General features: G+C 66.5%; 53 protein-coding genes (1 of these 53 cut by a window edge). 19 read left to right on the top strand and 34 right to left on the bottom strand.

What is annotated here, in order from left to right; all coding sequences use genetic code 11:
• Nucleotides 1-61: 61 nt before the first annotated feature.
• From AC3FKH_RS23800 to AC3FKH_RS23785, 4 genes are all read right to left on the bottom strand, one after another.
• On the bottom strand, nucleotides 62-904 hold the full coding sequence (locus tag AC3FKH_RS23800; RefSeq protein WP_488678247.1) for a TauD/TfdA dioxygenase family protein: 843 nt from the start codon (nucleotides 902-904) through the stop codon (nucleotides 62-64).
• 14 nt (nucleotides 905-918) lie between these two features.
• Nucleotides 919-1,779 carry a zinc-binding dehydrogenase gene (locus AC3FKH_RS23795; protein WP_488678348.1) on the bottom strand — a complete coding sequence of 287 codons (861 nt, stop codon included), beginning with the start codon at nucleotides 1,777-1,779 and terminating at the stop codon, nucleotides 919-921.
• 272 nt (nucleotides 1,780-2,051) lie between these two features.
• Nucleotides 2,052-3,053 carry an AraC family transcriptional regulator gene (locus AC3FKH_RS23790; protein WP_488678246.1) on the bottom strand — a complete coding sequence of 334 codons (1,002 nt, stop codon included), beginning with the start codon at nucleotides 3,051-3,053 and terminating at the stop codon, nucleotides 2,052-2,054.
• 273 nt (nucleotides 3,054-3,326) lie between these two features.
• Nucleotides 3,327-4,385, bottom strand: coding sequence for a beta-keto acid cleavage family enzyme (locus AC3FKH_RS23785; protein ID WP_488678245.1), 1,059 nt, complete (start codon nucleotides 4,383-4,385; stop codon nucleotides 3,327-3,329).
• Between the two features lie 396 nt (nucleotides 4,386-4,781).
• On the opposite strand from AC3FKH_RS23785, the gene AC3FKH_RS23780 reads away from it, so the two are divergent.
• Genes AC3FKH_RS23780 through AC3FKH_RS23765 form a run of 4 tightly spaced genes read left to right on the top strand, consistent with a single transcriptional unit; the run spans nucleotide 4,782 to nucleotide 8,641 of the window.
• Nucleotides 4,782-5,774 (top strand): Bug family tripartite tricarboxylate transporter substrate binding protein, encoded by a 993-nt coding sequence (locus AC3FKH_RS23780; RefSeq protein ID WP_488678244.1) that lies wholly within the window; start codon nucleotides 4,782-4,784, stop codon nucleotides 5,772-5,774.
• A gap of 45 nt (nucleotides 5,775-5,819) precedes the next feature.
• Nucleotides 5,820-6,755 (top strand): 3,5-dioxohexanoate:acetyl-CoA acetone transferase, encoded by a 936-nt coding sequence (gene kce, locus AC3FKH_RS23775; protein WP_488678243.1) that lies wholly within the window; start codon nucleotides 5,820-5,822, stop codon nucleotides 6,753-6,755.
• Between the two features lie 31 nt (nucleotides 6,756-6,786).
• On the top strand, nucleotides 6,787-7,878 hold the full coding sequence (locus tag AC3FKH_RS23770; protein WP_488678347.1) for an AraC family transcriptional regulator: 1,092 nt from the start codon (nucleotides 6,787-6,789) through the stop codon (nucleotides 7,876-7,878).
• Between the two features lie 16 nt (nucleotides 7,879-7,894).
• Nucleotides 7,895-8,641: an SDR family NAD(P)-dependent oxidoreductase gene (locus tag AC3FKH_RS23765; RefSeq protein ID WP_488678242.1), complete on the top strand. Its 747-nt coding sequence runs from the start codon at nucleotides 7,895-7,897 to the stop codon at nucleotides 8,639-8,641.
• A 575-nt stretch (nucleotides 8,642-9,216) separates the two neighbouring features.
• On the opposite strand, the gene AC3FKH_RS23760 is transcribed toward AC3FKH_RS23765, so the two are convergent.
• The 5 genes from AC3FKH_RS23760 to AC3FKH_RS23740 are packed head-to-tail and all read right to left on the bottom strand — an operon-like array spanning nucleotide 9,217 to nucleotide 14,462.
• Nucleotides 9,217-10,410: a c-type cytochrome gene (locus AC3FKH_RS23760; protein WP_488678241.1), complete on the bottom strand. Its 1,194-nt coding sequence runs from the start codon at nucleotides 10,408-10,410 to the stop codon at nucleotides 9,217-9,219.
• Between the two features lie 31 nt (nucleotides 10,411-10,441).
• On the bottom strand, nucleotides 10,442-11,254 hold the full coding sequence (locus tag AC3FKH_RS23755) for an ABC transporter ATP-binding protein (protein WP_488678240.1): 813 nt from the start codon (nucleotides 11,252-11,254) through the stop codon (nucleotides 10,442-10,444).
• Nucleotides 11,248-12,291, bottom strand: a complete 1,044-nt coding sequence (locus AC3FKH_RS23750; RefSeq protein ID WP_488678239.1) for an ABC transporter permease — start codon at nucleotides 12,289-12,291, stop codon at nucleotides 11,248-11,250. The genes AC3FKH_RS23755 and AC3FKH_RS23750 overlap by 7 nt, the downstream gene beginning before the upstream one ends.
• A gap of 4 nt (nucleotides 12,292-12,295) precedes the next feature.
• Nucleotides 12,296-13,333 carry an ABC transporter substrate-binding protein gene (locus AC3FKH_RS23745; RefSeq protein ID WP_488678238.1) on the bottom strand — a complete coding sequence of 346 codons (1,038 nt, stop codon included), beginning with the start codon at nucleotides 13,331-13,333 and terminating at the stop codon, nucleotides 12,296-12,298.
• A 31-nt stretch (nucleotides 13,334-13,364) separates the two neighbouring features.
• The gene (locus AC3FKH_RS23740; protein WP_488678237.1) at nucleotides 13,365-14,462 is read right to left on the bottom strand and encodes an LLM class flavin-dependent oxidoreductase; all 1,098 of its coding nucleotides are present in this window, start codon (nucleotides 14,460-14,462) and stop codon (nucleotides 13,365-13,367) included.
• A 280-nt stretch (nucleotides 14,463-14,742) separates the two neighbouring features.
• On the opposite strand from AC3FKH_RS23740, the gene AC3FKH_RS23735 reads away from it, so the two are divergent.
• From AC3FKH_RS23735 to AC3FKH_RS23715, 5 genes are all read left to right on the top strand, one after another.
• On the top strand, nucleotides 14,743-15,951 hold the full coding sequence (locus AC3FKH_RS23735; protein ID WP_488678236.1) for an acyl-CoA dehydrogenase family protein: 1,209 nt from the start codon (nucleotides 14,743-14,745) through the stop codon (nucleotides 15,949-15,951).
• An 18-nt stretch (nucleotides 15,952-15,969) separates the two neighbouring features.
• The gene (locus AC3FKH_RS23730; protein WP_488678235.1) at nucleotides 15,970-16,593 is read left to right on the top strand and encodes a cysteine dioxygenase family protein; all 624 of its coding nucleotides are present in this window, start codon (nucleotides 15,970-15,972) and stop codon (nucleotides 16,591-16,593) included.
• Entirely contained in the window at nucleotides 16,590-18,197 is a 1,608-nt protein-coding gene (locus AC3FKH_RS23725; protein WP_488678234.1) for a rhodanese-related sulfurtransferase, read from the top strand. Before AC3FKH_RS23730 ends, AC3FKH_RS23725 begins: the two co-directional genes overlap by 4 nt.
• A 183-nt stretch (nucleotides 18,198-18,380) precedes the next feature.
• Complete coding sequence (locus AC3FKH_RS23720; protein WP_488678346.1) at nucleotides 18,381-19,265, top strand: alpha/beta fold hydrolase; 885 nt, start codon at nucleotides 18,381-18,383, stop codon at nucleotides 19,263-19,265.
• Between the two features lie 506 nt (nucleotides 19,266-19,771).
• The gene (locus AC3FKH_RS23715) at nucleotides 19,772-21,334 is read left to right on the top strand and encodes an AMP-binding protein (protein ID WP_488678233.1); all 1,563 of its coding nucleotides are present in this window, start codon (nucleotides 19,772-19,774) and stop codon (nucleotides 21,332-21,334) included.
• Between the two features lie 77 nt (nucleotides 21,335-21,411).
• Here AC3FKH_RS23715 and AC3FKH_RS23710 read toward each other — a convergent pair whose 3' ends face one another.
• Nucleotides 21,412-21,828, bottom strand: a complete 417-nt coding sequence (locus AC3FKH_RS23710) for a type II toxin-antitoxin system VapC family toxin (RefSeq protein WP_488678232.1) — start codon at nucleotides 21,826-21,828, stop codon at nucleotides 21,412-21,414.
• A complete protein-coding gene (locus AC3FKH_RS23705; RefSeq protein WP_488678231.1) occupies nucleotides 21,815-22,051 on the bottom strand; it encodes a FitA-like ribbon-helix-helix domain-containing protein in 237 nt (78 codons plus the stop codon). Before AC3FKH_RS23705 ends, AC3FKH_RS23710 begins: the two co-directional genes overlap by 14 nt.
• A 317-nt stretch (nucleotides 22,052-22,368) precedes the next feature.
• On the opposite strand from AC3FKH_RS23705, the gene AC3FKH_RS23700 reads away from it, so the two are divergent.
• Nucleotides 22,369-23,181, top strand: a complete 813-nt coding sequence (locus AC3FKH_RS23700) for an SDR family NAD(P)-dependent oxidoreductase (RefSeq protein ID WP_488678230.1) — start codon at nucleotides 22,369-22,371, stop codon at nucleotides 23,179-23,181.
• A 52-nt stretch (nucleotides 23,182-23,233) separates the two neighbouring features.
• Here the strand turns inward: AC3FKH_RS23700 and AC3FKH_RS23695 are convergent, their stop codons facing one another.
• From AC3FKH_RS23695 to AC3FKH_RS23685, 3 genes are all read right to left on the bottom strand, one after another.
• Nucleotides 23,234-23,992: an SDR family NAD(P)-dependent oxidoreductase gene (locus tag AC3FKH_RS23695; RefSeq protein WP_488678229.1), complete on the bottom strand. Its 759-nt coding sequence runs from the start codon at nucleotides 23,990-23,992 to the stop codon at nucleotides 23,234-23,236.
• A 99-nt stretch (nucleotides 23,993-24,091) separates the two neighbouring features.
• Nucleotides 24,092-25,063 (bottom strand): quinone oxidoreductase family protein, encoded by a 972-nt coding sequence (locus tag AC3FKH_RS23690; RefSeq protein ID WP_488678228.1) that lies wholly within the window; start codon nucleotides 25,061-25,063, stop codon nucleotides 24,092-24,094.
• Nucleotides 25,064-25,153: 90 nt separating this feature from the next.
• The gene (locus AC3FKH_RS23685) at nucleotides 25,154-26,209 is read right to left on the bottom strand and encodes a beta-keto acid cleavage family enzyme (RefSeq protein WP_488678227.1); all 1,056 of its coding nucleotides are present in this window, start codon (nucleotides 26,207-26,209) and stop codon (nucleotides 25,154-25,156) included.
• A 314-nt stretch (nucleotides 26,210-26,523) separates the two neighbouring features.
• Between AC3FKH_RS23685 and AC3FKH_RS23680 the strand changes: the two genes are divergently transcribed.
• A complete protein-coding gene (locus AC3FKH_RS23680) occupies nucleotides 26,524-29,220 on the top strand; it encodes a winged helix-turn-helix domain-containing protein (protein ID WP_488678226.1) in 2,697 nt (898 codons plus the stop codon).
• Between the two features lie 30 nt (nucleotides 29,221-29,250).
• Here AC3FKH_RS23680 and AC3FKH_RS23675 read toward each other — a convergent pair whose 3' ends face one another.
• Nucleotides 29,251-30,255: an AraC family transcriptional regulator gene (locus AC3FKH_RS23675; protein ID WP_488678225.1), complete on the bottom strand. Its 1,005-nt coding sequence runs from the start codon at nucleotides 30,253-30,255 to the stop codon at nucleotides 29,251-29,253.
• A gap of 112 nt (nucleotides 30,256-30,367) precedes the next feature.
• On the opposite strand from AC3FKH_RS23675, the gene AC3FKH_RS23670 reads away from it, so the two are divergent.
• Entirely contained in the window at nucleotides 30,368-31,216 is an 849-nt protein-coding gene (locus tag AC3FKH_RS23670; RefSeq protein WP_488678224.1) for a TauD/TfdA dioxygenase family protein, read from the top strand.
• 37 nt (nucleotides 31,217-31,253) lie between these two features.
• Nucleotides 31,254-31,988: an SDR family NAD(P)-dependent oxidoreductase gene (locus AC3FKH_RS23665; RefSeq protein WP_488678223.1), complete on the top strand. Its 735-nt coding sequence runs from the start codon at nucleotides 31,254-31,256 to the stop codon at nucleotides 31,986-31,988.
• 49 nt (nucleotides 31,989-32,037) lie between these two features.
• On the opposite strand, the gene AC3FKH_RS23660 is transcribed toward AC3FKH_RS23665, so the two are convergent.
• Nucleotides 32,038-33,012, bottom strand: coding sequence for a Bug family tripartite tricarboxylate transporter substrate binding protein (locus tag AC3FKH_RS23660; protein WP_488678222.1), 975 nt, complete (start codon nucleotides 33,010-33,012; stop codon nucleotides 32,038-32,040).
• A gap of 1,444 nt (nucleotides 33,013-34,456) precedes the next feature.
• Between AC3FKH_RS23660 and AC3FKH_RS23655 the strand changes: the two genes are divergently transcribed.
• On the top strand, nucleotides 34,457-35,830 hold the full coding sequence (locus AC3FKH_RS23655; RefSeq protein ID WP_488678221.1) for an MFS transporter: 1,374 nt from the start codon (nucleotides 34,457-34,459) through the stop codon (nucleotides 35,828-35,830).
• Here the strand turns inward: AC3FKH_RS23655 and AC3FKH_RS23650 are convergent.
• Nucleotides 35,824-36,795, bottom strand: coding sequence for a LysR substrate-binding domain-containing protein (locus tag AC3FKH_RS23650; RefSeq protein WP_488678220.1), 972 nt, complete (start codon nucleotides 36,793-36,795; stop codon nucleotides 35,824-35,826). The genes AC3FKH_RS23655 and AC3FKH_RS23650 overlap by 7 nt on opposite strands.
• Nucleotides 36,796-36,888: 93 nt before the next feature.
• Here AC3FKH_RS23650 and pcaH point away from each other — a divergent pair, with 93 nt between their 5' ends.
• The 4 genes from pcaH to pcaDC are packed head-to-tail and all read left to right on the top strand — an operon-like array spanning nucleotide 36,889 to nucleotide 40,833.
• The gene (pcaH, locus tag AC3FKH_RS23645; protein ID WP_488678219.1) at nucleotides 36,889-37,590 is read left to right on the top strand and encodes a protocatechuate 3,4-dioxygenase subunit beta; all 702 of its coding nucleotides are present in this window, start codon (nucleotides 36,889-36,891) and stop codon (nucleotides 37,588-37,590) included.
• Between the two features lie 4 nt (nucleotides 37,591-37,594).
• Entirely contained in the window at nucleotides 37,595-38,164 is a 570-nt protein-coding gene (gene pcaG / locus AC3FKH_RS23640; protein WP_483713224.1) for a protocatechuate 3,4-dioxygenase subunit alpha, read from the top strand.
• Nucleotides 38,165-38,222: 58 nt separating this feature from the next.
• Nucleotides 38,223-39,611 carry a 3-carboxy-cis,cis-muconate cycloisomerase gene (locus AC3FKH_RS23635; RefSeq protein ID WP_488678218.1) on the top strand — a complete coding sequence of 463 codons (1,389 nt, stop codon included), beginning with the start codon at nucleotides 38,223-38,225 and terminating at the stop codon, nucleotides 39,609-39,611.
• Between the two features lie 31 nt (nucleotides 39,612-39,642).
• Nucleotides 39,643-40,833, top strand: a complete 1,191-nt coding sequence (gene pcaDC, locus AC3FKH_RS23630; protein WP_488678217.1) for a bifunctional 3-oxoadipate enol-lactonase/4-carboxymuconolactone decarboxylase PcaDC — start codon at nucleotides 39,643-39,645, stop codon at nucleotides 40,831-40,833.
• 1 nt (nucleotide 40,834) lies between these two features.
• On the opposite strand, the gene AC3FKH_RS23625 is transcribed toward pcaDC, so the two are convergent.
• Nucleotides 40,835-41,722 (bottom strand): helix-turn-helix domain-containing protein, encoded by an 888-nt coding sequence (locus AC3FKH_RS23625; RefSeq protein WP_488678216.1) that lies wholly within the window; start codon nucleotides 41,720-41,722, stop codon nucleotides 40,835-40,837.
• 123 nt (nucleotides 41,723-41,845) lie between these two features.
• On the opposite strand from AC3FKH_RS23625, the gene pobA reads away from it, so the two are divergent.
• Nucleotides 41,846-43,015, top strand: coding sequence for a 4-hydroxybenzoate 3-monooxygenase (pobA, locus tag AC3FKH_RS23620; RefSeq protein ID WP_488678215.1), 1,170 nt, complete (start codon nucleotides 41,846-41,848; stop codon nucleotides 43,013-43,015).
• Here pobA and cobA read toward each other — a convergent pair.
• The 16 genes from cobA to narJ all read right to left on the bottom strand — a co-directional run.
• Nucleotides 42,994-43,773, bottom strand: a complete 780-nt coding sequence (cobA, locus tag AC3FKH_RS23615; protein ID WP_488678214.1) for a uroporphyrinogen-III C-methyltransferase — start codon at nucleotides 43,771-43,773, stop codon at nucleotides 42,994-42,996. The genes pobA and cobA overlap by 22 nt on opposite strands.
• Before the next feature lie 32 nt (nucleotides 43,774-43,805).
• Nucleotides 43,806-45,314: a cytochrome D1 domain-containing protein gene (locus AC3FKH_RS23610; RefSeq protein ID WP_488678213.1), complete on the bottom strand. Its 1,509-nt coding sequence runs from the start codon at nucleotides 45,312-45,314 to the stop codon at nucleotides 43,806-43,808.
• Entirely contained in the window at nucleotides 45,311-46,474 is a 1,164-nt protein-coding gene (gene nirJ / locus AC3FKH_RS23605; protein ID WP_488678212.1) for a heme d1 biosynthesis radical SAM protein NirJ, read from the bottom strand. Before nirJ ends, AC3FKH_RS23610 begins: the two co-directional genes overlap by 4 nt.
• Nucleotides 46,475-46,483: 9 nt before the next feature.
• A complete protein-coding gene (gene ahbB, locus AC3FKH_RS23600) occupies nucleotides 46,484-46,987 on the bottom strand; it encodes a siroheme decarboxylase subunit beta (protein ID WP_488678211.1) in 504 nt (167 codons plus the stop codon).
• 6 nt (nucleotides 46,988-46,993) lie between these two features.
• Nucleotides 46,994-47,449, bottom strand: a complete 456-nt coding sequence (locus AC3FKH_RS23595) for an Lrp/AsnC family transcriptional regulator (protein WP_488678210.1) — start codon at nucleotides 47,447-47,449, stop codon at nucleotides 46,994-46,996.
• A complete protein-coding gene (gene ahbB / locus AC3FKH_RS23590; RefSeq protein WP_488678345.1) occupies nucleotides 47,446-48,429 on the bottom strand; it encodes a siroheme decarboxylase subunit beta in 984 nt (327 codons plus the stop codon). Before ahbB (AC3FKH_RS23590) ends, AC3FKH_RS23595 begins: the two co-directional genes overlap by 4 nt.
• Before the next feature lie 23 nt (nucleotides 48,430-48,452).
• Nucleotides 48,453-49,694, bottom strand: coding sequence for a cytochrome D1 domain-containing protein (locus AC3FKH_RS23585; protein WP_488678209.1), 1,242 nt, complete (start codon nucleotides 49,692-49,694; stop codon nucleotides 48,453-48,455).
• Nucleotides 49,640-49,945: a c-type cytochrome gene (locus AC3FKH_RS23580; RefSeq protein ID WP_488678344.1), complete on the bottom strand. Its 306-nt coding sequence runs from the start codon at nucleotides 49,943-49,945 to the stop codon at nucleotides 49,640-49,642. Before AC3FKH_RS23580 ends, AC3FKH_RS23585 begins: the two co-directional genes overlap by 55 nt.
• 29 nt (nucleotides 49,946-49,974) lie before the next feature.
• Nucleotides 49,975-50,286 (bottom strand): c-type cytochrome, encoded by a 312-nt coding sequence (locus AC3FKH_RS23575; RefSeq protein WP_488678208.1) that lies wholly within the window; start codon nucleotides 50,284-50,286, stop codon nucleotides 49,975-49,977.
• A 55-nt stretch (nucleotides 50,287-50,341) separates the two neighbouring features.
• Entirely contained in the window at nucleotides 50,342-52,009 is a 1,668-nt protein-coding gene (locus tag AC3FKH_RS23570) for a cytochrome D1 domain-containing protein (protein ID WP_488678207.1), read from the bottom strand.
• A gap of 212 nt (nucleotides 52,010-52,221) precedes the next feature.
• Complete coding sequence (locus AC3FKH_RS23565) at nucleotides 52,222-52,605, bottom strand: putative zinc-binding protein (protein ID WP_488678206.1); 384 nt, start codon at nucleotides 52,603-52,605, stop codon at nucleotides 52,222-52,224.
• 25 nt (nucleotides 52,606-52,630) lie between these two features.
• On the bottom strand, nucleotides 52,631-53,182 hold the full coding sequence (mobB, locus tag AC3FKH_RS23560; protein ID WP_488678205.1) for a molybdopterin-guanine dinucleotide biosynthesis protein B: 552 nt from the start codon (nucleotides 53,180-53,182) through the stop codon (nucleotides 52,631-52,633).
• A gap of 5 nt (nucleotides 53,183-53,187) precedes the next feature.
• Nucleotides 53,188-53,880 (bottom strand): carbonic anhydrase, encoded by a 693-nt coding sequence (locus AC3FKH_RS23555; protein ID WP_488678204.1) that lies wholly within the window; start codon nucleotides 53,878-53,880, stop codon nucleotides 53,188-53,190.
• A gap of 37 nt (nucleotides 53,881-53,917) precedes the next feature.
• Entirely contained in the window at nucleotides 53,918-54,670 is a 753-nt protein-coding gene (locus tag AC3FKH_RS23550) for a peptidylprolyl isomerase (RefSeq protein WP_488678203.1), read from the bottom strand.
• Nucleotides 54,671-54,698: 28 nt separating this feature from the next.
• Nucleotides 54,699-55,382: a respiratory nitrate reductase subunit gamma gene (narI, locus tag AC3FKH_RS23545; protein ID WP_488678202.1), complete on the bottom strand. Its 684-nt coding sequence runs from the start codon at nucleotides 55,380-55,382 to the stop codon at nucleotides 54,699-54,701.
• Between the two features lie 19 nt (nucleotides 55,383-55,401).
• A protein-coding gene (gene narJ, locus AC3FKH_RS23540) for a nitrate reductase molybdenum cofactor assembly chaperone (protein WP_488678201.1) crosses the window boundary here: on the bottom strand, nucleotides 55,402-56,055 show its 3' portion. The gene runs 21 nt beyond the window's last position; 654 of the gene's 675 nt are visible here — the last part of the coding sequence; its start codon lies off the right edge, out of view; its stop codon occupies nucleotides 55,402-55,404.

Here is a 56,055-nt window from a genome sequence, read left to right as displayed (position 1 = left end):
ACCGGGCCCGCCGAAGTGCGGGCCCGGTTTGTTTTGTCGGCGAGTCATACCCCAAAAAAAATCAAAACGGCCTGTCCCCCATGATCGTAGCGCGCTCCATCCGTCGCGGCGCCGGCCAGTAATCGCTGACGGCATAGTGCTGCGTGGCGGCGTTGTCCCAGATTGCAACACTGTTGGGCCGCCAGCGGAAGCGCACCTGGTACTCCGGAATCGCGGCCTGGCTGAGCAGGTAGTTCAGCAGCAGGCTGGCACCCGGCGTCTTGTCCTGCCCGAAGCGCACGTTCTCCGGCGTGTGGTAGTTGATGAAGTGGGTCGAGAACGGCGTGACATACAGGATCTTCTCCCCCGTCTCCGGATGCGTCCTGACCACCGGATGATCGACGAGCGGATGCTTGCGCACCAGTTCCTCGCGTTCCTCGGTCGACATGATCGCGCCGAACGAATGCTCGATGCCGTGCTTCGCGCGCAGGTGCGAAATCTTCTGCTTGATCTCTTCGGGCAGGTTCTTGTAAGCCTCCACCATGTTCACCCAGATGGTGTCGCCACCGACCTCCGGACACGAAAGGCAGCGCAGCACCGCCCCCTTGGGCGGGCTCGGGCGCCACGAGGCATCGCTGTGGTAGGTGTTCTCGAAGTGATCCCGCTTCTCGCTCTTGTAGATCTCGATCAGGCCAGGATAGCCGGGCACCGTGTTGTTGACGGGGTGGTCTTCCAGATCGCCGAAACGCCGGGCAAACGCCACATGGTCTTCGCGCGTGATGTCCTGGTCGCGGAAGAACAGCACCCGGTGCCTGAGCAGCAGCGCCTTGATTTCCGCGGACAGCGTATCGTCGCGCGCGACATCGGCCAGGCTCACGCCAGTCAGTTCGGCGCCGATCGCGCACGTAAGTTGATTGATTTTCATGGTGACCTTCGCTGTCAGTCGGCGGTGAGCACGATCTTGCCCAGGTGCTGGCTGTCCGCGATATACGCGTAGGCATCGCCGATCGCATCCAGGGGAAAGGTCTTGTCGATCGGCAGGCGCAGCTTGCCACCGCGGAACGACGGCAACAGGTCGCGCGCGCAGGCCTGGATGCACGCGATGCGCTCCTGCTCGGTGCGCGTGCGGAACGTGACGCCGATGATCTTCAGGCGATTCAGCCAGAGCAGGTTGATATCGACCTGTGCAGTAGCGCCGCCGCCTAGCCGGGCGATATTGACGAGGCGGCCCTTCACCGCGAGGCTCTTGATATGGTCCTCGAAGACCGTCCCGCCGACGGTGTCGATGATGACGTCCACGCCACGCTTGTCGGTGGCCGCCATGATCGCCTCCACCTGCGAATCGCACGACGCATTGACGCCGACGTCCACGCCGAATTTCGCCAGGCGTTCGAGCTTCTGCGCCGATCGCGACGACGCAATCACCGGCCGGGCACCAAGGGCCGACGCGATCATGATCGCCGCCATGCCCACGCCGCCGGATGCACCGTTGATGAACACCGATTCGCCGGACTTCAGTTCACCGTTGCTCACCAGAGCGTCGTGGGCGGTAATGAACACGTTGGGGAAGGCCGCCGCTTCGACCCACGACACATCATCGGGCACCGGCATCAGCGCCAGCGGCGCGGCGATCACGAACTGCGCGTGACAGCCACGGCCATGGCCCATGACGCGATCGCCCTCGCGCCAGTCCCTGACCTTCTCCCCGACGCTGACGACTTCACCGGCGAACTCGACGCCGGCGGTCATCGGCTCGCCGGCCCGATGTTCCCGCATGTACTTGAGTTCGCCGTAGTTCAGGCCCGACGCACGAACCCGGACCAGGACGTCTTCGGGCCCGGCCGGGGAACGGCGATATCCCGCACCTCGATGCGACCGCCGTCGACGCCGGCAATGACTTGTGCCGCTTTCATGCTGCCTCCTTTCGTATGACTGGATGGCAGCGATTCTCGGCATTTACAGGGGGCGGTGCTTGTCGGGCGGCGCCACAACTTGACGGATTGCGCCAGTTGCCGGCACCGGGCGGGATCGCGACAAGTATCGACAGGCCGCTGCTCGGGGAGTGACCGGTCTTAACGGTTCATTTCAGCGCGCCAGCGCGTCGGCGGCGTGCCGAACTGGGCGCTGAACCAGCGCGAGAACGTGCTGACCTCGGCGAACCCGACCAGCAACGCCACCTGGGACACGGGGTAGCGGATATCCCCGAGGTAGCGGGTGGCCAGCCCGCGTCGGACTTCATTCACCAGCGATGAAAACTCCAGGCCTTCCTGTTCGAGCCTGCGCTGCAGCGTTCGCGCGCTCATGCCGAGCTGCTGGCCGACCTGATCGATGCTGCCCTGTCCGCGTGGCAGGAGCATGTGGACCGCGCGCCGGACATTGGAGGCCGTGGAAACCTGGCGGCCGTGAGGATGCTGGTCGAGGAACTCGCGGGCGTAGCGCGCGAGATTGACGTCGCCCAGCGGATTGGGCCGGTCCAGGTCGCGCCGGTCCATGACGATGCCGTCAAAGTCGCAGCCAAACTCGACGCGTGTCCCGAACAGCCGGTGATGGACGTGGAGGCTTGCCGGCGCGGCATGCGAGAAATGCACGCTGCGCGGCTTCCAGCTGCCGCCGAGCATGGATTTCATCAGGCTGAGCAGGGCGCCCACCGAAAGCTCGACGGGCTGCCGCCCGGGAACCGACCTTTCCGTGATCAGCTGCTGCCGGACAATGGCGGTCTCGCCAGATTCCTCGACATGCACGAAGACGGATTCGCTCAGCAGGTGGCGATAGGTATCAAGCTGGCCCAGCGCATGACGCAGCGTCGGCTGGTGCTGCAATACCAGGCTGATCGGGCCGAAGTCCGACAGGCGCCAGGATTCGGCCATCAGCAGGCCCACCGCGGCGCAGCTGGACGATTGTTCGGTGGAATCCAGCACCTTTGCCAGCCAGGGCTCCGGCACATGGAGGTCAGGGGAAGCGATACACGAGCGATCGGCCCCCACGTGGTGGATCATGCGCTCCGGATCGACGCCAATGGTGCGGGCGATCTCGGAATACTTGACCAGAAGGGCGCTACGAATCAGGGTACTCATAGGGATTGGGGGCGAATCCGTGGACTTCCGGTGCCGCGCTCAGGCGCCATGTCACCGGCCCTGAAGGTATGCACCCACCCGTGCCGTGTCAAGATTCCTACATAGGATCTCTCGTAAACACCTAGCGGGGAGAAGCCGCCGAGTCTTTGCCGCCGCACACGCCTGGTGGAAACGTGTGCCTCCCGCCGGCTACGAATGCAGCCGGGAACCCTGCGCTGGCACATCAGCGCAGGGCCCCCTGTGTGACCGGCCCGTGGCGTCAGCGCGGTCCCGTCACTGCGTCTTGCGCAGGAAGCCCTGCGTGCCGCCGTTGCGGTTGGGCGCGAAGCCGTTGGCCTGCAGCGATTCCTCCACGGTGTCGTAGAACACGCCGATCTTGCTGATCTCGCGCGCTTCCTTCGCCGTCGCGATCTCGCGGCCGAACTCGTGCGAGATGCGCACCAGCTGCTCGATCTGCTTCACCGTGCTCTGCTTCGCCGTGCGCTTCTGGTTCCAGATGCCATCCTCGATGCCGCAACGCACATGCAGGCCCATGGCGATGCCCATCATGTTGACCGGCAGCACATTGCGCACGTTGCTCTCCACCGTCACCACCGCGCCGTCGGGCACGCCGCGCATGAAGTTGCCCAGGCTGTAGATGTTCGGCGTGTCCATGCCGCCGCCGATGGCCACCCAGTTCATCACCAGCGGGCCCTTGTAGAAGCCGCGGCGCATCAGGCGTTCCACCGACTCGAAGCTGTTGGTGTTGTAGCACTGGAACGCGCTCTGGATGCCCTTGGCCGTCAGGCGGCGCACATGTTCCTCGACCCAGCCCGGTTGCGCGGGCACGGTCATTTCCTTGTAGGCCTCGAAGATGGCCGGGTTCTCGCGCGAGGTGCCGCGGAAGTCGGCGTCTTCCGCGTGGTCGGTCACGTTCATCTGCGACGTGTTGACCGTCACCGTGACCTGGTCGGGCGTGGGTTCGAGATCGGCCAGCATGTGGCGCGTGTCGTCCGACAGCCACTTGGCGGCCTGGCCCTCGTCCTCGGGCGCGAACGAGATCGAGCCGCCCACCTGGATGATCATCTCCGGCACCGCCTTGCGCACGCCGGCGATCAGTTCATTGAACATCGACAGCCGCTTGCTGCCCTTGCCGTCCAGCTCGCGCACATGCAGGTGCAGCACCGTGGCGCCGGCGTTGTAGCAATCCACGGCCTTCTGGATCTGCTCCGCCATGGTCACGGGGATGTCTTCGGGGAAATCCGAGGGCAGCCAGCCCGGCGCGTACGGCGCGGCGGTGATGATCAGCGGTTGCTGGTTTTCAGGGAACAGGTGGCCGTCGAGAAAGTTCATGGTGCGTCTCCAGGGAATGCTGTGTTCGGTTCAGGAGACAGCCGTGTCGGGCGGGTGTTCTGGTCTCCGTGTTTCCGGCTTGGATCCGGTTCAACGAGTATCTTTCTCGCCCGCCGCGCACGCTTGTTTATCCGGGACATCCGTTTGTCGAGTTGGGACAGGTCTGAGGCAGGTGTCGCGGATCTGCGCAACCGGACCGGCGCGGCGTTGGAGTCGCCCCATGTGGCATCGGCACGGTTGGAGCGCCTGCTGTCACGATCTGCACATTTCTGTCGCGCGATGCAAAGCGGCCGGCTGCCCACGCCCACAGAATGCTCCTGACGGCCATATCAAAGCCGGGCCAAGGCATCCAGGGATGGCATGGACCCGGACCAAGAGACCCCCTAAGGAACCGCGATGAAGTCCTTCCCGAAGTTTGCACGCCAGGCGCTGGCGCCGATGATTGCCTCGATTGCCCTGGCGCCGGTGGCGCAAACCGCGAATGCGGCCGAATGGCCAGCCAAGCCCGTGCGGATCATCGTGGGGGCGCCGCCGGGCGGAACCGCCGATATCCTGGCGCGCTTGTTTGCGCACGAATTGCAGCGCCCGCTCGGACAGCCGGTGATCGTTGACAACAAGGCCGGCGCGGCGGGAACCATCGGCGTGCATGGCATGCTGTCGGCACCGCGGGACGGCTATACGTTCCTGCTGATCCAGAAGGGTATCGTCGCGGAAGTGCCCCACGTCGTGAAGGTCACTTTCGATCCGTTCAAGGACCTCGTGCCCGTGACGCAGCTGACCCGGCAGGGGCTTGTGCTGGTCGGCAAGCCCGGCCTGCCCGCGAAGAACCTTGCGGAGCTGATTACCTACATCAAGGCGAACCCGGGCAAGATCGACTACGCGAACTTTGGTGCCGGCATGCGCGGCCAGACCATCGGCGTGCAGTTCAACCGGCTGGCCGGCCTGAACACGGGCACCGTGAGCTACAAGGGGTCGCCCCCTGCGCTGCAGGACGTGATGGGGGGGCATGTCCCGCTCATGTTCGACGGCCCGGCCACTTCGCTGCCGTTCATCAAGTCGGGGCAACTGAAGGCATTCGCCATTGCCTACCCGAAGCGGATCCCGGCACTGCCAGACGTGCCCACGTTTGCCGAGCTCGGCTTCCCGGATCTGAAGGAAGTGAGCTGGATGGGCCTCTGGTCCGCGCCGGGCGTACCGCCCGGTGTGGTAGCCAGGATGCGCGAAGCGACGCTCAAGGTCATGCAATCGCGCGATGTCCAGAAGAAGATCGAAGACCTCGGCATGGAGATCGGTTCGGCGGCGACCAGCGAAGAGCTTTCCCGGGATGCGCGTGAATCGTACGAACGCCAGGGCAAGCTGCTGCGCTCGATCAACTTCACCCCGGATTGATGGCGCATTTCCGCGTCTGCAAGAAACCGAACGGAGACATATTCCATGGCAGCCCCCCAAAGCAAGGTCATCGTGACGTGCGCCGTGACCGGCGGCATCCACACGCCAACCATGTCGCCTTATCTGCCGATCACGCCGGCCGAGATCGCCGGTGAAGCCATCGCGGCGGCCGAAGCCGGTGCTTCGATCGTCCACCTGCACGCCCGCAAGCCCGACAACGGCCAGCCGTCGCAGGACCCGGCGCTGTTCCGCGAGTTCCTGCCGGTCATCGCCGAACGCTCGGATGTCGTGATCAACCTGACCACGGGCGGTGCGCCGAACATGCTGGTGGAAGAGCGCCTGCAGCCTGCCTTGCAGCTCAAGCCGGAAGTGGCGTCGCTGAACATGGGCTCGATGAACTTCGGCCTCTACCCGATGCTCGAGCGGCACAAGGAATTCAAGCATGACTGGGAGCGCCCCTACCTGGAGGGCTCCGAGGACCGCGTGTTCCGCAATACCTTCAAGGAGATCCGCTACATCCTTGAATCGTGCGCGGACAATGGCACGCGCTTCGAGATCGAATGCTATGACACCAGCCATCTCTACACGGCGGCGCATTTCGTGGACCGGGGCATCCTCAAGGCGCCGTTCTTCATCCAGTCGGTGTTTGGCCTGTTGGGCGGCATCGGCTCGCATCCCGAAGACGTGATGCACATGCGCAGGACGGCGGAGCGGCTGTTCGGCAAGGACTACTACTGGTCGGTGCTGGGCGCGGGCCGCAGCCAGTTCCCGCTGGCCACCATGGGTGCGTCGATGGGTGGCAACGTTCGCGTCGGGCTGGAAGACTCGCTGTGGGACGGCCCGGGGCAACTCGCGAAGAGCAACGCCGGGCAGGTGCATCGCATCGTGTCGATCCTGAAGTCGCTGAACCTGGAAGTTGCCACCCCGGACGAAACACGGGACATGCTGCAGCTGAAGGGCAAGCATGCCGTCGCGTTCTGACGCAGCCGACCCGTCGCACGGCGGGAATGCCATGCAATCCGTCGGCAAGCTGATCCGCAGTGCGAGCCTGAACGGCTATATCGCGCTGGTGACGTCGCTCGGGCGCGACCCGCACGCGTATCTGCGCGCGGTCGGGTTATCGGCCGCGCTGCTGGAGAACCCCGAGCAACTGATTCCCAGCCATGCCGTGCGCGAGCTTCTCGAACTGACCGCGCAGGCTACCGGCATGGAAGACTTCGCGCTGCAACTGGCCGGGCAGCGGACGTTTTCGAACCTGGGGCCCATCAGCCTGGTCCTCAAGGAAGAGCCGACGCCGCGGCAGGCGCTCGATACCTTGTGCCGCTACCTGAAGCTGCTCAGCGCCACGCTGGTCACGCACATCGAGGACAACGGGCACGCCGTCGTCGTTCGCGAGGACCTGCTGCCGAGCCCTGGCCTGTCCACGCGCCAGGCGATGGAGCTTGCCGTGGGCGTGAAGTTTCGCATTCTGCGCGAACTGATCGGTCCGCGCTGGCAGCCGGTCGAGGTCTGCTTCACGCACCGGGCGCCGGCCGATGCGACCGCGCACCGCACCTTCTTTGGTTGCCTGCCGAAATTCAACCAGTCCTTCAACGGCATGGTCTGCATGGCGGCCGACCTGCAGATACCGCGCGCGCCGGGCGACCCCGGCGCCGCGCGCTTTGCGCGGGACTATCTGGAAGCGGCGCTGCGGCGTCGCGATGAGGGTGTGCGCGAATCGTGCCGCGCGCTGATGCTGGTGCTGCTCCCCGCCGGCCGCTGCACGGCCGAGCAGCTCGCCCATCGTCTGCGCGTCGACCGCCGCACGCTGCATCGCTATCTCAGCGCCGAAGGGCTGACGTTCTCGACCCTGCTCGAGCAGGTGCGTCTGGAACTGGTGGTACGCCACCTGCAGGAAAGCGACCAGCCGATCGGAGAGGTCGCTGGCTTGCTGGGCTTCTCTACGCTAAGCAGTTTCAGCCACTGGTTTCGCGCTGCGTTTGGCTGCAGCGCGACCGACTGGCGCAGGCAGTGCGCGCAGCCGGCCATCAGGCCAGATCCGGTTGGATCCATGCCGGTACACGCAGTGACTTTGATTCCTGTGGACCATTCCACCGTTGATTGATTTTTTGGAGAGAGGCATGAAAGATGCCGTCGTGCTGGTGACCGGTGCCACATCCGGAATCGGCTATGCCGCAGCGCTTGCATTTGGTCGTGAGGGAGCGCAGCTGGTTTGCTCCGGCCGCAACGAGGTTGCCGGCGCCAAGCTGGTTGCCGAATTGCGGGAGCTGGGCACCGATGCCGAGTTCGTGCGTGCCGAGGTCAGCAGCGAGGACCAGGTTCGCCATCTTGTCGACCACACGGTCGCTCGTTTCGGGCGGCTCGATGTGGCGGTGAACAGTGCGGGTACGGAGGGGACGCCAGGATCGATCGTCGACCAGACCGTTGAATCCTATTGCGCGACGTTCGATGCGAACGTTCTGGGAACGTTCCTGAGCATGAAGCACGAACTGCGCGTCATCCTCGCGCAGGAACATGGTGTCATCGTCAATCTCTCATCCACGATGGGGAGCCGTGGCAATCCGCAGAATCCGATGTACGTAGCGAGCAAGCACGCGATCGAAGGCCTGACCAAGTCGGCAGCGCTTGACGCGGCACGAGCCAGTGTTCGTGTGAATGCAGTGGCGCCGGGCCCGATCGACACTGGCATGCTGGATCGCATTGCGGGTGGTTCCGCCAAGGTCGCTGCGGTCGCGGCCGGCATTCCGGCCGGACGTATTGGTACGCCGGAGGAAGTGGCCGACGCGATCGTGTTCCTGGCATCGGACCGGTCTCGCTACATCTCGGGGCAGATCCTGGCCGTGAATGGTGGTAAGACGGCTATGTAGGAAAAGCGTTCTTCGACGAATTGCGAGGACGTCGTGCTTGGCAAGCGCTGCTGTTTCGCCGGCGTAGCCGGCGAGTTATTTCTTGTCCAAGCGACAAGAAGTCACCAATGGCGTCCCGCCTGCCGACTAGTGAGCCGCGCAGCAGCCGAAGGCGATGATGCGATAACGCTCGCAGTGTCGGGCCACGGACAGTTTCGGGGCTCGTTCAATCATTGCCTGAGAGCCTGCAGACGGACGCGCTCCACGCGGCAGGCAGCTGGGCAGACTCTGAAGCGAATACCCGTACAACACCCTCAGCACGCTACGATCAATATTCGCCCGTTAGGGCAAGTAAACGCGTTTCTTGGTTACTTCTTGTCGCTTGGACAAGAAGTAACTCGCAGGCTACGCCTGCGAAACAGCCGCGCCTGCCAAGAGCGACAACCCGGTCAAAACCGGAGAACCCCCCCGGCGCCGCCGTCGAAACCGCCGCGCCTGCCAAGCACGACGTCCCCCCAATTCACCGAAGAACCGCAAACAAGGGGTTCGGGGGGATGATGGGGCCTGTGGATCCTGGCAGGACGCACCCCTCATCCTCAATGAACAAATCCGCCCTTTACAAACCTGACTGGTTCGTCATCCATCCGCAGTACCAACGCCGTGAGCCCGTCGACGCCCGGCGCGCCACGTGGCGCCTCCGCCTCGATGGAGGGCCCTGATCGGCAAACCATATCTGCATCCGACCACCCCCTTTCCCCCGGCGCACCGCGCACCCGCAGCCACCCATCGCGGTCGGCCAGCAGCTCCATCCCACCCAGCCCATCGACCGGCACGCCGGCAATCCGCGCAAACACCTCCCACGCATGCGCAGACGCCGCGACGCAGTTGGCCCGAAAGCGCGGCACGCCGGCAGGCAAGGTGCCATCGCGTGTCACCAGCAAGGTCTGGAACCGTGGATCCAGCATCGGCAGCGAACCAATATCTCCATCAAACGCGACCACACGCACGCGCTGCCCAACAGCCCACTGCGCAAGCGAACGCGGCGACAAGTCATCACCGCATCGCACGGGCGTATCCGGCAATCGCAGAGCGATCGGCCAACTGCCGTTGGCGACGACGCCGCTGCCTGCGGCCAGCGCCTTCATGTAGTCCAGTACCGCCCATGTGTCCGCATCGTTCAGCGCATGGCCAAACGCGGGCATGGTGACCTCTCCCTGTCGATTGCGCATGCCATCCACGACATGCCAGAACAATGCGCCGTCCGCACGCCGCGCGAGCAGCGGACTGACCAGCGTTGGTGGCCAACGAAGCAGTGAAGCGGCCAGCGGTCCGTCCCCGCGACCGTCCGCGCCATGACAGGACGCGCAGTGCTGCGCATAGACCGTTGCACCGCGCGCGATGGCATCGACGGAGAACCCTGTGGGGCTGGCGTGGAAACTCGTCGGCGCCGCAGCACTGAGCAGCAGCGATGGCGCCGGCCAGGGCGCAAGGACGAGCGCCAGGCCGGCGATGGCAAGCAAGACACCGCGGCAATGGCGCCACGCAATGGCCATGGCGACCAACACCAGCGCCACCACCACCGCACCGATCGACCAGGCGAGATGCCGTGCCAGGCCAAGGTCGATCAGCAGCGTCTCCCCGGCAATGCGCCGCGCCCACGGCCAGGCAGGCTGGCCGTGGGCATCTCCGGTCAATCCCAGCGCATGCCATAGCCGCAGCATCGCAAGCTGGCCTTCCTGGAGCAGGACAAGCAGGGTATTGAGCCACGCCTGCACGGGCAGGCCGTTCATGGGCGCACCGCCCCATCAAACCGGCACATTCTTACCAGCTCGCATCCAGTCCAAGGTGGCGCAACGCTTCGTGGCGCAGTTCCGTCAGGCGCGGATCACCGCGATGCCGCGGATAAGGCAGGTCGACGGTCAATTCGGTGCGGATCTTCGCTGGCCGGTCACTGAAGATAACCACGCGCTGGGCCAGGAACAAGGCCTCTTCCACATCGTGCGTGACGAGCAGCGCCGAGAAGCCCGAGCGTTGCCACAGCTCGACGAGATCGCTCTGCATGGCCAGGCGCGTGAGCGAGTCGAGCTTGCCGAGCGGCTCGTCCAGCACGAGCAGACGCGGGTCGTTGACCAGCGCGCGCGCCAGCGCCACGCGCTGCGCCATGCCGCCCGAAAGCTGGTGCGGAAACGCGCGCCCGAACGATTCCAGGCCCACGCGCTTGAGCGCCGCATCGACGCGATGGCGCTCCTGCCGCACGATGCCGCGCGCCTGCAGCCCGAGAGCGACGTTGTCCCACACGCGCCGCCACGGGTATAGCGTCGGGTCCTGGAACACGACGATGCGTGACGGGTCGGGCTCGGTGATTGGCGCGCCGTCCTGAAGCAGTTCGCCGGAGACCGGCGTGTCCAGTCCGGCGACCAGGCGCAGCAGCGTGGACTTGCCGCAACCGCTGGGGCCGAGCAGCGCGACGAACTCGCCGGGGGCGACAGTCAGGTCGACGCCATCCAGCACTTGCAGGCGGCTGTCGCCGCTGCCGAACCAGTGGCTGACCTGGCGGATATCGATGTGTGCGCCAGCGCCTGAAGCTTGGGCGTGCCCCGTTGCGGAGGCAGGGCGTTCCGCGATGGCTACCATTTGACGGTTCCTTTCTGCCACGACAGCGCGCGGTCGCGCACGGTGAACAGCAGCGTGATGACGCCGGAGAAGAGCAGCGCCATCACGATCAGCGCGGCATACATGTTGACGTACGAGGCCCAGCCCTGTGCCCAGGTCAGGTACCAGCCGAGGCCCGATTTCACGCCCATCATCTCGGCGGTCACGAGCACCGAGAACGAAGCGCCCAGGCCCATGAACAGACCGACGAACACCTGCGGCAACGCCGCCGGAATCGCGACGCGCAACACCAGGAACCAGCCCGACGCGCCCATCGTGCGCGCGACGTCGTAGTAGCTCTTGCTGACGCTGGCCACGCCCGACCACGTCAGCACCGCGACCGGGAAAGCCGTGGCCAGCGCGATCAGGAACACAGCGGCGGAATAGCTCGACGGGAAGAAGTAGAACGTCAGCGGCAGCAGGGCGGTGGAGGGCAGCGGGCCCAGCACGCGCAGCACCGGATGCACCCAGTAGCCGATGCGCCGCGACCAGCCGATCGACACGCCGATCAGGAAGCCAACGATGCCGCCATAGGCTACGCCGAGCCCGAGCAGCTTGAGCGTGTTGAACGCGCTGTCGCCAAGCCGCGGCCAGTCATCGACATAAACTTCGATCAGCGCCTGCGGCGGCGCGAAGAACGGCGTCGGCAGGGTCGCGGTCTTGGCGGTGAGGATCTCCCATGCTGTCAGCGCCAACGCCAGTGCAACGAGCCACGGCCCGGCCGCGTGCAGCCTGGCCAGCGTGCCGCGCGGCAGCGGTGCGCGCTTGCCGGCGAGCGCGAGCACGGCCAGCAAGGTTGCCGCCGCGATGCCGGCAAGGCCAAGTTCCTCGGTATAGGCCCAGTCGGAGAAGCCCGCCACCTTGTTGGGCCAGCGCCACGTGATGGCGCCGAACGCCGCCCAGGCGGCCGCTGCGGCGATGCCCGCGGACCAAGGCCGCCAGGCATCCGGCGCCGGTCCCGCGTGGCTGCCGGCGCCGCGCGCGAGTGCCGGATCGAGTGCGGATTGGCTTGTCGTCATCGCATTACCCCAGGACATTGGCGTAGACGTGCTGCGCCAGGCGTTTGGCATCGGTGTTCTTCTTGAGCACGCCGATGCGGCGGAAATCATCGGCGTAGAAGGCAATCTCTTCCTGCAGGTCCAAGCCGGTCGGATGGTGCGTATAGGTTAGCGTGGCGTAGAGCTTGCGCAGGTCGTCAAGGTTGATCTTCGGCGAGTACTTCGCAAAGACCCTGGCGGCCTCGTTCGGGTTCTCGTTGACGAACTCGGTCGCCTGCACGATCGCACGCGCCAGCGACGCCGCCGCAGGGCGATCATTGCGCACCAGCTCGCCGCGCGCACCGACCACGCAGCAGACCTTGCGCGCGTACTCGCCGGTCAGGTTGGTGGCCAGCTCGACGTAGGCGCCGTTGGTGCGCTTCTCCAGCAGGTAGAGGTTGGGATCGCCGTCGGCAATGGCCTGGATCTCGCCCTTGTCCACCGCCACGCCGAGCAGGTCGGCCGGGTACTGGCGCCAGGTGATGTCCTTGTCCGGGTCGATACCATGCTTGGCCAGCAGGATGGTGAAGAAGTGCTTGCCCGGCGCGGCCAGGTCGCTCACGCCGACGGTCTTGCCCTTGAGCTGCTGCAGACTGGTCACGCCCGCCGCCTTCGATCCGACCAGCCGCACGCAGCCGCCGTGCGAGCTGCCGATGATCTTGACGTCGAAGCCGGCTTCCAGCGGCTTGAGCCAGCGATGGATCATGCCGATCGCGGCATCGGCCTTGCCTGTCGCAATCGATTCGAGCAGCTGGTCGGTGGAGCCGCTGTAGTTCACCAGCTCTACCTGCAGCCCGTTCTTCTCGAAGAAGCCGCGCTCCTGCGCCACCACGACCGGCGTCAGGCAGAACGAGTTCTGGTTCCAGGCAAAGGTCAGCTTGCGCGGCGCGGACCAGGCCTGGCGGCCAAGGATCAATGCCGGCGCGGCGATAGCGGCAGCGCCTGCAGCGCGCAGCACGCTACGCCGGCGCGCGTTGTGATCGGCCGCGCTGGCAAGTGCGTCGGCGGGTTCAGTATGGCTCATGGATTCTCCCCGTTCCTGTTGAGATCGGATGTCAGGCGGCCTTGCGCGTCGCCTGTTGTTCCGCATCGCGCTGCGCAACCAGGTCGCGCACACGCGGAATCAGTTCGCGACCGTAGTCGGCCACGTCTTCGAGCGGATCGAAGCCGCGCAGCAGGAAGGTGGTCACGCCCAGGTCGTAGTACTGCAGCAGTGCATCGGCCACCTGTTCCGGCGTACCGACAAGGCCCGTGGAGTTCGAGCGGCCGCCGGTCTCGCGCGCAATCGCGGTCCACAGGCGCTGGTCGACGCGGTCGCCCTGTTCCGCTGCCGCGAGCAGGCGGCGCGCGCCTTCGCTCTGCTGCGGGCCGCCGCGGCTGTAGCCCTGCTGCACGCGCAACGCGCGGGTGCGTTCGAGGATGCTGTCGGCGCGGGCCCAGGCCTTCTCCTCGGTCTCGGCAAGCACCGGGCGGAACGACACCGAGAAGCGCACCTCGCGGCCATGCTGCGCGGCCTCCGCGCGCACGCGCTGGGTCAGGTCGCGCACCTGGTCGAGCGATTCGCCCCACAGCGCGTACACGTCGGCGTGCTTGCCCGCGACCTTGAGCGCGGCTTCGGACGCACCGCCGAAGTAGATCGGCACATGCGGCTTCTGCGCGGGCTTGACTTCGGAGAAGCCATTGCTGAAGCGGTAGTACTTGCCTTCGTGGTCGAACGGCTTGTCCGCCGTCCAGATGCGCCGCAGGATGTCCAGGTACTCTTCGGTGCGCGCGTAGCGCTCGTCGTGGTTCAGGTAATCGCCATCGCGCTTTTGCTCGTCGTCGGAGCCGCCCGAGATGAAATGCACGCCGAGCCGGCCGCCGCTGAACTGGTCGAGCGTGGCGATCTGGCGCGCGGCCAGTGTCGGCGCGGTGAAGCCGGGGCGGTGGGCCAGCATGAAGTGGATGCGCTCGGTTACCGTGGCCGCGTAGGAGATCGTCAGCGTGGCGGAAGGGCCGGTGGAGTGGTGCGGTACCAGGATACGGTCGAAGCCGGCCTGCTCGTGGGCCTGCGCAAAGGCGCGGACATAGTCGCGATCGATCACCGGGCCCGTGGGGCGGTGGATCTCCGACTGCTTCTGGCTCTGGATCATGCCGATGATATCGACGCTCATGCGTGGTTCTCCTGACTGGAAGGGCGCAACGGTGCGCTTGCGCGGAAGACGCAAGGCGAGATGCGGAAGAGGAAACGAGAAACGAGAAACGGGAAACGGGAAACGAGAAATGGCAAGGGAACTGAGCCACAAGGTACGCCCGATCCCCGCGGGACCGAACGAATAAAAACGACGGACCATATGCAGGATGCGTCGTTCTCGCCGCCGCCCGGCGCCGGTACGCTATGCGGCATTCACGAGCGGCGTGCGTTCGCGTGCCGCGCCTTGCCAGGAATCCACCATGTCCCTGTCTTCCCTGCGCCGGCTGCCGAGTCGCGAGCCGCTGCTCGCCGATGTGCTCGCCCAGCTGACGCCGCGCCTTGCGGCCACCGCCGCGCAGCACGATGCCGACGCGAGCTTCCCACACGAGAACTTCGCGCTGCTGCACCAGTACGGCCTGGTCGCACAGGTCGTGCCGCGCAGCCACGGTGGCGGCGGTGCCGGCCTGGCCGAAGCGCGCCGCATCATCGCTGCGGTCGCCGGCGGCGATCCCGCGACGGCGCTCGTGCTCACCATGACGTACCTGCAGCATCGTGCGATCGGCCGGGCTGAGGCGCACTGGTCGGAGCCGCTGCGCAAGCAGGTGTTTGCGAGTGCCGTCGAGGACGGTGCACTGATCAATTCGCTGCGCGTGGAGCCGGACCTGGGTTCGCCCGCACGCGGCGGCCTGCCCGCGACGGTCGCCACGCGCGTGGCCAATGGCTGGCGACTGAGCGGACGCAAGCTTTACAGCACCGGCATTCCCGCCTTGCGCTGGCTTTCGGTCTGGGCGCGCACCGACGAGCCGCAGCCGCGCGTGGGCGTGTTCCTGGTGCCCCGTCCCGTGCCCGACACGGCCGGCATCCGCGTGATCGAGAACTGGAATCACATGGGCCTGCGCGCCTCGGGCAGCCACGAGACCGTGCTCGACAATGTCTGGATTCCGCCGGAGAACGCCGTCGATATCCGCGAGCCATCCGCGTGGGCGCCCGCCGGTGCCAGCCAGGCCGACGTGGACGCCAACGCCGACCAGCAGGCGTGGATGGTGGTGCTGCTCGGCAGCCTCTATGACGCCGTGGCGCGCGCGGGCTTCGACTGGATCCGCAGCTTTGTGCGGGAGCGTGCACCCAGCAGTCTTGGCGCGCCGCTGGCGACGCTGCCGCGCGTGCAGGAGGCAATCGGCGAGATCGCGGCGCTGCTGCACGCCAACCAGGCGCTGCTCGACGATGCCGCCGCGCGCACCGACGCCGGCACGCCGCCGACACCGACCGACAGCGGGCTGATAAAGTTCACGGTCACGAGCCAGGCGATCCGCGCGGTGGAGTTGGCGCTGCAGCTTTCGGGCAACCACGGCCTGAGCCGCAACAACCCGCTGGAGCGCCACTACCGCGACGTGCTGTGCAGCCGCATTCATACACCGCAGAACGACTCGATCCTGGTCGCGGCTGGGCGCGTGGCGCTAGGGCAATGACAATATCAGGAGACCGTTGTGAGTGACTCCCCTACGATCATCCGTGCTTCGCTTGCGCCGCTGCGCGAGTTCATCACCGGCCTGACGGCGCTGCTGGACCAGCGGCCCGACGAGCCGCGCATCCTGCGTGAAGGTGGCGCATTGCTGGCCGCGCTGGTCGCGCGCGATGACTGGCTGCCCGATGCCTTCGCGCAGCCGCACCCCGAGTACTACCAGCAGATGCTGCTGCACTGCGATTCGGCCGAGCGCTTTTCCATCGTCAGCTTTGTCTGGGGACCGGGCCAGCGCACGCCGATCCACGACCACACGGTGTGGGGCCTGATCGGCATGCTGCGCGGCGCCGAGTATTCGCAGCCGTTCGTGATCGATGCCGCGGGGCGCCCCGTGGCGCACGGCAAGCCTACGCGGCTGGAGCCGGGACAGGTGGAAGCGGTATCGCCGACGGTGGGCGATATCCATCGCGTGCACAACGCCTATGACGACCGCGTCTCGATCAGCATCCACGTGTACGGTGCCAACATCGGCGGCGTGCGTCGCAGCGTCTATCCCGAGGCCGGCGAGCGCAAGCCGTTCATCTCCGGCTACTCCAACCCCTACCTGCCCAATCCGTGGGACCGCTCGAAGGATTCCGCCGCATCATGACCGCTTCCGCTGAACATTTTCCGCTGATCACCACCCAGGCCGTGCGCCAGGCGCTGCTCGACCGCAAGGAGATCGCGCTGCTCGATGTGCGCGAGGAAGACCCGTTTGCCCAGTCGCATCCGCTGTGGGCCGCCAATTTCCCGCTATCGAAACTGGAACTGGAAGCATGGCCGCGCATTCCGCGGCGCGACACGCACATCGTGGTCTATGGCGAGCATGACGGCACCGACCTCGCGCCGCGCGCGGCAAGCGTGCTGCGCAAGCTCGGCTACACGGACGTGAACCTGCTCGATGGCGGACTCGATGCGTGGATTGCCGCCGGCGGCGAAGTGTTCCGCGACGTCAACGTGCCGAGCAAGTCGTTCGGGGAAGTGGTGGAGGCGAAGCGCCACACGCCGTCGCTGGCCGCGCCGGAGGTCAAGGCGCTGATCGACAGCGGCGCTGACGTGGTTATTGTCGACGCACGCCGCTTCGACGAGTACCAGACCATGAGCATCCCCACGGCCACGAGCGTGCCGGGTGCCGAACTGGTGTTGCGCGTGCGCGAACTGGCGCCGAACCCGTCGACGCAAGTCATCGTCAACTGCGCGGGCCGCACGCGCAGCATCATCGGCACGCAGTCGCTGATCAATGCCGGTCTTCCGAACCCGGTGGCAGCGCTGCGCAACGGCACCATCGGCTGGACGCTTGCCGGGCAAACGCTGGACCACGGCGCGAGCCGGCGAGCGCCACTGGATATCGGCGAGGCCAATCGCGAGAAAGCCCGCCAGGGCGCACACGATATCGCGGCGCGCGCCGGGGTGCACCGCATTGCCCACGCGGCACTGGCGTCGCTGGAAGCGCCTGGACGCACGCTTTACCGATTCGATGTGAGGACACCCGAGGAATATGCCGGTGGCCACCTGCCCGGCTTTATCAACGCACCGGGCGGGCAGCTCGTGCAGGAGACCGACCACAGCGCGCCGGTACGTGGCGCGCGCATCGTGCTGGCCGACGATGACGGCGTGCGCGCGGACATGAGCGCGTCATGGCTCGCGCAAATGGGCTGGGACGTATCGGTGGTGGAGCCTGTCGATGCGGCGCTGCGCAGCGAGACCGGCGTGCCGCGCGTGCCCGCGCCCGATGCCGCGCCGGTGGAAGCCGTGTCGCCGGCAACGCTGGGCGCGTGGCTGCACGCGCAGGATGGACAGACGGTCGTGCTGGACTTCACCAGCAGTGCCAACTATGTGAAGCGCCACATCCCCGGTGCATGGTTCGTCATTCGCGCACAGCTCGGGCGGGCGTTGACGGGCATTCCCGCGGCACGCCGCTATGTGCTGACCTGCGGCACCAGCCAGCTGGCGCGCTTCGCCGCCGAGGACCTGCGCGCTCTGACGCAGGCCGAGGTCTTTGTGCTTGAAGGCGGCACGCTCGCCTGGCTGGCTGCCGGCTTGCCGGTGGAAGGCGGCGAAACGCACCTGGCCGTGCCGCGCACGGACCGCTATCGTCGTCCGTACGAGGGCACCGACAATGCGGCTGCCGCGATGCAGGCCTATCTCGACTGGGAGTACGGCCTGATCGCCCAGTTGGACCGCGACGGTACGCACTTTTTCAACGTCGCCTGACGCGGGGCGGCGGCGCTGGGCCCGTGCCGCCGCGCTGGATCCATGGATGGGAGTCCCCATTCGTGAGCAGCAGGAACTAATGAAGGTCTTGGTCGGAAATGCTGGCGATTGATTTCCTGATTACACTGCCTTGGCTCTCAATGGACCGTGCGGGTCCTTGAACAGGAAAGGAGGCAGGCCGTGCTGGAAGGATTCAAGGCGTTCGAACATCGCCACGTGCAATGCGGGGAGGTGGGCATCCATGCCGTCATTGGCGGGCAGGGCCCGGCGCTGCTGCTATTGCATGGCCATCCGCAGACTTATGTGATCTGGCATAAGGTCGCGGCGTCGCTGGCGCGCCATTTCACGGTGGTGGCGGCGGACCTGCGTGGCTACGGGGACAGCGACAAGCCTGCCGGTCTGCCCGACCACGGCAACTACAGCAAGCGCGCGATGGCGCGCGATCAGGTCGAACTGATGGCCGCCCTCGGCTTCGAGCGCTTTCGCGTCATGGCGCATGATCGCGGCGCGCGCGTGGCGCACCGCATGGCGCTGGACCACGGCGAACGCGTCGAACGCCTCGTCACGCTCGACATCGCGCCGACGCTGGCGATGTACCAGCAGACCAGCCTGGCCTTTGCCACGGCGTACTGGCACTGGTTCTTCCTGATCCGGCCTGCGCCGTTTCCGGAAACGCTGATCGAGGCGGACCCGGCGCTCTACCTGCGCAGCACCATGGGTGCGCGCAGTGCAGGGTTGGCGCCTTTTACTGACGCTGCGATGGCCGAGTACCTGCGCTGCCTGCAAATGCCCGGTGCCGCGCATGGGCTGTGCGAGGACTATCGTGCGAGTGCGGGTATCGATCTGGAGCATGATCGTGCCGACCTGGCCGCTGGACGCATAGTGGAATGCGAGATGCTGGCCCTGTGGGGGGAGCAGGGCGCCGTGGGCCAATGCTTCCGTCCGCTTGATGAATGGCGCAAGGTGGCGCGGCGGGTCAATGGACATGGGTTGCCGTGTGGACACTACATTGCTGAGGAGGCGCCGGAGTTGCTGTTGGGGAGTGTGTTGGGCTTTTTGCTGGGGTGATTTTTGGGATTTGAATCGGTTCTCGTGCTTGGCTGACGCTGCTGTTTCGCAGGCGCAGCCTGCGACTCACTTTCTTGTCCGAGCGACAAGAAAGTAAGCAAAGAAACGCGTCGCTTGCCCTAACGGGCGAATATTGATCGTAGTGTGCGGAGAATTTCGTACGGGTATGAACTTCAGAGCGTGCCCCGCTGCCTGCCGCGTGGAGCGCATCCGTATGCAGGCTCTCACACAATGATTGAACGAGCCCCGAAACTGTCCGTGGCCCGATACTGCACGCGATATCGCATCATCGCCTTCGGCTGCTGCGCGGCTCACAAGTCGGTTAGTCGGCGGCATCAACGGCGCGGGCGCCGGCGCTTCCCTCGCTTCGGTTTTACTGAGTGCGCGCAGCGCGCCGTAGGCGTCCTACCGAAATGAGCGCCCCAGATTCGTCGCTTTAGACGAGTCACCCGCCCGAACCGCTTCGCGATACTCGTCGGCACCCTTTGCTCCTGTCCCGATGCCCCATGACGCCTGCCGCCCTGACGCCGTTCGAAGCCACCGATATCCGCACCCTGATCGATGAACAGGCCGCCCGGCGCGGCAATCACCCGTTCCTGGTGTGGGAGCCCTTCGATGGCGAAGGCGCGACGTGGTCCTACGCGCAGTTCGGCAACACGGTCCGGCGCTTCGCCGCCGGCTTGCAGGCGCGCGGCGTGCAACCCGGCGAGCGCGTGCTGGTGCACCTGGACAATTGCCCGGAATCGGTCATCGCCTGGCTCGGCTGCGCCTACGCCGGCGCCGTGCCCGTGACCACCAACACGCGTTCCAGCGCGGATGAGCTGGCCTTCTTCGCCAGCCACAGCGGCGCCGTGGCCGGCATCACGCAACCGCGGTTTGCGGCAATGGTTCGCCAGGCGGCCCCTGCATTGGCGTGGGTGGCGGTCACCGCGACCGACAACGGCGCGGCGCCGGAAGCCAATGTGGCCGGCTTTACGCCATTCGCCGCCATCGACGCCGATCCCGACACGCTGGCCCGGCGCCCGCATGATCCGATGGCGCCGTTCGGCATCCAGTACACCTCGGGCACCACGTCGCGACCGAAGGCCGTGCTGTGGAGCCATGCCAACGCGCTGTGGGGCGCCCAGCTGTGCGCGCGACATGAAGATCTGCGCGCGGACGATGTCCATCTCGTGCACCTGCCGCTGTTCCATACGAACGCGCAGGTGTATTCGGTGGCAGCGTCGCTGTGGGTGGGCGCCACCGTGGTGCTGCTGCCGAAGTTCTCGGTGTCGCGCTTCTGGCCGGTGTCGCTGCGGCATGGCTGCACCTGGACCTCGATGGTCCCGTTCTGCGTCCGCGCGCTGATGGGCCAGCCCCGGCCTGAGCGGCACAGCTACCGCCACTGGGGCAGCGGCGTGTGCGAGCCGCCCACCGACGCCCACTTCGGCGTGAAGACCATCGGCTGGTGGGGCATGACCGAGACCATCTCGCACGGCATCGTCGGCTCGCCGCATCGCGCCAATGCGCCGATGTCGATGGGACGGCCGTCGCCGGGCTATGAGATCCATGTGCTCGATGAGCACGGCCAGCCGGTCGCGCCAGGCGAAACCGGCGACCTCTACGTGCGCGGCCAGCGCGGCGTATCGCTGTTCCTGGAGTACTTCAATGATCCCGCCGCCACGGCCGCGGCGTTCCGCGCCGATGGCCTGTTCATCACCGGCGACCGCGTGCGGCTTGGCGAGGACGGCGCACTTTACTTCGCCGACCGCGCCAAGGACATGCTGAAGGTCGGTGGCGAGAACGTAGCGGCGTCGGAGATCGAGCGCGTGATCGCCCTGGTGCCCGGCGTGGCCGAAGCTGCCGTGGTGGCAAAGAAGCATCCGATGCTCGATGAAGTGCCGGTGGCCTTCGTCATTCCTGGCCCCGGAGCCGGAGAAGACCTGGCGGTCCGGGTTCTGGCTGCCTGCACCGCACAGCTCGCGGATTTCAAGCGCCCGCACGAAGTGCGGCTGGTGGACAGCCTGCCGCGCGCTACGCTTGAAAAAGTTGCCAAAGCGCGGCTGCGGGACATGCTGGTGCAGGCGTAATGCCGTGCACACAGCCATTCTGGCTTCACCATGGACATGAGCTGCCCCACGGAAGCCGGGGCGGCTCATGCTATTCGTTAGTCGAATGGATTCAGTATTCGTACGCCCAGCCCAGCGAAGTCATCCACATTGCGAGTGACAACGGTCAGATCGTGGATCAAGGCTGTGGCTGCTATCAGCTTACCCAGGGGGTGCTCGGGATGCGGTACGCGAAGACGCCCCCAGACCTGGCTGACGTCTTCGTCCACCGGAAGTATGTGCTGTGAGAATTCGCGAAAAACAGTCTCTAGCCACCGGTCAAGCTGTGCCGACTGTTGGGCATCGCCGCGGTGACGTACCAACTCGACACCTCGTCGCAGCTCTCCCACCGTCACCACGGAGAGGTAGAGGTCGACGTCACTATCCTTCGCCTGCCGGAAGAATGCCACTACACCCCTGTTAGCACGCTGGCGCTTTCGCACCTCGCTAACGACATTGGTATCAACCAAATACACGTGCAGCCTCTCCCGAGTCGTCTATGCGCTCGAAATCAGCGTCCTCACCAACATTCGGCATGCTCATCAGCACCTCTGCGAAGCTCTTGCGCCTGGTAGCCCCTAGCGCCTTCGACAGAATCTCGCGATGCTCGGCTTCGGCGCTACGTCCGTGCGAGGCAGCCCGTTCACGCAGTCGCTGGACCAGACCGTCATCGATATTGCGCACCAGAAGATTTGCCATGTCTTCTCCTTTGCCCTTACCTGGATGCTATCAATGATAGCGTTTTCGACCGGGGTTGCAAACATTGATAGCGTGCCGAAATTAGGCTTCCTCCGCTCCGCTTTGTCGAGATTTATTACGACTGCTCCACATCCGCGCTTCTTTTCGGCTGCCGATCAGGTCCAAGCGCCGGCTGCGTGATTTCCCTGACTGCCCCAGGATGTCAATCTGATGCCACAGATTGTCAAGACTCTCCCCGCCGTTGCCGGGTACGTTCTGCACTCGGACTGCAGCCGCGCACACCCTGATGCCGGCCCCCGTTCACAAGGAGACAATCCATGGAACTGAAGGACAAGGTAGCCATCATCACCGGAGCCGGGCAGGGTGGTGGCGAAGGCATCGCGCACGTGCTGGCCCGCGAGGGCGCGAAGATTGCCGTGGTGGACCTGAATCTCGATGCCGCTCAGCGCGTTGCATCCAGCATCGACCCGGAGGGCAAGCGTGCCGTCGCAATCCGCGCCGACGTCAGCAAGAAGGCCGATACGGAAGCGATGGCCGCCCAGACGCTGGAGGCATTCGGCCGTATCGATATCCTGGTCAACAACGCGGGCGTGGGCGGGGCGTCTGCGTTGGTGTGCGATGTGACCGAGGAAAACTGGGACCGCGTGATGGGGGTGAATGCAAAGGGCATCCTCTTCTGCTGCCAGGCGGTCATCCCCGCCATGCAGGCGCAGGGCAAGGGCAAGATCGTCAATATCGATTCAATCGCCGGCATCCGCATGGCGTACTTCAGCAGCGTGGACTACACCGCGTCCAAGCATGCGGTCACGGGGCTGACGCAGCATCTGGCGTGGGAACTGGCGGACCAGCGCATCAACGTGAACGCGGTGTGTCCCGGCGGCATCCTGACGCCCGCGATCGAGGCCTACGCGTCCAGGGAGAAGCGTGATGCGCTGATCAAGCGCACGGTGCCCCTCGGCCGGTTCTGCAATCCCTCGGAGATTGGTGAAGCGGTATCCTTCCTCGCCAGCGAGCGGGCGGACATGATCACCGGCCAAATGCTGGCCGTGGATGGCGGCACGCTCACCGGCTACGGCGAAGACCTGCGCGCGGTGCTGCGCCAGCGGCTTGAGGAAGTGCCGCAGCGCTAATGGCTCGCACGTGCTGCCCCGAAGGGGCGGCACGTGTCGAGGCAGCGGTGAATCAGTAGTGAATGGATCCCGGGGTTCCACCGCCGACCGCGATGGCATCGCCATTGATGGCCACACTGCGCGGGGAGGCGAGGAAGGTGACGACCGAGGCGACCTCGCTCGCATCGACGATGCGGCCCAGGCTGGTCCTGGTGGCGGCCCACGCTTCGGTTGCGGCGTCGGTCTTCTCGGTGCGCGTCGGGCCGGGATGCACCGCCGTGACATTGATGCCCTTCGGACCGAGTTCGTCCGCCAGGTTCTTGGTGACGGCCGCCACGCCTACATTGCGCAGCGTGGCGACCGGCCGGCCCGTGTGGTAGATCGCCAGGCCGCCGATATTGATGATGCGCCCCCAGCCGTTCGCCACCAGGTGCGGGACGAGCGCACGCGCGGTGCGCAGATAGCCGACGACCTTGATGTCGATGTCTTGCAGTACCTCGATATCGACGATCTGGTCGAGCTGCGTGGCCGGCGAGATGCCGCCCGGCATCGCCGCGGCATTGACCAGGATTTCGATGCCGCCCAGCGCGGCAATCGCCTGTTCCACCATGCCGTCGACCGACGCCTGGCTGGCGGTGTCGACCCCCAGCGGCACGATGCGGCGGCCGGTCAGTGCCGCCAGTTCGGCAGCGGTTTCCGCCAGGGCTTCCTGTCCACGTGCCGCGAGCACGACGTCGACGCCTTCCTGCGCGAGCTGCAGCGCAATGGCCTTGCCGATACCGCGGCTGCCGCCCGTGACGATCGCGCGCTTGCCCTTCAATTCCAGATCCATGATGCCTCCGTTTTCCTGAACTGCAGCCGGCCGATCGTGATGATCGTGATTCCCGCCGCGCGATGCGAGAGCTGCGTCACCGCGCGCGGGAGACAGGCATCAAGGTATCAGAACGGTGGCGCCACTGGTCTGCCTGGATTCCAGCGCGCGGTGCGCCTGTGCGGCGTCGGCGAGCGCGAAGCTCTGCTTGGGCTCGCTCGTGATCTTGCCGGCCTGCACCATGTCGAACACTTCATTGGCCATGGCAAGCATGTGCGAACGCGGCGTGGCATAGTGAATCATGGCCGGACGCGTGACCCACAGCGACCCCTTTGCCGCAAGCGTGCGGCTGTCGATTTCCACCGGCCCGGAAGTGGTACCGTTGCTGACCAGCGTCCCGCGCACCTGCAGGCACGAGAGCGATGCGTCCAGCGTTTCCTTGCCCACCGAATCGAACACCACCTGTACCTTCTTGCCGTCCGTGATCTCCATCACGCGGTCGACGATGTTCTCGCGCGACGTCACGATGGTGTGGGTGCAGCCATTGGCTTTGGCAATCTCGGCCTTCTCGTCCGTGCTGACCGTGCCGATCATGGTCACGCCGAGCGCGCGCGCCCACTGGCAGGCGATCAGGCCGACGCCGCCAGCGGCAGCGTGATAAAGGATGGTTTCCCCGCCCTTGAGCGGATACACCTGGCGGAACAGGTACTGCGCGGTCATGCCCTTCATGATGAGGGTCGACGCGGTGCGGTCCGACACGCCTTCGGGCAGCGGGATCAACACTTCGGCGGGCATGACGCGCACGTCCGAGTAGGCACCTTGCGGGCCGAGCAGATAACCGACGCGGTCGCCGACGCGGATGTCGGTCACGCCCGGGCCGACGGCCTCGACCACGCCCACGGCATCGGAGCCCAGGCCGTTGGGCAGGGCCAGCGGATAGTGCCCGGTGCGGAAATAGATGTCGATGAAATTGACGGCGATATAGGTATGCCGCACGCGCGCCTGCCCCGGGCCCGGGGCGCCCACGTCGACCGACTCGAACTTGAGGACGTCGGCCGGGCCGGTCTCGTAGAAGCGAATTGCCTTTGCCACTGGTCTATCTCCTGGAAGAAGCTCTTGCCTGATGCCGATTGCCGGCCGCCCTGCGCGATGCCGTTTGGCCCGGACGGGCGGCCATGCGGCTCAGGCGGCGCGCAGCGGCAGGTTTTTCTGCCCGGCCTGCCGGTTCGGCGCCATGCCGTGGGCGGCCAGCGTCTCGTCGGCGCTGTCGTACCACGTGCCGATGCGATAGATCTCGCGCGCTTCCTTGCCGGAAGCAATCTCGCGCCCCAGTTCCTTCGCCACGCGCACGCACTGCTCGATCTGCTGCACCGAGGTCATGCGGTTGCCGTGCTGGTCGATGATCGTGTCCTCGATGCCGCAACGCGGATGCAGCCCCATCGACATCGCCATCATGTTGAACGGCAGCACGTTCTTCAGCAGCGACTCGGCGGTGAGCGTGCTGCCATCCGGCGCGCGGTGGACGAAGTTGAAGAAGTTGAACGGGTTGGGGCCGTCAAAGCCGCCGCCAATGCCGATCCATGTCAGGTTCAGCGGACCCTTGTAATGGCCCGCGCGCACCAGGCGTTCCAGCGTTTCCAGCGCATGGATGCCGGTCAGCTGGAAATGCGGCTGGATGCCGGCGTTGCTCAGGCGGCGCAGGTGTTCCTCGACCCAGCCGGGTCCGGCCGGCACCGTCATCTCGCGGTAGGCCGCGACGTAGGCCGGGTTGGACAGCGATGTACCCGCGGTGTATTCGGGGTACAGCAGCTCCATGATGTTCATCTGCGTGGTGTTGATCGCCACGGTCACCTGGTCGGGCTTCGGCGTAAGTTCCGCGAGCATGTGGCGCGTATCGTCCGACAGCCACTTGGCAGACTGGCCCTCGTCTTCCGGCGCGAACGAGATCGAGCCGCCGACCTGGATAATCATGTCGGGCACCGCGGCACGCACACCCGCGATCAGTTCGTTGAACTTCGACAGCCGCTTGGACCCCTTGCCGTCGAGTTCGCGCACATGCAGGTGCAGCACCGTTGCGCCTGCGTTGTAGCAATCAACGGCCTTCTGAACCTGTTCCTCCATCGTCACGGGGATGTCCTCGGGGAAGTCTTCCGGCATCCACTCGGGGCCATAAGGGGCCACCGTGATGACGACTTTCTCCATGTTTTCGGGGTGCAGGGAATCGTCCAGAAATTGCATGCTGTCCTCCTGATTGGGAAGTGGGCGTCGGGCAGTGCGCCCGTTGGATCGTCTGCCGATCTTGCGGCCGGGCCAGGACTGGCCGCCCGCAACGGTTCCCGCATGCTAGGGCGCCGGCACAAGACATGCCCCCTCCACGAAGGAGGGGATGGCGATTGCGGGCCATGGGAGAGACGTGCCTGTAATGCGGCACCCATATGCGCGCCAGGCACGCCGCCCGACGACAAGGCGCAGCAGGCGAGACTAGCCATGCCCGCCGTTCAGCATGCACGCCGGGGCACGTTCGGCCCTTCAAGCCAATGAGGACTTGCCAGATGACTTCCTCCAGCCGCGGCACTGGCGCCGCGCATGCCGATCTTTCGCTCAAGACCATGCCGCCGCGCGTGCCGCGGCACCAGTCGGCGCGCGCCCGGCTCAACCTGGACAGCGGCGCGCTGCGCGACCGGCCCGTGATCGTCGTGCAGGCACCGCCGGGCTTTGGCAAGACGCTGCTGCTTGCGCAATGGCGCCGCGAGTTCCTGGCGCGGGGTGCGGCAGTGGCCTGGGTGTCCGCGGACCACCACGACGATCCCCGGCGGTTCCTGCACGGGCTGGTGCTCGCCGTGCGCACGGGCTGTGGCAGGCCCGCTTTCGGCCGCACGCTGCTCGAAAGCGCAGAGGCTGCACCGGACGGTACCGAAGGCATGACGGCGTGGCTGGCAGAGGTGGCGCAGTCCTCGCTCGACCTGGTGCTGATCGTCGATGAAGCCGAACGCCTTTCGCGGGCGGGGTTCTCGGCCTTGCTCTATCTGCTGCACAACCCGCCGGCGAACCTGCGCATCGTGGTGGCCGCGCGCAGCGGCTTCAGCGAGGCGGTGCTCGACCTGGCAGCCTATGGCCAGTGCGCCTGTGTCGGTGCGGAATTCTTGCGTTTCCGGCTGGAGGAAACCATCGCGCTGGTGCGCAGCCGCGCGGGCGATCGGGTCGATGCCGACAGTTGCGCGCGCCTGCACGAGATGACCGATGGATGGCCGCTGGGCCTGCAACTCGTCCTGGCCGCCATCGAGCGCGGCGCCGACCCGCGCAATGTCATCGAAGCGATGCTGACCCGCCCGGCTGAGGAAGGCGAGCCGCTGGTGGGTGGCTTGCTGGCGAAACTTTCGCCCGAAGACGTCGCATTCCTGATCCGCGTTGCCCTGGTGGATCACCTTCATCCAGACCTGTGCCGTGCGCTGACCGCGCAGGATGACGCGGCCGCGCATCTGGCGCGGCTGGTCCGCGAGACGCCCATTTTCGTGGCCGGGGACGGCAGCGACTGGTGCCGGCTGCACACGCTCGCGCGCAGCGCCCTGCAGGTGCGCCTGAACGCGTTGCCCGCAGAGGAACTGGCCGCGCTGCATGCCCGCGCGATGCACTGGTTTGCCGCGCACCAGATGACCGAGGAAGCCGCACGCCACGCGCACGCGGCGGGCCAGCACGCGGTCGCCATCGAACTGGCCGGGCGTTCGCTCTACGATGCGGTGATGCAGGGGCGGCTCGGCACCGTCCTGGAGTGGCTGGAGCGTCTTCCGGACACGGAACTGGACCGGCATCCGGGCCTGCGCCTGGCGGCTGCGTGGGTGATAGCGCTTGGCGAGCGGCATGAAGAGGCCGAGTCGCTGGTGGCGCGCATGCTCGAAGGGGACGGCATCGAGGCGCCCTTGCGCTATGAATGTGCGCTGATCCTGAGCATTGCGTCCTACTACGCGGACCAGCCGGACCGTTGCCTCGCGCTGCTGGAGCCGTGGCGCGAGCCGCCCGCGCAGCATGAGCCGCGCGTGGCGCAGATGCACGCCAATCGCATGGCGATGGCGGCGATCCTGCAGGGGCAGACTGGCCATGCGCGGCGCCATCTCCAGCTCGCGCCGCGCGGCGATCTCGGCGCAGGCCACCGGTACGCCGCGCGCTGGGGGGACTTCGTTGCCGGACTGAGCTATCTGCGCGAAGGGCAGGTGATGCTCAGCGAGGCGGTCCTGCGACCCGCGCTGGCCAGTGCCGAAGCCGATCTCGGCCGCCGCCACCCGCTGGCCTGCATGCTGGCGACGCTGCTGGCCGCGGTCGTCTACGAACGGGATCGGGTCGACGAAGCAGCTGCGCTGCTCGCCAACCGGCTCGACGTGCTGGAGCGCTCGGGCACGGCGGAGACATCGCTGCTCGCCTACCTGGGCGCGGCGCGCGTGGCCAGCGCGCAGGGCGCCGAGCACCGTGCCCTCGACCTCCTCGAAGCGTTGTACGCCGTGGGCATCGCGCGCCGGACGCCGCGGCTCTGCATCGCCAGCCTGGCGGAGCAGGTGCGCATGCATGCCGGACGCTTCCGGGCCGAGACCTGCCGCGGCCTGATCGTTCGCCTGGACCAACTGGTGCCACAAGGCCACGCGGACCAGGGGCCGCTCTGGCTCCGCGAGGTCGCGCTGCTACAGGCCATGGCCCATGCCAACGCCGCGATCGCCGCCCAGGACTGGCCTGCGGCGGCCAGCGCGCTGGCCCGCGCCGCGCCGCTGGCCGAGGCCGCGAACCTCGGGCGCCGGCGCATCGAGATACTGGCGCTGAAGGCATTTGTCCACCATCGCCAGGGCGAGGACAACCGCGGATCGCTGCAGGAAGCGATGAACCTGGCGCAGACCTATGGCTTCGCCCGCCTGTTCGCCGATACGCACCCGGCCCTGGCCGACTGGGCCCGGCGGGTGGCGGAAGACAACGCCGCGCAGCCGGAGGCCGGCCAGGCGTTGCCGGCGGCACGCGCCCAGCGCCACGAACGCCCGGTGACGCAGCCGCATGCCGTGGCCAGCATGGTGCTGACGCCGAAGGAGCGCGAAGTGCTCGAACTGCTCGCGCGCAATCTCTCCAACAAGGAGATTGCCCAGGCCATCGGCGTAGGCGAAGTCACGGCCAAGTGGCACGTGAAGAACCTGTTCGCAAAGCTCAGCGCCGGCACGCGCAAGCATGCCGTGCGGCGCGCGCAGTTACTGGGACTGCTGGAAGGTCTCGAATAATTCCGGTGCGCGGCTGCGCTGGCGTGCCGCTTATGGCGACGGGTGCTGGCGGCGCCATGCCGACACGCTGCAGCCGAAGCGCGTGGAAAACCACCTTGAAAACGCGCTGAGTGAAGAAAAGCCCAGCAGGCTGGCCACGTCGGACAAGGGCCGTTCATTGTTGCGGACGTATTTCGATACGAGTTCGACCCGCACGCCATCGACCACCGACAGGTAGTTTTGTCCATAGCCCGCCAGATGGCGGTGCATGGTCTTGCGGTCGATGCCAAGCTGGCCGGCGATGCGTTCGGCGCCGCAATCGCCCGTTGGCAACAGGGCAAAGACCAGCTTCCTGACCTTGTCGGGCATGGTGGAATCGGACTGCGCGAGCTTGATATCGAGGAATTCGCGCGCATGGCGGGCCAGCGCCGTATCCTCGCTCGGACCCGCCACGTCGAGATCTGCTGCGGCCAGCAGGATGCCATCGAACTCCTGGCCGAACCGCACTGGCACGCCGAACACGCGCCGGTGCGTCGCCGTGCTGGCGGGTGTCCGGTGGCTGAAGCAGACGCTGCGCGGTTTCCATGCCGTGCCGAACAGCAATTTGAACAGTCGGAACCACAGGCAAATCACGAATTCCGTCGATTGCCGCATGGAGCCCTCGATCGTTACCAGGAGCTCCAGCCTGACGATCGCGGTATCCCCGACTTCTTCGATGCGCAGGTCCAGCGCCTCGTTCAGCAGGTGCAGGTAGCGCGTCATGGCGCCAAGCGCCTTGCGCAGCGTGGCGCCGTCGCGCATGACCACGCCCAGCGGGCCGAGACTGCCCAGCTGGCGAGCTTGCGCCACGCGCAGGCCAAGGTCCTCGACGCCGGCAAGCCGCGCCGATTCTTCCAGCAGCAGCATGACCGAACGCGCCGGCACCCGGACCTCCGGGTCGACCAGCGCCGCCGGGCTGATGCCCACCTGCCGCAATAGCCAATGCGGGTCCAGGCCGACCTGGCGCGCCACGTCGACAAACTCGGACAGGTTGACTCGCTGCAATGGTGCCGGCATAGGCGTTCTCCCAGGTGCCCCAAAATGTAAAGTCCCTGCCCCGCGATGTCAACGCGTTCCGCGCCGCTTCTTCAATACTTTGGCTCGACCTTCATTCCCTGACGGAGTCGCCATGCAAGTCGAGCCCCTTACCTGTTCCATTGGCGCCGAACTGGTCGGCGTCAGTCTTGCCGATGCCATCCACGACGACGGACTCTTCGACGCCATCGACAAGGCGCTGCTCAGGCACCGCGTACTGTTCCTGCGCGGCCAGGACCTCACGGCCGGCGAACACGTGGCGTTTGCACGGCGTTTTGGCGAACTCGAAGATCATCCGGTGGCGGGGAGCGATCCGGAGCATCCGGGACTGGTCCGCATCTACAAAAGTCCGGAGCAGCCTGCGCCGCGCTACGAAAACACCTGGCACACCGATGCCACCTGGCGTGAAGCGCCGCCGCGAGCCGCCATCTTGCGTTGCCGCGAATGTCCGCCGGTGGGGGGCGACACCATGTGGGCGAATATGGTGCTGGCCTATGAAAACCTGCCGCAGCACGTCAAGGACGAGATTGCCGAGCTGCGCGCGCGCCACAGCATCGAGGCGAGTTTCGGCGCGGCCCTGTCCATCGAAAAGCGCCTGGCCCTGAAGGCACAGTTTCCGGATGCGGAGCATCCCGTCGTCAGGACCCATCCCGAGACCAGGGAGAAGGTGCTGTTCGTCAATGGCTTCACCACGCACTTTACGAATTTCCACACGCCGGCGCGCGTGCGCGTCGGACAGGATTTCAACGTGGGGGCGTCCGACCTGCTGCGCTACCTGATCACCCAGGCCTACATCCCGGAGTACCAGGTGCGTTGGCGCTGGAGCAAGAACAGCGTGGCGATCTGGGACAACCGATCGACGCAGCACTACGCGGTCATGGATTACCCGCCATGCCATCGACAGATGGACCGGGCCACGGTAATCGGCGACCGCCCGTTCTGAGCAACAAGTCGCCATCCCATTGCAACGCAAAGCGAGAATGACAATGACCCATATGGATCCGGAACTGCTCAAGGGCAAGGTAGCCGTTATCACCGGTGCGGGCCGCGGTATCGGGCGCACCATCGCGCTGGCCTACGCGCGCGCCGGCGCCGCGGTGGTATGCAGCGCCCGTGGCGAGGCCGACATCGTGCAGACAGCCGCGCTGATCCGCGAAGCCGGTGGCCGGGCACTTGCCCATGCCGCGGACGTGGCCGACTACGCGACGATGCAGGCCCTGTTCCAGCGCGCCAGCGACGAATTCGGCGGTGTCGATATCGTGGTGGCCAATGCCGGTGTCGCGCTCGAGCAGCGCAGGATTGCGGACGGGGATCCGGAGCTCTGGCGCAAGACCATCGATATCAACCTTACCGGCGCCTACCATACCGCGCATGCTGCCATTGGCCACCTGCGCCAGCGCGGAGCGGGCAAGATCATCATGATCGGTTCGGGCCAGGGGCGGCGTCCCAATGCGGGCTTCTCGGCCTATTCCTGTTCCAAGGCCGGGCTGTGGATGCTCACGCAGTCGTTGGCGACGGAACTGCAGGAGGACAACATCAGCGTCAATGAGTTAATTCCTGGCCCTGTCAGGACGGAGATGACGCGTGATGTGGCCGCGCCGCCGGGCGAGTGGTTCAAGCAGCCTGACGATGTCGTGCCTCTGGCCCTGTTCCTGGCCAGCATGCCGGACTTCGGGCCGACTGCGCAGAGCTATAGCCTGATGCGGCGCGCCTGAAGGCCGGGAAAAAATAAAATGTCCCCGGACATCTCCGGGGCTGTCGGCATCAGGGCTGGATGTTGTAGGTCTTCACGATCCCAGCATTGCGCTCATACTCGGTGCGCACGGCCTGGCCGAGTTCAGACAGGGACTGCGGAGCCATCGGCTCGAAGCCAAGCGAGCTGATCCGTTCCTGCACCCGTGGGGTCGAGGCCGCCTTGTAGACGGCCGCCTGGATCTTCTGGGTCAGGTCGGACGGCACCCTGGCGGAGGTGAAGACCCCGATCCAGTTGCTGAACTCAATGTCCGGGTAGCCCATTTCGCCGAAGGTGGGAACCTGCGGCAACAGCGGCGAGCGCTCCTTCCCGGCGACCGCAAAGGCCCGCAACTTGCCGGCCTTGATCATCGGCAGCGACGCCACCATGCCGTCGTACATCACGGCGATCTGTCCGCCCATCACCTGCGTCAGTGCCGGCGGAGAGCCAGCGAACGGCACATGCTGCAGATCCATGCCGGCCTTCTGGTTCATGATCGAACCGGCGTAGTGGGCGGCGGTGCCAGCACTGTAGGAGGCATAGCTCAGGTTTCCCGGATGCGATTTCACATAGCTGACGAGTTGGGGCAGGTCCTTGGCCGGCAGGCTCGGCGCCCCGACCAGGACCAGGGCCGACCTGGCCACGGCGGCCACCGGCCTGATATCCCGGATCGGATCATAGGGAACCTTCATCACATGGGGAATTTCCGTGACGACATTGGTGGTCGAGACCAGGATGGTCTGGCCATCGGCTGGCGCTGACAGCATCGCGCTGATGGCGATGCCGCCTCCCGCGCCGGGCTTGTTGTCGACCACCACCGGCTGGCCCAGGTCTGCCGTGAGCTGTTCGGAAAGCACACGGGCAAACACGTCCATGGTTCCTCCGGCAGGGGCCGGCACCAGCATCCGGACGGGCTTGCTGGTCCACGCCATGGCAGCGGGCACGGTCAGTGCCAGGACGGCGGCGACGGCCGCGTGGCGGGCGCAAAAGCGGGCAGGGCGGATCATGTCTGTCTCCCCAAATGGGTTTTTTAGATGGGTACGAGCCCGCACCAGCCGCGTTGCCGGGTGGGTACGGGGCAATGCAAAGAATGCTTCGTTGGCGGAAGCGCCGTTTGCCAAAGGGCTGAAGCCGGTAGCCGGGGTTGCGCCATCCGTTCCCTGTGGAGAATTGCGTTCCGCCGCTCAATGTATTGACCATGCCACCGGGCCCATTAACAAATTGGGGCATTTTCTTTACATTTGGGGGCGCATAGGGGAAATCACGATGCCCGCTGGATCGCCAATCGAATATTGCATGGGTGTGCCCCGAGAATCGAGTGCTGGCTCGGCCCTAAAAAGACCAAGCCCCCGCAGGCGGGGGCTTGGAGAGGCGGAGCTTGATCTCGCCTCATTATCGTTAGCGCTCGCGGTCGGCGATTTACGAACCATCCGTGAACATATCCCGCTTGTCCGTGACTTTGGCACCGTCGGTGAACACATCCCTCCTGTCAGTGATTGCTCTACTTCCATCCGTGAACGGGTCCCGCGACCCCATCACGCTCGAGCCATCCGTGTAAACGTCCCGAGTCCCGGTGCCAGCATACGCAGCACCCGCGCCCAACGCTGCACTTGCCGCCGCAAGCAACAAAGCTGTTCTTAGCATTCATCCACCTCCTCGTCGGTGGTTACGGGTCCTCCCCGGAAAAAATTACATTCACTATAGGTTTGTGCGCTGCAGCTTGAAATGGCGGTCTTATACAGTTTTTTTATATTTAATATAATCGCGTGAAATATCATTCGTAATGAATTACTTAAATATCGCATGACATGGCGCTATCCGGTCGGGAGCGACGTTAAGGAATAGCTATGGCTCTTGTACTGGCATTTTCGCTCGCGTGGCTTCAGACCGCATTGGCAGCGGGACGGGCACTATGGTTTCGGAAAACCTGTCGGGGCTGGAGTCGGTGTCGGGCAGCGGAGGTGAAAACCCTCAGCGCGGGCTTGGGGCTTGGTTCGTGCCTGCGACAAGCGTTGATTGAGCCTTACGCGGCTCTTTCCGGAGGGCGATCACATTGATCGGTGCTTAGCGCATCCTAAGCAATACGTCACGGCATGGAAAATGACATCTCACGTTATTTCCATGAAATTCAGGCATGTATCCAATTCGCTTCCGACAGCCTGCAGTGAAAGATTGCGTCATTGCGCCGATGTTCTCCGCTGGCAATTGACTCGCGTGTCAATTGCGCAAGTTTACCGCGAGCCAAGTCTGTCCCATGGCGCAATTCGCCTCGTCCGATGCCATTCCAGTTGGCCTGCTTTGGCGGGTTAACCCGGATACTTGCCGCCAATCCCCGGCGCCTAAGATCGGTTCCAGTAGAGAACGATGGTTCGCTATCAGAACAAATGGCGGGTTTGCGGATTGCCGAATCAGCACCCCTTGCCGATTTCCAAAGTCAAACGGAGACAACCCGTGCCCCAGTCCAACCCTGCGAAGGGCGGCGTCATCGACGTCCAGGCCCTGATCGACGAGCGGCCGTTCACCGGCTATCAATGGCTGATCCTCATCCTGTGTTTCCTGATCGTTGCCGTCGACGGCTTTGATACAGCGGCCATCGGCTATATCGCCCCGGCACTGGTGCAGGACTGGGGCATCCAGAAATCCGAGCTGGGCCCCGTCATGAGCGCGGCGCTGTTCGGCCTGGCCTTTGGCGCCATCTTTGCCGGCCCGCTGGCCGATCGCGTCGGCCGCAAGCGCGTGCTGGTGCTGTCCGTCTTCTTTTTCGGCGTGTGCAGCCTGGCCACGGCCTTTGCGCCAAACCTGGGCTGGCTGACCACGCTGCGTTTCCTGACCGGCCTGGGCCTGGGCGCCGCCATGCCCAACGCGGTGACACTGACGTCCGAGTTCGCGCCGCAGCGCCGCCGTGCGGTGCTGGTGAACACCATGTTCTGCGGCTTTCCGCTCGGCTCGGCGGTGGGCGGCTTCGTCGCGGCGGCCATGATCCCGAACTATGGCTGGCACAGCGTGCTTGTGCTGGGCGGCGTGCTGCCGGTCGTGCTGGCCGTGCTGCTGGTGCTGCTGCTGCCGGAATCGGTGCGCTACATGGTGCTGCGCAACTACCCGGCCGAACAGATCGGCAAGGTGTTGCAGCGCGTGACCGGTGCCGGCGCGGCGGCCGCAAGCTATGTCATCGGCGAGCAGGCGCCCGCGACGCGCTCGGCCATCGGCACGGTGCTGTCGCCGGGCTACCGCCTGGGCTCGGCCATGATGTGGGCCACGTACTTCATGGGCCTGGTGATCTTCTACCTGCTGACCAGCTGGATGCCCACGCTGATGAAGGACGCGGGCTTCTCGATCCAGCGCGCCTCGTTCCTGACCGCGCTGTTCCCGCTGGGCGGCGGCATCGGCACCATCGCCGCGGGCTGGTTCATGGATCGCTTCAACCCGAACAAGGTGATTGCGCTGACCTATGCCATCACCGGTGCGCTGATCTACGCCGTCGGGCAGGGCACCGGCAGCCAGGTGCTGCTGGGCGTGCTGATCTTCCTGGCGGGTACCGCGATGAACGGCGCGCAGTCGTCAATGCCGTCGCTGGCGGCGGCCTTCTACCCGACGCAGGGCCGTGCCACGGGCGTGGCCTGGATGCTCGGCATCGGCCGCTTCGGCGGCATCACCGGCGCGCTGCTCGGCGCGGAGCTGCTGCGCCTGCAGCTTGGCTTCGACATGATCTTCACGCTGCTGGCCGTGCCGGCCTTCCTGGCCGCCGTGGCGCTGATGGTGAAGCACTTAGGCGGCAGCCCCGCGCCGGCAGGCGAGCAGGGCGGCCGGCCCATGGCCGCTCACTGAGCCGGCTGGCCGCGACGCGGCGCATCGGGATGCGCCGCCGCCCGGATGCAGTCGGCCAGCGCCTCGGCCATCGGCGTCAGGGTGCGGTCCTTGTGCCGCAGCAGGCCGACCGGCTCCTCGGTGCCGAGGGTATCGATCGGCAGTGCCACCAGCCCGCCCGCGTCCATGGCGCGGCGCGTGGCGGACATCGGCGCCGCCCAGACGCAATCGCTCTGTTCGGCCAGCAGGCGTCCGAGATAGGCGTCCGACGTCTCCACGCAGCCATCGGGCAGCCGCAGGCCGTGGCGGGCCAGCAGGCTTTCGGTGTTGTGACGCGGGATCGAGCCCGTGGCGGCAATCACCAGCGGCCACGCCAGGCAATCGAGCAGCGTGGGGCGCGTGGTCTTTGCCAGCGGATGGCCGGGACGCACCGCCAGCACCAGGGAATCCGGCCCCAGCGACTCGAACCACAAGCTTTCCATCGCGACCGGATCATCCATGCGGCCGATCACCAGGTCGAGCACGTCGGCCTTGAGCTGGTCGATCAGGTTGCGGTTCATGCCGGTCCGCACGTCCAGGCCGACCTCGGGATACGTGGCGCGAAAGCGCAGCAAGGCATCGGTCAATACCGCCGGCACCACGCTCGGCAGTGCACCGAGCCGTATCCGTTCATGCGTCAGCGCGGTTTCTCCCGTGACGCTGCCGGCGGCGGCATCGATATCGGCCAGGATGCGCAGCGCATGCTGCAGGAAGCGCGTGCCCGCCGTGGTCAGCTCGGTGCCTGCGCGCTGCCGCACCAGCAGCCGCGTCCCGGCCAGTTCCTCCAGCTCGCTCAGGGTCTTGGAAACGGCCGGCTGGGTCAGTCCGAGCCGGTCCGCCGCGCGTCCGAGGTGCTGGGTTTGCGACACCGCCACGAAGCAATAGAGATGCCGCAACCGCACGCGGTTGCGGAAGACATCCTGCGCGGCCTGCTCCAGTCGTTCCATATCAAAAATTCATCGTAATGAGGCAATAACTCAATTTACATGACTTTGCGTGTCACCTAAAGTCATTGCACCGCTAAAACATGGAGACGAAGCATGCCCCGCCTCGCCCAGTACCGTCGCCCCTATTGGGACACCCAGCCTGAATACCGTTTCGATCCTTATGCCTCGACCGTGCTGCGCTCGCCCACGCAGCCGCTGGTGCGGATTCCGCAGTCTCTCTCGGAAGTCACGGGCCCCACCTTCGGCGCAGAGTTCGTGCGTGCCGGCGACAACGACCTGACCATCGGCAATGGCGGCGAGCCGCTCGGCGAGCGCATCCTGGTCACGGGACGTGTGCTGGACGAGAATGGCCGTCCGGTGCCGAACGCACTGATCGAGGTCTGGCAGGCCAACGCGGCGGGCCGCTACACGCACAAGCGCGACCAGCACGATGCCCCGCTCGATCCGCACTTCTCCGGCGAAGGCCGCATGGTGACCGACGCCAACGGCCGCTACCAGTTCAAGACCATCAAGCCCGGTGCCTATCCCTGGCGCAACCACCATAACGCCTGGCGGCCGCAGCATATCCACTTCTCGCTGTTCGGCAACGCCTATGCGACGCGGTTGGTCACGCAGATGTACTTCCCCGGCGACCCGCTGCTGCCGTACGACCCGATCTACAACTGCGTGCCCGACGAGAAGGCGCGCGAACGCCTGATCGCCGCTTTTGACTGGGAGACCACGCAGCCGGAATACGCGCTGGGCTACCGTTTCGATATCGTGCTGCGTGGCCGCGATGCCACGCCGATGGAGTAAGAGCATGCTGTACGCCACCGCTTCGCAGACTGTCGGCCCCTACCTGCATATCGGCCTGACCGGCCTGAACTGCGCCGACCTCACCGCCGACGCGCCGGAACTTGCCGGCCAGCGCATCGTCATCGAAGGCCGCGTCATCGACGGCACCGGCGCGCCCGTGCCCGACGGCATGGTCGAGATCTGGCAGGCCAACCCGGCCGGCCGCTACCGCCATGCCGAAGACACGCGCGAACTGCCGCTGGTCGCCGGCTTCACCGGCTTCGGCCGCGTGCCGACGGCCGAGGATGGCTCGTTCCGCTTCGTCACCGTGAAGCCGGGCGTGGTGCCCGGCGCCGACGGCAAGCCGCAGGCGCCACACATCATGGTGTCGGTGTTCATGCGCGGCCTGGTCAAGCACGTGGCCACGCGGGTGTACTTTCCGGATGAAGCGGCTGCCAATGCCGCCGACGGCGTGCTGGCAATGGTGCCGGCCGAGCGGCGCGGCACGCTGATTGCCGCTGCGCAGGGCAATGGTGCGCTGCGTTGGGATGTGGTGCTACAGGGGCCGGGCGAGACGGTGTTTTTCGACATCTGACGCTTCGCGCATAATCGTGCCGTCGCCAACGCCGTGACGGCACATCCACAACGCCCCCATGCCAAGCTCGTCCCGCCTTACCGATCCCATGTTCGGCAGCCCGGCCGTGCTGGAGATCTTCTCCGATACCGGCACCGTGCGCGGCATGCTTGCCGTCGAAGCCGCGCTGGCCCGCGCCGAGTCGCGCTGCAATGTCATTCCCGTTTCCGCCGCGACGGTTATCTCCGAAGTCTGCGCAGATGTCTCGGTCATCGACCTCGATGCACTCGCGCAAGCGGCGGTTGCCGCCGGCAACCTGGCCATTCCGTTCGTCAGGCAACTCACCGCCGCCGTCGCGGCCCGCGATGCCGAGGCAGCGCGCTTTGTCCACTGGGGCGCCACCAGCCAGGACATCATCGATACCGCGCTCGTGCTTCAGCTTGGCGAGGCGATGCCGCACCTGCAGGCGGACCTGCTGGCGCTGGGCAATGGCTGCGCTGCGCTGGCCACGTCGCATCGCGACACGTCCATGGTCGGCCGCACCTGGCTGCAGCACGCCTTGCCCACCACGTTCGGCCTGAAGGCCGCGGGCTGGCTCGATGCGTTGCGCCGCGACCTGCGGCGCGTCGACGCCGCAAGCGTTCATGCCAGCACGCTGCAGTTCGGCGGCGCGGCCGGCACGCTCGCGAGCCTGGGCCAGTCCGCGCCGGCCGTGGCCCGCGTGCTGGCGAACGAACTGAAGCTTGATATACCCCCGTTGCCATGGCACGCGCATCGTGACCGCCTGGTCGAGGTAGCCACCGCGCTTGGCATGCTTACCGGCACGCTCGGCAAGATGGCGCGGGATATCTCGCTGCTGATGCAGACCGAGGTCGCCGAAGTTGCCGAGCCCACCGGCCCCGGACGCGGCGGTTCCAGCACCATGCCGCACAAGCGCAACCCGGTTGGCTGTGCCGCCGTGCTCACCGCGGCCGTGCGCGTGCCGCCACTGGTGGCTACCATGCTGTCGGGCATGGTGCAGGAACACGAGCGCGCGCTGGGCGGCTGGCAGGCCGAGTGGGATACGCTGCCGCAGATCGTCACGCTTGCGGCCGGCGCGCTGCGCCAGATGGGCGAGGTGGTTTCCGGCCTGCAGGTGGATGCTGCGCGCATGCGCGCCAATCTCGACATGACGCATGGCCTGATCCTCGGCGAAGCGGCTATGCTCGAACTCGGCGGCCCCATCGGCCGGCTCGAAGCGCACCATGTGGTGGAGCGGGCGTCGCGTCTCGCGGTGGCGCAAGGCACCACGCTGCGCGAAGCACTGGCACGGACGCTCGGCGAAAATCCCGCCCATGCGGGCCTGCTCGATGAGGCTACCCTCGACCGCCTCGCCGACCCGGCCAACTACGCCGGCCAGTCCGGGGCCTTTGCCGATGCCGCCGTGCAGGCCTGGCACGCGGCGCTCGCCAGTCGCCACGCCGGTTGATCGACACAACACAGGATTCCAGGAGATCGCATTGCCCTATCTCGACCACGCCGGTGCCCGGCTTTTCTACACGGTGGATGGCCCCGACAATGCGCCGGCCATCGTCTTCTCGAACTCGCTCGGCACGGACTACACCATGTGGCAGCCGCAGGCCGAGGCCCTGGCCGGACGCTTCCGCGTGGTGCGCTATGACACGCGCGGCCACGGACGCTCGACCGCGCCCGGCGATGCCTTCACCATGGATCAGCTTGGCGGCGATGTGCTCGCCATTCTGGATGCCCTCGGTATCGCGCAGGCTGCGTTCTGCGGTGTGTCGATGGGCGGCCTGACCGGCATGTGGCTGGGCGTGCATGCGCCCGAACGCTTTCCGAAGATCGTGCTGGCCAACACTGCCGCGAAGATCGGCAATGCCGAGGGCTGGAACACGCGCATCGACAGCGTGCTGCGCGACGGCATGGGCATCATGGTGGAGCCGTCGATCGAGCGCTGGTTCACCCCGGAGTTTGCCGCGGCCGCCAGCCGCGCGCTGGACCCGCTGCGTGCCGTGCTGGCCGCGCTCGATCCACGTGGCTATGCGGCCAACTGCGCCGCGGTGCGCGATGCCGATTTCCGCGAGGCCGTGCGCACGATCAGCGTGCCGGTGCTGGTGATCGCGGGCAGCCATGACCCGTCCACCACGGTGCAGGAAGGCCGCGACCTGACCGCCGCGATTCCCGATGCGCACTTCGTTGCACTGCCGGCCGCGCATATCTCCAACTTCGAGCAGCCGGGCCGCTTCACCGCCGCACTGCTCGATTTCATCGTTGGCCGTCTGCCGGTCACCGACGATCATGCCCGCTACGAAGCCGGTCTCTCGGTGCGGCGCGACGTGCTCGGCAGCGCCCACGTGGACCGCTCGCTCGCGCGACTGACGCCGGTGAACGAGGAGTTCCAGAACCTGATCACGCGCTACGCGTGGGGCGAGATCTGGACCCGCGAAGGCCTGCCGCGGCACACGCGCAGCCTGCTCACCATCGCCATGATGGTGGCCCTGAACCGCTCGGAAGAACTCAAGCTGCACCTGCGCGCCGCGGCCAATAACGGCGTGACACGCGACGAGATCAAGGAAGTGCTGCTGCAGGCCGCGATTTACTGCGGCGTGCCGGCCGCCAACTCGGCATTCCACATGGCCGAGGAAGTCTTCGCCGCGATCGACGATGCCAACCGCAGGCCGCAGGCCTGAGCTATCGCGTGGCGAACGCCGGCAGCCGGGCGCGCCCCGACTGCCGGAACCCGGTCGGCGTCTGCCCGACCTGCTTCGCGAAGAAGCGCGAGAAGTAGGCCGCATCGGCAAAGCCCAGCGACAATGCAATGTGCTTGACCTCCAGGTCGCTGAACAGCAGGTCGCGCTGCGCCTGCGCCAGCACCCGGGCATGGATCATCTGCAGCGCCGACTGGCCCGCCATCTGCCGGCAGACGCGGTTGAGCTGCGTGGCCGTGATGCCGATGTCATCAGCGTAGTCGCCAATCTCCCTTTGTTCGCGATAGCCGGACTCCAGCAATTGCTGGAACTGCTGGAAATGCCGCGCCGGCCGGCTGTTGCTGCGCGCGGCGGCCGGCGCCGAGGCATCGGCCAGCCGCGCAATGCCGATCAGCACCACGGTCAGCAGCGCTGACAGTGCGGCCCCACGCCACGCGGACACGCTTTCCATCTCGCCACGGAACAGCGCCAGGGCGTCGGCCAGCGCGGCGTCGCGCCGCACCCGTTCATGGAGCGGCCGCTCGAACAGCGCCAGGGTATCGGGCACGCCGGCCAGCAGCGTGCGCAGGTGGCTGTCCGTCATGGTCACGACGATGCCGTCGGTATCGGGCCGGAACACGAAGCCGTGAATGTGCTGCGGCGGCACCATGACCAGCGAGCCGCTGCGCAGCGCCTCGCGCCGCTCCTCCAGCAAGGCTTCCCCGCCACCGGCATGGATGTACAGAATTTGCAGGAAGCGCTCGTGCCGGTGCGGCTGGATCTCCCAGCCGTGCAGCTTGCTGCGCTGCGCAATCGACTCGAAATGCAACTGGTCCAGCAGCGGCTCCGACGAACTGGTGCCGTACAGCGAATAGGTGGGAACGGGCTTCACGACGGATCCGTGTTTACCAGCAATGTTCGGATTGTCCTGTTCTTGGTTCGGTCTGTCCATTCCGGAATGCCTGCCCGGCGGCTATCTTTCCTCCCATCAGAACAACGCATACGGAGACAAGCCATGCGCACCCAGGTTGCCATCATCGGCGCCGGCCCCGCCGGTCTTTTGCTCGGACAGTTGCTCGCGCGCGCGGGCATCGACAACGTCATCGTGGAGCAGCGCAGTCCGGACTACGTGCTGGGTCGCATCCGCGCCGGCATCCTGGAAAGCGTGACGGTCGATGCACTGGAGCGCGCGGGCGTCGCCGCACGCCTGCATGAAGAAGGCTTGCCGCACGATGGCATCGAGCTGTCGTTCAACGGCGAACGCCACCGCATCGACCTGCACGCGCTGACCGGTCGCAGGGTCACGGTGTACGGCCAGACCGAAGTCACGTGCGACCTGATGGCCGCGCGGCAGGCAGAGGGCACGACGACGATCTATGAGGCATCCGACGTGAGCCTGCACGGCTTCGACGGCACGCGGCCGCTGGTGCGCTATCGCAAGGATGGCGCCACGCACGAGATCGAGTGCGACTACATCGCGGGCTGCGACGGCTACCACGGCGTCAGCCGGCAGAGCGTGCCGGCCGCATCGACGAAGCTGTTCGAGCGCGTCTATCCGTTTGGCTGGCTCGGCATCCTGTCGGACACGCCGCCGGTCGCCGACGAACTGATCTACGCCAGCCACGAGCGTGGCTTTGCGCTGTGCAGCATGCGTTCGAAGGCGCGCAGCCGCTACTACGTGCAGGTGCCGTCGACAGAGCGCGCCGAAGCCTGGTCCGACGCGCGCTTCTGGGATGAACTGCGCAGCCGGCTGGACCCGCAAGCCGCCGAGTCGCTGGTGACCGGCCCTTCGATCGAGAAAAGCATCGCGCCGCTGCGCAGCTTCGTGTGCGAGCCGCTGCGCTTCGGCCGGCTGTTCCTGGCCGGCGACGCCGCGCATATCGTGCCGCCGACCGGCGCCAAGGGTCTGAACCTTGCAGCGAGTGATGTGCTGTACCTGGCCGATGCGCTGGCCGCGCGCTATCAGCGGGACGACCCGCGTGAGCTCGACGGCTATTCGGAGAAGTGCCTGCGCCGCATCTGGAAAGCGGAGCGCTTCTCGTGGTGGATGACATCGCTGTTGCACCGCTTCCCGGATGCGGACGCGTTCTCGTCGCGCATCCAGCAGGCGGAACTCGATTTCCTGGTCGGCTCCGAAGCAGCGCGCAAGGCGCTGGCCGAGAACTACGTCGGATTGCCGTACTGAGGCGTTGGCGCGTCGCGTAGGGGCGCGAGACCCTGCGCATCGGCCAGCACCGCGCCGATCATGATCACCGCGGGGCTGGCCAACCCCGCATCGAGCGCCTGGCCGAGCGTGGCAAGCGTGCCGGTCCAGCACTGTTGCCCGCTGCCGCCGGCATGCATCACGACAGCGGCGGGCATGTCAGGGCGCATGTCCGCAGCAAGCAGCGCATCGCGGATCGCCGCCAGCCGGCTCATGCCCATGTAGATCACCAGCGTGGTGCCGCTGCCGGCCAGGGCGCGCCAGTCAGGGCTGCCGTGGTCGCTGGTATGCGCGGTGACGAAGCTCACGCCGTGGCAATGCGCGCGATGCGTCAGCGCCACGCCCAGTGCCTGTGCAGCCGCCTGTCCGCTGCTGATACCGTTGACGACCTCGACCGGCACGCCATGCGCGCGCAGGAATGCCGATTCCTCGCCGCCGCGCCCGAACATCAGCGGATCGCCGCCCTTGATGCGCGCGACTTCCTTGCCTGCCAGCGCGTGCATCAGCGTGAGCTGCTGGATGCGTTCCTGGCTGACCGAGCAGCGCCCGCCGCGCTTGCCGACCCATTCGACATGCGTGCCGGGACTGGCGTGGCACGCCATTTCCGGCGACACCAGGTCATCGACCAGCCAGACCTGCGCCTGCGCGAGCACGCGCGCCGCGCGCACGGTGATCAGGTCCGGGCTGCCGGGGCCGACGCCGACCAGCCATACCTTGCCGGGCTTGAGGGGGAGGTTCATCAGGAGTCCTTTCCTTGCGCAGGGCCACCGCCTCAATGGCTGGTGCCGGACGAGCGCGTGGTCTTGTTGAACACGTTGTACTTGCCGATGGGCTTGTCCATGGGCAGGCGCTTGACCTCGCGCAGCGTGCGCGCGTCGTACACCACGATGGCGCCATCGCGCTCCATCAGGCTGACCAGCGCGTAGCGGCCGTCGCCCGTGAATTCCACGTGCGCGGCCGTGCGGCCGGGGCTCGGCGTGACGCTGCCGACCACGGCCAGCGTCTGCTTGTCGATCAGCTGCAGCGTGTCGCGCTTCGGGCTCATCATCGCATCGGCCCACGCGTAGGGCGTGTTCTCGTGGCTGCGCAGGAAGAAGCCCGGGCCGTTGGTCGGCACCGTGGCAATGGTCTGCCAGCTGCGCATGTCGATCACGCTGATGCGGCCCTGCTTGAGGTTGGGCGAGGCCATGACCTCATGGCCGTCCCGCATCCACGTGATGCCGCTGCCCAGATGCGGCATGCCGGACAAGGCCAGGTCCGCGACCTTGCGGCCGAGCGTGAGATCGACCACCTGTCCGCCGCCATCGCGCGATGCGCCCAGGATGTGCTGGTATGACTGGTCGAAGTAGAAGTCGTCGAGCACGTCTTCCAGCACGATCCTCCTGGGCTCGGCCATGGCAAATGCCTTGATGCCGGCGTAAGGGATCTCCCAGACCTCGGGTATGTCCTTCAGTGCGACGATGAAGCTGTGCCGGGGCGCTGCATCATAGACCGCCGATACGCGCGAGCCCTGGCCGTCGCGGCCCGTGACATCGAGCACCTTTACCAGCGACAGGTCGTCGGCGCGCAGCAGCACCAGCGTTTGCGGCAGGGTGTTGCCGGCCAGCACCCACTTGCCATCGTCGCTGACCGCCACGTTGCGCGTGTTCAGGCCGACGCGGATCTCCGCCGTGAACGTCAGGTTCCAGAGGTCGTACTTGCTGACCCAGCCGTCGCGGCTGGCCATGAAGACATAGCGGCCATCCTGGCTGAACTTCGGGCCGCCGTGCAGTGCAAAGCGCGTGCGAAAACGGTGGATCGGCTGCAAGTGATCGCCGTCGAGCACGCTGATATGGTGGCTGCCGGCCTCGACGACAAGAAAGAGATTGGCGGGATCGGCACCGAACACTGGCTTGGCCGGAAGGCTGCCCGGTGCATGAGTCACGATATGGCTGCCGCGAATCTCCGCGTCGGTCCACCTCGGCAGGGTTGCCGGAGCGGTACGCAGCCAGTCCGCCAGGCCAGCGAGCTGGACGTCGTCGAGCTCGCCTGCGAAGCCTTGCATCTGCGTTGCCGGCCGGCCTTCGCGCAGCACGGCGGTCAGCTCGGCCGGACGCAGCCGTTCAAGGCTCTCCGGCAACAGCGCGGGGCCCATTGCGCCAAGGCGGTCAGCGCCATGGCAGGCGGCGCAATGCTGGCGATACAGCGCGGCCGGGCCAGCCACGTCCTCGGCGCCGAAAGCCAGTGTCTGGAACAGGACAGCCAGCAGGGCCGACGCAAGCCATCGCGATAGCCGGTTCATGCGGCCACCTCCGCGCCAAGCGGACAGGCAAGCTCCTCATCTGTCAGGTAGCAACCGGGGTCCGCGGCCCACGGGTTTCCGGTGATCGCCGCCGCGCGCACACGCGTATTGCCGTTGCAGATGCCGACCTGCGCGCAGGCCGCGCAGCGTCCCTGCAGCGGGCGCGGCGAGGCGGAGAGGCCGGCCATCAGCGGATCGCTGCGGTCGGCCCAGATGTCGCCGAAGGCGCGCTCGCGCACATTGCCAAGCGTGACGTGCCACCACATCGTGTCCGGATGGACGTTGCCGAGATTGTCGATATTGGCGACCCCGACCCCCGTCGCATTGCCGCCCCAGTTCAGCAGCCGAGCACGCATGTCGGCCAGCCGGTGCGGCTCGCGGCGCGCGATCCAGTGCAGCAGGTAGACGCCGTCGGCATCGTTGTTGCCGGTGACGAAGTCACCCGCGTGGCCTTGCCGCGCGCGTTCCCACACGTGGTCGAAGAGCCAGTCGAGCGCGGTGCGGGTGGCGGCATGCCGCGCGTCGTCGGCGCGGTGGCTGCGTCCGCGCCCCGCGTAGTTGAAGTGGGACAGGTAGAACTTGTCGATGCCTTCGCTTTCGGCCAGTGCCACCAGCGCTGGCAGCTCCCGCGCATTCTGCTCCGTCAGCGTCATGCGCACCCCGACGCGCAGGCCCGCGTCGCGCGCCGTGCGCAGGCCGCCGAGCGCCTGCTGGAAAGCATCGTCGCTGCGGCGGAAGCGGTCATGCGTGGCCGGCAGGCCGTCGAGGCTGACGCCGACATAGTCGAAGCCGCAGGCGGCCAGCCGCGTGGCATGGCCGGCATTGAGCAGCGTTCCGTTCGATGACAGGGACAGGTGGAAGCCCAGCTCGCGCGCCCGCGCCGCGATGGTGTACAGATCCGCGCGCAGCAGTGGCTCGCCGCCGGACAGGATCAGGGCCGGTACGCGTGCAGCCTTGAGTTGATCCAGTACATCCAGCGCTTCGGCCGTGCTCAGTTCGCCCTTGAAGTCGGTGTCGGCCGAGGTCGAATAGCAGTGCTTGCAGTTGAGGTTGCAGCGCCGGATCAGGTTCCAGATAACGACCGGGCCGGCCGGCTTTCGCGGCGCGGGCACGGGCCCGCCATCGCGCAGCGCTTCCATGAATCGGGACAGGCGGAACATGCTGACTCCCTATGACTCTGTATTGGCCGGCGGCAGCCGCAGGCCGGTTTTCTTGAGGATGCGCGTGGACCACAGCACGTCGTGGGCGCGGCAGGCTGTGCCGAGCACGGCGCCAATCCGGGCCACCAGCGGCATGGCTTCCTCGCGCGTATGGGCATGCACCATGGCGAACAGGTTGTATGGCCATAGCGGCAGCCGACGCGGGCGGCGGTAGCAATGGCTGACGAAAGGCAGCGTGCCGATCCGTTCGCCGAGCACGTCGATGCATGCGTCATCCACGTCCCAGACCGTCATGCCGTTGGCACGCCAGCCCAGCGCATAGTGGTTGGGCACGGCAGCGATGCGGCGCAGCGCGCCGCCCGCCTGCATGGCGCCAAGGCGCGCAATGACTTCGTCTTCAGTGATGCCAAGTTGCCCGGCTACCGTGGCATAGGGCGCGCTGACGAGCGGCAGGCCGTCCTGCGTGGCGCGGATCAGCGCGAGATCGATGGCATCGTGGGCGGGAAGATCCATGGCAGTTCAGGCCGGCAGGTAGAGGTTGACGAAGTACTCGCGCTCTTTCGGGAACGGCAGGATCACCACGCCCGCATCGTGGCCGATGCGTTGCAGCGCGGGCCCCACGTCTTCCGGGCGCCGCACCGCCAGCACGAACCACAGGTTCAGGTGGTGCGTGCGCGCGTAGTTGTGCGCGACCTCTGGATGGGCGTTGATGGCGGCGATCACGGCTTCCATCCGGTCCTCCGGTGCGTGGCACGCGCATAGCACGAAGCGGCCGCCAGCACGTTCGATCTGGAACAGCGGGCCGAAGCGCGTCAGGATGCCGGCGTCCAGCAACGCCCGCAGGCGTGCGAGCAGGGTGGTCTCGTCGATGTCCAGCGCCAGCGCCGCATCGGCATAGGGCCGGGGCGTCAAGGCAAGCCCGCGCTGCAGCCTGTTGATGATGCGGCGGTCGAGTGCATCCGGGACGAAGCTCATGAGGGCTCCTGTTGCAGCGCATAGCGCGTGTTGCGCTGCTTGTAGCAGTGCGTGCCGACCAGTACCGCGCTGCGCATCTGTCCCAGGCCGACCTGCTCTTCGACATGCCCGAGCGTGGCCCGCATGGTCCGCGCGTCGCGTGCGTGGATCATGGCGAACAGGTTGTAGGGCCACTCCGGCAGGCTGCGTGCGCGGCGGTAGCACAGCGTTACGCCGGGCATGCGGGCCAGCCTGATACCGAGCGCATCGGCACGGCTTTCCGGCACGTCCCAGACGCACATGGCGTTGTGCCGGTAGCCGAAGCGCCCATGATGCAGGACCACGCCGAGCCGGCGGATCACGCCGCTTTCGCTCCACTGCGCCAGCCGTTCGAGGATGCGGTCGAGCGGAATGCGCGAACGCAGGGCCAGCGTGTGGAACGGCTGCGGCGCGAGCGGCAGACCGGCTTCCAGTTCAGCGATCAGGCGCCAGTCGTCGGCATCCGGCTGGACCGGCGCAGGCGCCTTCACGGCGCGGCGCGGACGGCGGACACGGCCTTCTCGCAGCGAAAAGCCGAGGTCGATGTGGTACTCGCGCTCCATCGGCAGATCGAGCGGCGTCAGGCCGGTTCTCTCGGCGATGTCCGCCAGCACGCCATCGAGCGCATAGCGGTCTCGTGCGCCCGCCACGAACCACAGGTTGTGGCGATGTCCTCTTCGCGCGTAGTTGTGGCTGACCGCGCTGCAGGCGCTGACGCACGCAGCGACGCGGTCGAGATTCGCCGGTTCCACGGCCAGCGCGCCAAGCGTGCTGACGCCGATGACATTGGGCGCGAACACCGCGCCGATGCGGCTGATGCGCCCGGCGCCGAGGTCCCGCGCGAGCAGGCTCAGCAGGTCGTGTTCGCACAATCCGAGTTCACCAGCCAGCTTGCGGTACGGGCGCGGATGCAATGGCAGGTCGCGTTGGAGCCGGTCATAGAGCAGGGCTTCGTCGTACATGGCGATCGTGGATGACATGCGGGTTACATGCCGAAGCGCTGGGCGCGCACGGTAAAGAAGATGCCGCTCGGGTTGTCGGCTGGCAGCGTGGCCAGGCGCGCGAAGGTGGTGGTGTCGTAGACCTCCACGCGGTTGTCGTCGCGGCAGGATAGCCACACGGCTTCTCCCTTGGGCGTGAATTCCATGTGCAGCACGCCCCGGCACGGGCGCATGGTGCGCACGACCTGCCGTGTTGCCGTGTCGATGACTTGCACGGTGTCGTTGTGCGGGAACGCGAAGTTGACCCAGACCTGACGGCCATCGGGGCGCGCCATCACGAACACCGGCTGGCCGGCCAGGGCGACGCGCGTGGCTTCGCTCCAGCCGCGGGCCGGATCGGCGACGAGGACCTCGCGGCGCCCGATCGCCGGCAGCCACGCCATGCCCTGTGCCATGGCCCAGCCGCGCAGGTGCGGCATCTTGTAGACCGGCAGCGGCGCCGCGCCGCGTCCATAGCCGGAGAGAATGCGCTGCGCCGAGGGCGGGGACTGCCACAGGTCCACCAGCGACAGCCCGTCTTCACCGAACAGGCCAGCCAGGTACCAGCGGCCATCGGGCGTGACCAGGCCATCGTACGGCTCGCGGCCCGCGCGCAGGCGCGTGACCTGCGGCTGGCGCGGGTCGTTGACGTCGATGATCCAGATCTCGCCCGATTCGAACAGGCTGGCTGCCAGCCGTCGACCCGGCAGGTCGGCCAGGCCCACGACCTTGGAGCGCTTGCCGTCCGCGCCAATGGCAGGAATGTCGGCAAGCGGCTCCAGCGTGACCGCGTCGAACAGCCGGATGCCACCCGGCGCATAGTTCTGCGCGGCGATCACGCGGCCATCCTGCGTGATGGCACCGCCGATGCTGTTGCCCGCCTGCATGACGCGGTTTGTCACGCGTGCCTGCAGCAGGTCCACGCGCGACAAGCCGCCATCGCGCCCGAATACATAGGCGAAACGGCCGTCGCGCGAGAACACCACGCTGGCGTGCGACAGGTCGCCCAGGCCATCCACGGTCGCGACCTGCGTCATGCCCGACGTTTCCACGACCTGCATGCGGCCAGCGGCGCGTTCGATGATGACGCCGAGATCGCCGGTGCCGCGTAGCGGCGTCGCGCAGCCAGCGACGAGCACGGCGGCCAGGAAGCCTGGCAGAAGGCGCTTCAGTGCCTGCCCGGCAGTGCGGGCTACCTGCCTGAAACGGCCGGCGCTTGTCCGGCCTGCAATCGTTCGATCAGCCATAAGGCTTCGTCCTGCGTCATGAAGGGTTGCCAGGGCGGCATGGCGGTGCCGGGCCGGCCCTGCAGTACGGTGGCCACCAGGCCGTCGCGCGGCTTGCCTGCGAGCGCATCGGCGGTCAGCGGCGAGCCGAGCCCGCCTTGCAGCGTCATGCCATGGCACGCGCCGCAGTCGTCGCGCAGCAGCCGCCCAAGTTCCGCGCGCCGCGCAGGCGCCGGCTCCGCTGCGACGGCCACCGAGGCGGCCACCAGCATTGCAAGCGCGACGCTGCGCGCGAGGGCGCCTAAAGCGTCAGCACCCATTTGGCGAGCTTGTCTGCTTCGGCGTCGGTCACCTGATTGGCGGGCATGGGCACAGGTCCCCATTTGCCGCTGCTGCCCTTGAGGATCGAGCCGGCAAGCTGCGCGGCAGCGTCCTTGCCGCCCTTGTACTTTGTCGCCACATCCTTGAAGGCCGGACCGACGAGCTTCTTGTCTACGCTGTGGCACGCCATGCAGGCTTTGCTCGCGGCAAGTTCGGCGTTGGCGTGTGCCACTGCGGGCAGCAGCACGCATGCGGCCGCCGCGATGAGGATTCGGATTCGAGTGGATTGCATTGTCAGGCTCCGGAGGCGGCGCGCAAGGGTTTTGCCTTGCGCGCCGCACGCACGATCAGTAGATGTCGTGCTGGGTGTTGTACGCGTTGAACTTGCCGGTCGGCGTGATCAGGCGCGGGTCCTTGATGACGGTCTTCAGCTTGCGCGTCTTGTCGTCGACCACCACGAGCGCCGACTCGCCGTCCTTGGTGCCCCAGATGGAGAACCACACCTCATCGCCGGCCTTGTTGTACTCGGCCTGCACCACGCGCTTGGCGCCTTCGCCCTTCAGGTTGGCCCACTCGGCCACCGGCAGCACCTGGAAGCCCGCGTCGAGATTGCGCGTGTCGAACACGGCCACCGACTGGTTGAGCTTGGCATCGGGGTTCAGCGGCGTATCGACCCACAGGTTGGACGACTTCGGATGCGTCTTGATGAAAAGCGAACCCCCGCCCTGGCCCTTGACCGTCTGCACCACCTTCCAGGCCTGCGCCTTGTGGGCGACGGGGTCGGTACCGATCAGGCTGATGGTTTCATCGCCGAGATGGCTGGTGGCCCACACCGGCCCGAACTTCGGATGCACGAAATTGGCACCGCGGCCGGGGTGAGGTGTCTTGCCCACGTCGATCAGCGCGGCGAGCTTGTCGTCCTTGGTGTCGACCACCGCGATCTTGTTCGACGCGTTGGCCGCCACCAGGAAGTACCGGCCCGTGGCATCGAAGCCGCCATCATGCAGGAACTTGGCGGAGTCGATGGTGGTGGTCTTCAGGTTGTTCAGGTCGGCGTAGTTGACCATCAGGATCTTGCCGGTCTCCTTGGCGCTGATCACGAACTCGGGATGGAAGTGGCTGGCGACGATCGACGCCACGCGTGGCTCGGGGTGGTACTCGTTGTCCACCGTCATGCCCCGCGTCGACACGACCTTGAGCGGCTTGAGCGTGTCGCCTTCCATGATCACGTACTGCGGCGGCCAGTAGGAGCCCGCCACGGCGTACTTGTCCTCGTAGCCCTTGTACTTTGATGTCTCCACCGAACGGGCTTCCAGGCCTATCTTGACCTCCGCGACGATGTCGGGCTTGGGCAGCCACAAGTCGATCAGGTCCAGGCGCGCATCGCGGCCGATCACGTACAGGTAGCGGCCCGAAGCGGACATGCGCGAGATGTGCACCGCATAGCCCGTCTTCACGATGTTGATGATCTTCTTGCTGTCGCCATCGATCAGCGCGACCTCGCCGGCATCGCGCAGCGTCACCGAGAACAGGTTGTCCAGGTTGTACTGGTTCATCTTGCGCGTCGGACGCTTGGCCACGGGCATGATGTCCTTGCGGCTTTTCTCCATGTCCGCCAGCGAGAACTCCGGCGGCGTCGGCGGATCGAGCTGGATATAGCGGGCCATCAGGTCTACTTCGGTATCGGACAGGTCCCCCGACGTGCCCCAGTTCGGCATGCCGGCGGGGCTGCCGTACTTGATGAAGGTCTTCAGGTATTCGCTGCCACGTGCGCGTGTGATGTCCGGTGTGAGCGGCTTGCCGGTAGCGCCCTTGCGCAGCACGCCGTGGCAGCCGGCGCAGCGTTCGAAGTAGATCTGCCGGGCATGGTCGAATTCGGCAGATGTCAGGGTGGGTGCCGACGCGGTCGGCGGCGTGGCAGGCGCCGCTGCCGTTGTGTCCGCGCTGGCCTGGCTCAGCCAGAGGGATAACGGCAAGGCCGCGAGCGCGGTGAACCTCCAGGATTTCGCTTTCATAAGTGCTGCTCTTCAGCGGTTGGGGAAAGCCGTTGTGCCGGTTTGTTGTGAGGCTTGCTGCACCGGCTGTCAGGGAGATCATCGTGAAGATTGCGCAGTACCGGGTTGACTGTCGTCAACGAGGAAGAGCGCTGCAGCCTATAGCCATACTGACCTTGGGGTTGCTGTCGCGCGCGTCGTCGCTATCGGCGCTTCATGCAGCCATGCATTCGCTAAATGGCGGCAGAAATTTCTGCGAGCGCTTGCTCGACAACCTCCCACGTGGCGCTCTCTTCGGCTTCGGTGCATTCGCCATGCTGCCGCTTGGTGGCACCGAGCCGGTTCAGTACGAGATGCCTTGCGGGCACGACATCGACGCCGGCAAGGCAAGCCTTCACGCATGCGAGCGGACAGCCATCCAGTGCGAGGATCGGACGGCCGGAGCGCGCCACGCGCGTCAGCGCAGGGACGCCGCCGCCCACGCCGCTGATGCAGGACATCTCCGCGCGCCCACTGCGGTCCAGGCGGATGGCGAAGGCATTGGCGAGCTGCGCGACGCTGGAGCAGCCCGAGCAGGCATAGACCAGCGGCAGGCTGGCCGGTGTGGAGTGGGACATGGCGAGGTCGATCGGGATGGCAACGTCAGGCGGCAACGCTGGCAAGCTGCTGCGCGTGGCGCGGCTCTCGCCGGACGCTGCGGCTTGCGCGCAGCGCGAGGATGAACAGCACCACCGCCGTGGGATCATTCAGCGGCAGGCAAGGCAGCGTGGAATCGGTGGGCGCATCTGTTGCCAGCGCGATGATGGACGGGTCGCGCGGATAGTACGGCTCGCGGCCATGCGCGGGACGAAAGACTTCGATGCGTGGGATCGCATCGCCGCGGAAGCCTTCGACCAGCGTCAGGTCGGCGGGCGACAGCCGCGCGAGCTGTTCCGCCAGCGTGGGCTCTTGCTCGCCATGCAGTTCGCGCACGATGGCATAGCGATAGGGGGAGGCCACCATGACCTCGTTGGCGCCCGCCGCGCGAAAGCGCGCGCTGTCCTTGGTGGGTGGCTCCAGTTCGAGCGGATGGTGGCTGTGCTTGACCACGTTGACGCTCAGTCCGTGAGAACGGAACCAGGGCAGCATGGCGGTGATGAGCGTGGTCTTGCCGCTGCCCGATGAGCCGGCAATGCCGATAACGAATCCTTGCATGATCCTTAGTTCTTCGCAGGTGAGTTTTCGCGCCCGAGCGGGCAGACGAGTGGCAGGAAGCCGTCGGCCCGCTGCGAGTACGCGAGCAGGGCGCCGGCCTCCAGGTCGAAGTACCAGCCATGCAGCGTGAGCTGGCCGCATTCCAGCTCGCGCCGCACGAATGGAAATGTCTCCAGGTTGCGCAGCGACACCAGGATGGCGGCCTGCTCGCAGGCGCGCTGGCGTTGCGCGGCGCTGGCGCTGGCCAGGGTCTCGTCGACGTGCCGGCGGGCGGCGCTGGCAATCCGTACCCACGGGCCGATGAAGTCCTTGCCGGCCGGTATGTCGTCGTTCCCGGCGTCGGCCGGCTGCGCCAGCAAGGCGCGGATGCCGCCGCAGCCGGCATGGCCCATCACGATGATGCGGGCCACGCGCAGTTGCTCGACAGCAAACTGGATCGCGGCGGATACCCCGTGCAGGCTGCCTTCCTGGCTGCCCGTGCACGGTGGCACCAGGTTGCCGATATTGCGCACGGTGAACAGTTCGCCGGGGTCGCATCCCAGCAGCAAGGCGGGGTCGACGCGTGAATCGCTGCAGCCGACCAGCAGGGTCGGCGGACGTTGCCCGTCGCGCAGCGTGTCGAACAGCTCGGGCTTGTCCTCGAAGTAATGCTGCTGGAAGCGCTCGAAGCCTTTCAGCAGACGTTCAATCTCGTGCATGCCAGCGGGCTCCCGGAAATGATGGCGCCAGATGGCGCTATTGGACCAACGGACTGTCGGCGCCGTCGAGTTCGATGCCGGTGATGCTGGCGCGCCCGATCAGCAGGCTCGCGTACTGCTTCCAGGCGCGATCGCGGGCGGCATCCGACAGCGAACGCGCAATGTCCGCGCGCACCATGTCGAAGGGCAGGCGCGTGCCGTCGCAGCGGTCAAGCACGCGAACGATATGCAGGCCGAACCGCGATTCGACGAGCTGCGGCATCAAGCCCTGCGCCTGCGCGGCGAAGACCGCGCGTTCGAACTCCGGTGCCGTCTCGCCGCGGAACACACGGCCGAGGCGGCCGCCGCCGGCGCCGCTCGGGCAGTTGGACAAGGCGCTGGCGTGGCTGGCAAAGGTCGACGGATCGCCCTTGATCAGCGCGAGCGTCTGCTGCGCGATCTCGCGCAGCGCGTCGAGCGGCACGCGCGGCGTGACCTGGAACAGGATGTGCTCGAGCTCGACCCATTCGCCTTCGCGGAAGCGGTCGGGGCGGCTGTCGTAATGGCGGCGGCAGCTGCTCTCGTCGGGATCGGGCACGGGTGCCTCCTGCATGAGCAGGGCTTGCGCGACGGCGTCGTCGTCCATGTCGCCGCGGGCGATACCGAGGCGTTCGGCCTCGGTGCGCATCAGGCGGCGCAGGATGGCGGATACCGTTGCCATGTGCGCCGGATTGCGCGCGTCGTGGTGGTGGTCCAATTCACGTTCGATGTCGGCGTCGGTCAGTTCTACGCCGTTGACGGTGACTGGCATGGTGTTCTCCGGTTTCGATGCGCGCGGCTCAGCGGCTGCGCACGAGTTGCCAGGCGCGGCCGAGGTAGCCCACCGAGGCGAAGCCGCTCCAGACATGGACCAGCCGCGTGAACGGGAAGATCACGAACAGCGACATCCCCATGAACAGGTGCGCCTTGAACAGCAGCGGAGCATCGGCCACGAAGCTCGCGGCATCGCCGCGCAGCGTGACGATGTGCTGGGCCCAGGTCATCAGCAGCACCATCATGTGCCCGTCCATATGGCTGGCGGATTCGAAGATGGTAGACAGGCCCAGCAGCAGCGTGACCAGCAGCCACAGCAGCAGCACCTTGTCGCCGGCGCGGGTCACGGCCGAGACGCGGGCGTTGGACAGTCGGCGATGCAGCAGGATCAGCAGGCCGGCCAGGCACATGGTGCCCATCACGCCGCCGGCGGTCATGGCCACGGCCTGCTTGAGGCCATGCGAGACGCCCAGCGTGTCCCACACCGCCACCGGCGTGAGCAACCCGACCAGGTGGCCGAAGAACAGGCCCAGGATGCCGACGTGGAACAGGATGTTGCCCGTGCGCAGGTTGCCGCGGTAGAGCACCTGGGAGCTGTCGGTCTTCCACGTGTACTGTTCGCGCTCGAAGCGCGCCAGGCTGCCGAACAGGAAGATGGCCAGCGCGATATACGGGTAGATGCCGAAGAGGAATTGATGGATCAGGTTCATGGTCGTCACCTTGGCGTTCTCAGCAGACGGATGCCACCGGCGCGCGCTGCGCGGTGCCACGCGGGTAGAACTTCACGGCGTGCGGGCCGGTTGCGGGGCCGAGCAGCGGCTCGACGCCATCGGCGCCGGGGCCGAAGGTTTCGAGCGCTTCGTCCATGTCGCGCACGGGCGGTTCCTGCTGGGGTTCGGGCTGTACGTCGGTCAGCGTGCGAAGCACGGTGAAGACGCCGCCATACGGGCTTTCGTTGCGCACGAGCCGGTCGCCCACGGCGGCCAGCACATGGATGGCATCGCCAAGCAGTTGCTCGGCGCGTGCTTCCTTGTTGTCCGCGACGAGCGCGCCCAGGTATTCGAGGAACAGCGGCACGTAGTCCGGCAGTTCCGACGCGGTGGGCTCGAAGCCGTCGCGCCGGTATTCCTCGATCAGGTCGACCATGGCCTGGCCGCGGTCGCGGCTTTCGCCGTGGACGTGCTCGAACAGGTGCAGCGAATGCGCCGGATTGCGGTCGAACGTGGCGACGTAGTTTTCCTGCAGCGCGATCAGTGTTTCGCCGCGCAGCATGTGCATCAGCGGCGCGAGCATCTCGTGCGCCTGCGGCCATTCGGCCAGGGCCTGGTCGATCTCGGGCAGGCTTTCGAGCAAGGCCTCCTCCGGGTAGCAGAGCAGTGCGCT

This window comes from Cupriavidus sp. 21MJTG02-4 (assembly GCF_057798975.1).
Note: the sequence above shows the minus strand (reverse complement) of the source record. Positions and strands in the feature narration are given on the sequence as shown.

Bases quoted from the DNA above. Each gene is read 5' to 3' on its own strand.
- AC3FKH_RS23800 (WP_488678247.1), bottom strand. From the start codon at position 904: ATGAAAATCAATCAACTTACGTGCGCGATCGGCGCCGAACTGACTGGC.
- AC3FKH_RS23790 (WP_488678246.1), bottom strand. From the start codon at position 3,053: ATGAGTACCCTGATTCGTAGCGCCCTTCTGGTCAAGTATTCCGAGATC.
- AC3FKH_RS23785 (WP_488678245.1), bottom strand. From the start codon at position 4,385: ATGAACTTTCTCGACGGCCACCTGTTCCCTGAAAACCAGCAACCGCTG.
- AC3FKH_RS23780 (WP_488678244.1), top strand. From the start codon at position 4,782: ATGAAGTCCTTCCCGAAGTTTGCACGCCAGGCGCTGGCGCCGATGATT.
- kce (WP_488678243.1), top strand. From the start codon at position 5,820: ATGGCAGCCCCCCAAAGCAAGGTCATCGTGACGTGCGCCGTGACCGGC.
- AC3FKH_RS23770 (WP_488678347.1), top strand. From the start codon at position 6,787: ATGCAATCCGTCGGCAAGCTGATCCGCAGTGCGAGCCTGAACGGCTAT.
- AC3FKH_RS23765 (WP_488678242.1), top strand. From the start codon at position 7,895: ATGAAAGATGCCGTCGTGCTGGTGACCGGTGCCACATCCGGAATCGGC.
- AC3FKH_RS23760 (WP_488678241.1), bottom strand. From the start codon at position 10,410: ATGAACGGCCTGCCCGTGCAGGCGTGGCTCAATACCCTGCTTGTCCTG.
- AC3FKH_RS23755 (WP_488678240.1), bottom strand. From the start codon at position 11,254: ATGGTAGCCATCGCGGAACGCCCTGCCTCCGCAACGGGGCACGCCCAA.
- AC3FKH_RS23750 (WP_488678239.1), bottom strand. From the start codon at position 12,291: ATGACGACAAGCCAATCCGCACTCGATCCGGCACTCGCGCGCGGCGCC.
- AC3FKH_RS23745 (WP_488678238.1), bottom strand. From the start codon at position 13,333: ATGAGCCATACTGAACCCGCCGACGCACTTGCCAGCGCGGCCGATCAC.
- AC3FKH_RS23740 (WP_488678237.1), bottom strand. From the start codon at position 14,462: ATGAGCGTCGATATCATCGGCATGATCCAGAGCCAGAAGCAGTCGGAG.
- AC3FKH_RS23735 (WP_488678236.1), top strand. From the start codon at position 14,743: ATGTCCCTGTCTTCCCTGCGCCGGCTGCCGAGTCGCGAGCCGCTGCTC.
- AC3FKH_RS23725 (WP_488678234.1), top strand. From the start codon at position 16,590: ATGACCGCTTCCGCTGAACATTTTCCGCTGATCACCACCCAGGCCGTG.
- AC3FKH_RS23715 (WP_488678233.1), top strand. From the start codon at position 19,772: ATGACGCCTGCCGCCCTGACGCCGTTCGAAGCCACCGATATCCGCACC.
- AC3FKH_RS23705 (WP_488678231.1), bottom strand. From the start codon at position 22,051: ATGGCAAATCTTCTGGTGCGCAATATCGATGACGGTCTGGTCCAGCGA.
- AC3FKH_RS23700 (WP_488678230.1), top strand. From the start codon at position 22,369: ATGGAACTGAAGGACAAGGTAGCCATCATCACCGGAGCCGGGCAGGGT.
- AC3FKH_RS23695 (WP_488678229.1), bottom strand. From the start codon at position 23,992: ATGGATCTGGAATTGAAGGGCAAGCGCGCGATCGTCACGGGCGGCAGC.
- AC3FKH_RS23685 (WP_488678227.1), bottom strand. From the start codon at position 26,209: ATGCAATTTCTGGACGATTCCCTGCACCCCGAAAACATGGAGAAAGTC.
- AC3FKH_RS23680 (WP_488678226.1), top strand. From the start codon at position 26,524: ATGACTTCCTCCAGCCGCGGCACTGGCGCCGCGCATGCCGATCTTTCG.
- AC3FKH_RS23675 (WP_488678225.1), bottom strand. From the start codon at position 30,255: ATGCCGGCACCATTGCAGCGAGTCAACCTGTCCGAGTTTGTCGACGTG.
- AC3FKH_RS23670 (WP_488678224.1), top strand. From the start codon at position 30,368: ATGCAAGTCGAGCCCCTTACCTGTTCCATTGGCGCCGAACTGGTCGGC.
- AC3FKH_RS23665 (WP_488678223.1), top strand. From the start codon at position 31,254: ATGACAATGACCCATATGGATCCGGAACTGCTCAAGGGCAAGGTAGCC.
- AC3FKH_RS23660 (WP_488678222.1), bottom strand. From the start codon at position 33,012: ATGATCCGCCCTGCCCGCTTTTGCGCCCGCCACGCGGCCGTCGCCGCC.
- AC3FKH_RS23650 (WP_488678220.1), bottom strand. From the start codon at position 36,795: ATGGAACGACTGGAGCAGGCCGCGCAGGATGTCTTCCGCAACCGCGTG.
- pcaH (WP_488678219.1), top strand. From the start codon at position 36,889: ATGCCCCGCCTCGCCCAGTACCGTCGCCCCTATTGGGACACCCAGCCT.
- pcaG (WP_483713224.1), top strand. From the start codon at position 37,595: ATGCTGTACGCCACCGCTTCGCAGACTGTCGGCCCCTACCTGCATATC.
- AC3FKH_RS23635 (WP_488678218.1), top strand. From the start codon at position 38,223: ATGCCAAGCTCGTCCCGCCTTACCGATCCCATGTTCGGCAGCCCGGCC.
- pobA (WP_488678215.1), top strand. From the start codon at position 41,846: ATGCGCACCCAGGTTGCCATCATCGGCGCCGGCCCCGCCGGTCTTTTG.
- cobA (WP_488678214.1), bottom strand. From the start codon at position 43,773: ATGAACCTCCCCCTCAAGCCCGGCAAGGTATGGCTGGTCGGCGTCGGC.
- AC3FKH_RS23610 (WP_488678213.1), bottom strand. From the start codon at position 45,314: ATGAACCGGCTATCGCGATGGCTTGCGTCGGCCCTGCTGGCTGTCCTG.
- nirJ (WP_488678212.1), bottom strand. From the start codon at position 46,474: ATGTTCCGCCTGTCCCGATTCATGGAAGCGCTGCGCGATGGCGGGCCC.
- ahbB (WP_488678211.1), bottom strand. From the start codon at position 46,987: ATGGATCTTCCCGCCCACGATGCCATCGATCTCGCGCTGATCCGCGCC.
- AC3FKH_RS23595 (WP_488678210.1), bottom strand. From the start codon at position 47,449: ATGAGCTTCGTCCCGGATGCACTCGACCGCCGCATCATCAACAGGCTG.
- ahbB (WP_488678345.1), bottom strand. From the start codon at position 48,429: ATGTACGACGAAGCCCTGCTCTATGACCGGCTCCAACGCGACCTGCCA.
- AC3FKH_RS23585 (WP_488678209.1), bottom strand. From the start codon at position 49,694: ATGGCTGATCGAACGATTGCAGGCCGGACAAGCGCCGGCCGTTTCAGG.
- AC3FKH_RS23580 (WP_488678344.1), bottom strand. From the start codon at position 49,945: ATGCTGGTGGCCGCCTCGGTGGCCGTCGCAGCGGAGCCGGCGCCTGCG.
- AC3FKH_RS23575 (WP_488678208.1), bottom strand. From the start codon at position 50,286: ATGCAATCCACTCGAATCCGAATCCTCATCGCGGCGGCCGCATGCGTG.
- AC3FKH_RS23570 (WP_488678207.1), bottom strand. From the start codon at position 52,009: ATGAAAGCGAAATCCTGGAGGTTCACCGCGCTCGCGGCCTTGCCGTTA.
- AC3FKH_RS23565 (WP_488678206.1), bottom strand. From the start codon at position 52,605: ATGTCCCACTCCACACCGGCCAGCCTGCCGCTGGTCTATGCCTGCTCG.
- mobB (WP_488678205.1), bottom strand. From the start codon at position 53,182: ATGCAAGGATTCGTTATCGGCATTGCCGGCTCATCGGGCAGCGGCAAG.
- AC3FKH_RS23555 (WP_488678204.1), bottom strand. From the start codon at position 53,880: ATGCACGAGATTGAACGTCTGCTGAAAGGCTTCGAGCGCTTCCAGCAG.
- AC3FKH_RS23550 (WP_488678203.1), bottom strand. From the start codon at position 54,670: ATGCCAGTCACCGTCAACGGCGTAGAACTGACCGACGCCGACATCGAA.
- narI (WP_488678202.1), bottom strand. From the start codon at position 55,382: ATGAACCTGATCCATCAATTCCTCTTCGGCATCTACCCGTATATCGCG.